Source organism: Pseudomonas sp. IT-P4 (assembly GCF_949767755.1).
Taxonomy (GTDB): Bacteria; Pseudomonadota; Gammaproteobacteria; order Pseudomonadales; family Pseudomonadaceae; genus Aquipseudomonas; species Aquipseudomonas monachiensis.
In genome coordinates this window covers 57,672-115,342 of sequence record NZ_CATKPX010000018.1, presented here as the reverse complement: position 1 = coordinate 115,342, position 57,671 = coordinate 57,672, and the positions used below count along the sequence as shown (strand labels likewise).

Annotated in this window: 31 protein-coding genes (2 of these 31 cut by a window edge); 10 read left to right on the top strand and 21 right to left on the bottom strand. The window is 62.9% G+C overall.

What is annotated here, in order from left to right; genetic code table 11:
* From ACM6IT_RS04250 to ACM6IT_RS04220, 7 genes are all read right to left on the bottom strand, one after another.
* Positions 1–2,353, bottom strand: the 5' portion of a protein-coding gene (locus ACM6IT_RS04250; RefSeq protein ID WP_414917590.1) for a transporter substrate-binding domain-containing protein. It extends 875 nt beyond the left edge of the window; 2,353 of the gene's 3,228 nt are visible here — the first part of the coding sequence; the start codon lies at positions 2,351–2,353; its stop codon lies beyond the left edge, outside the window.
* Positions 2,354–2,980 (bottom strand): response regulator transcription factor, encoded by a 627-nt coding sequence (locus ACM6IT_RS04245; RefSeq protein ID WP_056722608.1) that lies wholly within the window; start codon positions 2,978–2,980, stop codon positions 2,354–2,356. It lies immediately after the preceding gene.
* Between the two features lie 108 nt (positions 2,981–3,088).
* On the bottom strand, positions 3,089–3,490 hold the full coding sequence (locus ACM6IT_RS04240; protein WP_414912817.1) for a chemotaxis protein CheY: 402 nt from the start codon (positions 3,488–3,490) through the stop codon (positions 3,089–3,091).
* Between the two features lie 138 nt (positions 3,491–3,628).
* Positions 3,629–4,345, bottom strand: coding sequence for an MgtC/SapB family protein (locus ACM6IT_RS04235; protein WP_414912818.1), 717 nt, complete (start codon positions 4,343–4,345; stop codon positions 3,629–3,631).
* 180 nt (positions 4,346–4,525) lie between these two features.
* On the bottom strand, positions 4,526–7,240 hold the full coding sequence (gene mgtA / locus ACM6IT_RS04230; protein WP_414917589.1) for a magnesium-translocating P-type ATPase: 2,715 nt from the start codon (positions 7,238–7,240) through the stop codon (positions 4,526–4,528).
* A 550-nt stretch (positions 7,241–7,790) separates the two neighbouring features.
* Positions 7,791–9,128, bottom strand: coding sequence for a lysine N(6)-hydroxylase/L-ornithine N(5)-oxygenase family protein (locus ACM6IT_RS04225; RefSeq protein WP_414917588.1), 1,338 nt, complete (start codon positions 9,126–9,128; stop codon positions 7,791–7,793).
* 133 nt (positions 9,129–9,261) lie between these two features.
* Positions 9,262–9,744, bottom strand: a complete 483-nt coding sequence (locus ACM6IT_RS04220) for a sigma-70 family RNA polymerase sigma factor (RefSeq protein WP_056722619.1) — start codon at positions 9,742–9,744, stop codon at positions 9,262–9,264.
* Between the two features lie 417 nt (positions 9,745–10,161).
* Between ACM6IT_RS04220 and ACM6IT_RS04215 the strand changes: the two genes are divergently transcribed.
* From ACM6IT_RS04215 to ACM6IT_RS04205, 3 genes are read left to right on the top strand one after another with little or no spacing between them, the layout of a single operon-like run.
* Positions 10,162–11,334, top strand: coding sequence for an efflux RND transporter periplasmic adaptor subunit (locus ACM6IT_RS04215; protein WP_414917587.1), 1,173 nt, complete (start codon positions 10,162–10,164; stop codon positions 11,332–11,334).
* Positions 11,335–13,308, top strand: coding sequence for a MacB family efflux pump subunit (locus tag ACM6IT_RS04210; RefSeq protein WP_414912823.1), 1,974 nt, complete (start codon positions 11,335–11,337; stop codon positions 13,306–13,308).
* A gap of 7 nt (positions 13,309–13,315) precedes the next feature.
* A complete protein-coding gene (locus ACM6IT_RS04205) occupies positions 13,316–14,707 on the top strand; it encodes an efflux transporter outer membrane subunit (protein WP_414917586.1) in 1,392 nt (463 codons plus the stop codon).
* 84 nt (positions 14,708–14,791) lie between these two features.
* Here the strand turns inward: ACM6IT_RS04205 and ACM6IT_RS04200 are convergent, their stop codons facing one another.
* Entirely contained in the window at positions 14,792–16,402 is a 1,611-nt protein-coding gene (locus ACM6IT_RS04200; protein ID WP_414917585.1) for a PvdJ/PvdD/PvdP-like protein, read from the bottom strand.
* Positions 16,403–16,653: 251 nt separating this feature from the next.
* On the opposite strand from ACM6IT_RS04200, the gene pvdM reads away from it, so the two are divergent.
* From pvdM to ACM6IT_RS04175, 5 genes are all read left to right on the top strand, one after another.
* Positions 16,654–18,003, top strand: coding sequence for a pyoverdine-tailoring dipeptidase-like protein PvdM (pvdM, locus tag ACM6IT_RS04195; RefSeq protein WP_414912826.1), 1,350 nt, complete (start codon positions 16,654–16,656; stop codon positions 18,001–18,003).
* Positions 18,004–18,034: 31 nt separating this feature from the next.
* Entirely contained in the window at positions 18,035–19,315 is a 1,281-nt protein-coding gene (locus ACM6IT_RS04190; protein ID WP_414912827.1) for an aminotransferase class V-fold PLP-dependent enzyme, read from the top strand.
* A gap of 16 nt (positions 19,316–19,331) precedes the next feature.
* Positions 19,332–20,216, top strand: coding sequence for a formylglycine-generating enzyme family protein (locus tag ACM6IT_RS04185; RefSeq protein WP_414917584.1), 885 nt, complete (start codon positions 19,332–19,334; stop codon positions 20,214–20,216).
* Positions 20,217–20,422: 206 nt separating this feature from the next.
* Positions 20,423–22,072 carry a cyclic peptide export ABC transporter gene (locus tag ACM6IT_RS04180; protein WP_414917583.1) on the top strand — a complete coding sequence of 550 codons (1,650 nt, stop codon included), beginning with the start codon at positions 20,423–20,425 and terminating at the stop codon, positions 22,070–22,072.
* A gap of 125 nt (positions 22,073–22,197) precedes the next feature.
* The gene (locus ACM6IT_RS04175; protein ID WP_414917582.1) at positions 22,198–24,615 is read left to right on the top strand and encodes a TonB-dependent siderophore receptor; all 2,418 of its coding nucleotides are present in this window, start codon (positions 22,198–22,200) and stop codon (positions 24,613–24,615) included.
* Between the two features lie 101 nt (positions 24,616–24,716).
* On the opposite strand, the gene ACM6IT_RS04170 is transcribed toward ACM6IT_RS04175, so the two are convergent.
* The 6 genes from ACM6IT_RS04170 to ACM6IT_RS04145 form a co-directional block, all read right to left on the bottom strand.
* Complete coding sequence (locus ACM6IT_RS04170; protein ID WP_414917581.1) at positions 24,717–25,223, bottom strand: PaaI family thioesterase; 507 nt, start codon at positions 25,221–25,223, stop codon at positions 24,717–24,719.
* A 45-nt stretch (positions 25,224–25,268) separates the two neighbouring features.
* A complete protein-coding gene (locus ACM6IT_RS04165; RefSeq protein ID WP_414917580.1) occupies positions 25,269–25,730 on the bottom strand; it encodes a GyrI-like domain-containing protein in 462 nt (153 codons plus the stop codon).
* 114 nt (positions 25,731–25,844) lie between these two features.
* Positions 25,845–26,381, bottom strand: a complete 537-nt coding sequence (locus tag ACM6IT_RS04160) for a glyoxalase superfamily protein (RefSeq protein ID WP_414917579.1) — start codon at positions 26,379–26,381, stop codon at positions 25,845–25,847.
* Positions 26,382–26,587: 206 nt separating this feature from the next.
* On the bottom strand, positions 26,588–27,040 hold the full coding sequence (locus ACM6IT_RS04155; protein ID WP_150725726.1) for a hypothetical protein: 453 nt from the start codon (positions 27,038–27,040) through the stop codon (positions 26,588–26,590).
* A gap of 122 nt (positions 27,041–27,162) precedes the next feature.
* Positions 27,163–27,618 carry a GNAT family N-acetyltransferase gene (locus tag ACM6IT_RS04150; protein ID WP_414912834.1) on the bottom strand — a complete coding sequence of 152 codons (456 nt, stop codon included), beginning with the start codon at positions 27,616–27,618 and terminating at the stop codon, positions 27,163–27,165.
* On the bottom strand, positions 27,590–27,790 hold the full coding sequence (locus tag ACM6IT_RS04145) for an antitoxin (protein ID WP_414917578.1): 201 nt from the start codon (positions 27,788–27,790) through the stop codon (positions 27,590–27,592). Before ACM6IT_RS04145 ends, ACM6IT_RS04150 begins: the two co-directional genes overlap by 29 nt.
* 544 nt (positions 27,791–28,334) lie before the next feature.
* On the opposite strand from ACM6IT_RS04145, the gene ACM6IT_RS04140 reads away from it, so the two are divergent.
* Positions 28,335–28,694 carry a DUF6124 family protein gene (locus ACM6IT_RS04140; protein WP_414917577.1) on the top strand — a complete coding sequence of 120 codons (360 nt, stop codon included), beginning with the start codon at positions 28,335–28,337 and terminating at the stop codon, positions 28,692–28,694.
* 195 nt (positions 28,695–28,889) lie between these two features.
* On the opposite strand, the gene ACM6IT_RS04135 is transcribed toward ACM6IT_RS04140, so the two are convergent.
* The 6 genes from ACM6IT_RS04135 to ACM6IT_RS04110 form a co-directional block, all read right to left on the bottom strand.
* Entirely contained in the window at positions 28,890–29,855 is a 966-nt protein-coding gene (locus ACM6IT_RS04135) for an alpha/beta hydrolase (RefSeq protein WP_414917576.1), read from the bottom strand.
* Between the two features lie 272 nt (positions 29,856–30,127).
* Positions 30,128–41,932 carry an amino acid adenylation domain-containing protein gene (locus tag ACM6IT_RS04130; RefSeq protein WP_414917575.1) on the bottom strand — a complete coding sequence of 3,935 codons (11,805 nt, stop codon included), beginning with the start codon at positions 41,930–41,932 and terminating at the stop codon, positions 30,128–30,130.
* Positions 41,929–45,027: a non-ribosomal peptide synthetase gene (locus ACM6IT_RS04125; RefSeq protein ID WP_414917574.1), complete on the bottom strand. Its 3,099-nt coding sequence runs from the start codon at positions 45,025–45,027 to the stop codon at positions 41,929–41,931. The genes ACM6IT_RS04130 and ACM6IT_RS04125 overlap by 4 nt, the downstream gene beginning before the upstream one ends.
* An 11-nt stretch (positions 45,028–45,038) precedes the next feature.
* Entirely contained in the window at positions 45,039–46,097 is a 1,059-nt protein-coding gene (locus ACM6IT_RS04120) for a TauD/TfdA family dioxygenase (RefSeq protein ID WP_414917573.1), read from the bottom strand.
* Positions 46,098–46,149: 52 nt separating this feature from the next.
* Positions 46,150–55,386 carry an amino acid adenylation domain-containing protein gene (locus ACM6IT_RS04115; RefSeq protein WP_414917572.1) on the bottom strand — a complete coding sequence of 3,079 codons (9,237 nt, stop codon included), beginning with the start codon at positions 55,384–55,386 and terminating at the stop codon, positions 46,150–46,152.
* A gap of 174 nt (positions 55,387–55,560) precedes the next feature.
* Positions 55,561–56,295, bottom strand: a complete 735-nt coding sequence (locus tag ACM6IT_RS04110) for a thioesterase II family protein (RefSeq protein ID WP_414917571.1) — start codon at positions 56,293–56,295, stop codon at positions 55,561–55,563.
* Positions 56,296–56,398: 103 nt separating this feature from the next.
* Between ACM6IT_RS04110 and ACM6IT_RS04105 the strand changes: the two genes are divergently transcribed.
* On the top strand, positions 56,399–56,785 hold the full coding sequence (locus ACM6IT_RS04105; RefSeq protein ID WP_414917570.1) for a hypothetical protein: 387 nt from the start codon (positions 56,399–56,401) through the stop codon (positions 56,783–56,785).
* Between the two features lie 109 nt (positions 56,786–56,894).
* On the opposite strand, the gene ACM6IT_RS04100 is transcribed toward ACM6IT_RS04105, so the two are convergent.
* On the bottom strand, positions 56,895–57,671 hold the 3' portion of the coding sequence (locus tag ACM6IT_RS04100; RefSeq protein ID WP_414917569.1) for a hypothetical protein. It continues 414 nt past the right edge of the window; 777 of the gene's 1,191 nt are visible here — the last part of the coding sequence; its start codon lies off the right edge, out of view; its stop codon occupies positions 56,895–56,897.

The window sequence follows — 57,671 nt, the reverse complement described above, 5'->3', positions numbered from 1 at the left end:
GAGTACGACTGATCACCAGCCCCAGGCCGGAACCTTGCCGGGCGCTCTGCTGGTTGTTGTCTGCCTGCACAAACGGGCTGAACAGACGTTGCTGGTCGAAAGCGCTGATGCCGATGCCGCTGTCTTCGATGCGTACGCTGACGGCGAGGTGCGCCGGGGCTTGAGGTCGCACTCGCAGCGTCAGGCTTACCTGGCCTTCCCGGGTGAACTTGATCGCGTTGCTCAACAGATTGGACAACACCTGTTTGAAGCGCGTGGGGTCGAGCATCACGTCACGGTCACTGTGTTCGTCGAGCTCGACCCGCCACTGCAGATTCTTCTGCACCGCCAGCCCTTCAAAAACCCGGCAGACCGAAGTCACCAGCAACTGCAGATTGACCCGCTCCGGCGCCAGCGACAAATGCCCGGATTCGATCCTGGCAACGTCCAGAATGTCACCGATCAAATCCAGCAATTGTTGCCCGGCGTTGGACGCCACCTCAATGGCGGCGCGGTCGGTCTCCCCTTCATCGGCCCGCTTCAGCGCCAGTTCGAGCATGCCGATCAGCGCGTTCATCGGCGTGCGGATTTCATGGCTCATGGTGGCCAGGAACGTGGTCTTGGCCCGGTTGGCGTCGTCCGCCGCGTCCTTGGCTTCCTGCAATTGCCCGAGCAATTGCTGACGCTGGCGAATCTGCCGACGCTGCCAGACAATCCCCGCCAACGCGAGCAACAGCAAGACACCCGCCACCGCAAATGCCTGCACGATCGCCTGCCGGTGTCGCAGCCAGTAACTCTGCTCGACCATCGCGTCATAGCGCCAGGGCTGGGTCAGCTCGTCAATTTCTTCGGGAGGGATGCTCAACAGCGCCTTGTCCAGGATCGAATGCAGCTCGGTGGCCCCGCGACTGGTCGCCAGGGTGCTTCGTGCTGGGTCGGTGCCGACGGTGCTGGTCACTTGCAGGCGATCGCGATACTGCCGGGAAATCAGGTAACGGGCGCTGATCAAGGAGTTGATGCCGCCCTGGGCCTTGCCTTGGTCGACCATTTCCATGGCGTCCGTCGACAGGGGCGCATCCACCAGCTGGATCAACGGGTAATGCTGGCGAAGGTACTCGCCAACAATGTTGCCCTGGGTCAGTGCCAGGGGTCGCCCTGCCATATCATCCAGCGTCCTGGGGCTTTCCGTGTCAACGCGGGTCACCAGCACCGAAGGGCTGCTCAGGAACGCGCGGGTGAACAGCAACTCATCTTCACGCTGGGAACTGAGGCCGATACCGGCCAGCACATCGATTTGCCCGCTCTTGATGGCGGTCATCATCTGGGCCACCGACTTCATGCCCTGGATGTCAAATTGCAAGCCGGTGCGCAAACTGATTTTCGCCAGCACATCGATGCCAATCCCGCGAAACCTGCCTTCGCTGTCGATAAATGAAATGGGCGGGATATTTTCGTTGATCGCGACCTTCACCCGCGGGTGGCGCTCAAGCCAGCGCTGTTCGGCCACGCTCAATTGCAAGGACTGGGTGCCGGGGATAGACACCTCGTTTGCCCCCCAACGGCGCAGGATGTTCATTTGCTCATTGGTGCTGATGGCCGCAAGCGCCTTGTTGACGATGCGCAACAGCGAATCGTTGTCGCGGTCCATCGCAAAGGCAAAACGCCCGGACTCCATGGGCGAGAAGTCCGTCAGTCGCACATTATCCAGATAATTCTTGCTGATCAGGTAATGGGCATTGATCGCATCCCCCAGGTAGACATCGGCCTGACCGTACGCCACGGCGCCCATCGCCGCCAGTGTCGAGGGAAACAACTGGACCTGCGCCCTGGAATAGAACTGTTGCACGCTGTATTCGGGCAGGTAGTGATACAGCATCACCAGCCGCTTGCCGGCCAGTGTCGGGTCGAGCACCGGAGGGAAATCGGTGCGGGTGACCAGCACCGGTTGATCGACCGCATAGGCACTGGACATCTGCAGCTGTGGATCTTCGGCTTCAAACCGATTGGCCGTTCCCAACAGGTCTGCCCGCCCCTCCTTGATCGCCTGCACCGCGTCGGCGCGCGACGGATAACGCCGGACCTCGATGACAACGTTCAACAATTGTTCGAGCAACCCGGCGTAATCGGCGGTCACGCCTTCGAACACCTTGCCCGCCGTGTTGAACTCGAAGGGGGGATAGTCCGGCGCCGAGACGGCCAGCACCAATCGGCCCTTTTGCTGCAGCCAGCGCAACTCGGTTTGCGACAATCTGACGCTCAGGCCTTCGACACTCGAGCGCCCCAACAGGGTCAACGACTGTTGCGCACAGGCCGTCGATGCCCAAAGAAGAAGGCCAATCAACACCCCACCTGCCAGTCGTCGGAGTGCGTTCATTCAGATCAGATGATTGCGCAGGGCGAAATCCCTCAAGTGCACCGACGAGTTCATATTGAGCTTGAGGGTGAGTCGGGTCTTGTAGGTACTGACGGTCTTGTAGCTCAGGTGCATGATCTCGGCGATTTCCAGGTTTTTTGAACCCCGGGCCAGGTACTGCAAAATGGTCAACTCACGATTGGAGAGCTTTTCGATCAACTGCTTTTCGCTGCGTTGCAACTCCCCCATCGACACGGAGCTCGAGGGGATCTGGGCGAAATAGGTGTAGCCGGCCATCACGGAATTCACCGCTGCCTTCAAGTCATCCAGGTCCTTGCTCTTGGAAACATAGGCAACAGCCCCGGCACGCATGCAGCGGTCCTGATAGAACTGGGCCTCCAGTGAAGTGAACACCACCACGCGACATCGCGTGTTTTCGGCCTTGATTCGGTCCATCACCTCAAGCCCCGCCACACCAGGAAGGCCCAGATCAAGCAGCACGACATCCGGCTGATGCTCCCGGACCAACGCCAGGACCTCATCGCCACGGGAGGCTTCATATACTTGCTTGAACCCTTCCCCCTTGAGTACGAGTTTGATCATGGAGCGAACCACCGGATGATCTTCCACAATCAGTGCTGACTTCATGACAACTCCCGTGCAAAACAACACGATCGGGCAAAAAATGCCCTCCAGGCGCCGCAGCGGTTGGGCACAACGCTGCGCATAGACTTTTGCATGGAAGGCTGGAAAGAACTACCTGACAGAAATGACAGTTCCGACGAACGGTAGCCGACGATTGACGACGCTCATCAACTGCGTAATGCACGCCAGGTCAGGCAGGGCGGCCTGGCTGACCTGGACGTTGCCCACGCCTGACGGCAACGACGCCTGCCGTTCATTGAAGATAAACGCGTGATTTACCTGCGGGTTGTCGAGAAAGAAATTCAACAAGTCCAGCCCTTCACTGGCCATCGCTCCATTGATGAGCACCAGGTCCAGAGGTTCGCAACCGTACTCCACCAGAGGAAGGAGCTCTTCGAGACTCTGCACCGGTGCCACGCGAAAGTAGCCGAGCTGATTGAGCAGCCGCTCGATCCGCAGACGGTTGAAGTGCTGCGCATCGGCGATCAGGATGCGCAAGGATTTGTTCGGCATGGTGACCTCCAAAAGGATGTCGGTTTCAAGAGGTCGCAAAGCCTACGGAAGACCTTCCTAGGTTTATGTAGGAATTTTCCTAAATAAGTTCCGGTTAATCTGACTCTGCCAGAGAAACGCAATCGCACCTCCTGACCTTTACTCCGTGGTACTCGGACTCCAGAACGCCTGCACCACCAGGGACGAGGCCGAAATCCGTGCCACCAGCTCATCCAGTTCATCACCATCGACCGAGGTGGTCGCCAGGGTGGCTTCGATTTCAATTTCATCCGTACCGAAGGCATGCACGTCGACATCGCTGGCCGGATAGTTGCAGCGCGCAAGCTCGGCTTCGAGCAAGGCCAGCACGGTTTTCTGCTGCGTACGCCGGGCAATGACATAGACGATGTTGGTGACTTCCGCCGAAATCACATCCAGCGGCTGACGGTTGATGTTGTTGACGATCGGCCGCAGCAGCGTGTTTGCCGCCAGCACGAACAAGGTGCCAAGCAGCGCCTCGGCCAGCAGGTCGGCGCCGGCGCAGGCACCGACCGCCGCCGAGGTCCAGAGCGTGGCGGCGGTATTGAGGCCGCGCACATTGCCCTCTTCGCGCATGATCACCCCGGCACCGAGAAAGCCGATGCCGGAAACCACGTAGGCTACGACCCGCACGGCGCCTTCGGCACCGCCTAGCCGGGTGGCCATGTCGACGAAAATTGCCGCGCCAACCGCCACCAGCACATTGGTGCGCAGGCCGGCGGTGCGCTGCCGGTACTGGCGTTCGAAACCGATCAGGCCGCCGAGGATGAAGGCAGCGCCGAGGCTGACCAGGGTGTCGAGCAGGGAGGCCAGGTTGAGGTTGTTGATGGCTTGCATATGAAACTCCTTGAAAAACACACACCCCTTGTGGCGAGGGAGCTTGCTCCCGCTGGGCAGCGAAGCGGCCCCAAAACCTGACAATGCGGTCCCTCCAGCAAACCTCGCTCGCCGGTTTTGCGACTGCTACGCAGTCGAGCGGGAGCAAGCTCCCTCGCCACAAAGGTCATGCTGGCGGCTTTATTGCCAGCCAAACCGGCGGATGTAGAACCCCTTCACCGCCTGGGTCAGCGCCATGTACGCCAGCAGGATCACCGGCAGGAACACGAAGTACAGCGACGGCAACGCCTGCAATTTGAAGTAATGGGCCAGCGGTCCCATCGGCAGGAAAATCCCCACGGCCATGATCAATCCGGTCATCACCAGCAATGGCATGGCCGCGCGGCTTTGCAGGAACGGGATCTTCGGCGTGCGGATCGTGTGCACGATCAGGGTCTGGGTCAGCAGCCCGACCACGAACCAGCCGGACTGGAACAGGGTCTGGTGATCCGGGGTGCTGGCATCGAACACGTACCACATCAAGGCGAAGGTGGAGATGTCGAAGATCGAACTGATCGGCCCGAAAAACAGCATGAAGCGCCCGACATCCGCCGGTTGCCAGCGCTGCGGCTGCTTGAGCATTTCGTCATCGACGTTATCGAACGGGATGGCGATCTGCGAAATGTCATAGAGCAGGTTCTGCACCAGCAGGTGCATCGGCAGCATCGGCAGGAACGGGATGAACGCACTGGCCACCAGCACCGAGAACACGTTGCCGAAGTTCGAACTGGCGGTCATCTTGATGTACTTGAGCATGTTGGCGAAGGTCCGGCGCCCTTCCAGCACGCCCTCCTCCAGCACCATCAGGCTTTTTTCCAGCAGGATGATGTCGGCCGCTTCCTTGGCGATGTCCACCGCGCTGTCCACGGAAATACCGATGTCGGCGGTGCGCAGGGCCGGGGCGTCATTGATGCCGTCGCCCATGAAACCGACCACATGGCCGTTGCCCTTGAGTAGCCGGACGATGCGCTCCTTGTGGGACGGCGTCAGCCTGGCGAAGACGTTGGTGGTCTCCACCGCCTTCGCCAGCTCGGCATCGCTCATGCGTTCGATGTCGTTGCCCATCAGCAGGCCTTGCTGTTCCAGGCCGACTTCGCGGCAGATCTTCGCCGTCACCAGTTCGTTGTCGCCGGTCAGCACTTTCACCGCCACGCCATGGGCGGCCAGGGCCTTGAGGGCGGGCGCGGTGCTTTCTTTCGGCGGATCGAGAAACGCCACGTAACCGATCAGCGTCAGTGCCTGTTCATCGGCCAGGCTGTAGGTGTCGCGCCCTTCGACCATTGGCCGTGCCGCCACCGCCACCACTCGCAAGCCTTCGGCGTTGAAGGTGGCCGTGACCTGACGGATTCGCGCCAGCAGTTCTTCGGTCAAGGCTTCATCGACTTCGCCATGGCGCACACGCGAGCACACCGCCAGCACCTCTTCCACAGCCCCCTTGCAGATCAGCAGGTGCGGCTGATCGCGCTCGGCGACCACCACCGACATGCGCCGGCGGGTGAAGTCGAACGGGATCTCGTCGACCTTGCGAAACGCCGTGCCGACTTTCAGCTCACGGTGGATCTCGACGTGTTCGAGCACCGCCACATCCAGCAGGTTTTTCAGGCCGGTCTGGTAGTAACTGTTGAGGTAGGCCATTTCCAGCACGTCATCGCAGGCGTTGCCCCAGACGTCGACGTTGTGCGCCAGGAAGATCTTGTCCTGGGTCAGGGTGCCGGTCTTGTCGGTACACAGCACGTCCATGGCGCCAAAGTTCTGGATGGCGTCGAGGCGTTTGACGATGACTTTCTTGCGCGACAGGAACACCGCGCCCTTGGCCAGGGTCGAGGTGACGATCATCGGCAGCATTTCCGGGGTCAGGCCCACGGCAATCGACAGCGCGAACAGCAGCGCTTCGGTCCAGTCGCCCTTGGTGAAACCGTTGATGAACAACACCAGCGGCGCCATCACGAACATGAAGCGGATCAGCAGCCAGCTGACTTTGTTGACCCCGGTCTGGAACGAAGTCGGCGCCCTGTCAGTGGCGCCGACGCGCTGGGCCAAGGCACCGAAATAGGTGCTGTTGCCGGTGGTGAGTATCACCGCCATGGCCGTGCCGGACACCACGTTGGTGCCCATGAACAGGATGTTGTCCAGGTCCAGCGGATTGCGCGTGTCGCGATCCTGCTGGCGGGAAAATTTTTCCACCGGCATCGATTCACCGGTCATGGCCGCCTGGCTGACGAACAGGTCCTTGGCGCTGAGCACCCGGCAATCGGCGGGAATCATGTCACCGGCCGACAGCACGATCAGGTCGCCCGGCACCAGTTGCCTGATCGGCAATTCGATGCGCTGCGCGCCACGGTCCTCAAGGTCCCGGCGCATCACCGTAGCGGTGTTGCTGACCATGGCCTTGAGGGCATCGGCAGCCTGGTTGGATTTGGTTTCCTGCCAGAAACGCAGCAAGGTCGAGAGCACCACCATGGAGAAAATCACGACGGCGGCTTTCAGGTCTTCGGTCAGCCAGGAGATGAGCGCCAGCAGCGTCAGCAGCAGGTTGAACGGATTCTTGTAGCAATGCCACAGGTGCGTCCACCACGGCAGCGGCTGTTCGTGCTCGACTTCATTGAGGCCGAATTGCTCGCGCAGGACATCGGCTTCGAGTTCACTCAAGCCGTCGGTGTGACTGCCCAGGGTGTTGAGCAATTGACCGGTGTCGCTGCCGGCAGCGGCCACCAGGGTTTGCGCCAGGGTGGGCGGGACTTCACGGCTGACCGTGGTGTCGGTGAAGGTTTCCAGCAACGCCAGGCGACGGAAGTGCCGGGCGATGTGGCGGGTACGCAGGAAACCTGCGAAGAATTCCTTGAGGGTAAGTTTCATGGCTGGAGCCCCTTTGGTCAGCCGGGAAACCGTCGAGCAGGCAAGTCCACGCCGCTGCCGCCGGAACAACCGGCAAAGCAAGGCCTGGCACGCCGGTCACGAATGACAGGCGTGTCGATAGAGCGGCGGCCACGACAAAAAAGTCGAAACCACGCACTGTTCAGCGTCGATGAGAGGGACGTCGGGACACGGCCGGGACTGGCCATGATCGGGATGCCGCTGCTCGCTTGTCGGCGAGACAACGGCACAGGAGACTGCGCGTTATCTTGCCGAGAAAATGCCGGTTACCGAGACCGGCCGACAACTGTCACTCGAACAAGTACCCACTGTGGGTCTCCGTAATGGATGAAAACGCGCGAAGCTTACGCCCCGATGTTTGGCGAGTAAACCCGTTACAAAACCTTGCCGGGGCAATCGCGGGGTTCTTCAGGTAGGGTTCAGGATTGGAGTCCTCATCAAAAGATCGCAGCCTTCGGCAGCTCCTACGGGTGTACGCCATCCCAATGTAGGAGCTGCCGGAGGCTGCGATCTTTTGACGGTCAACTCGATATCAGCTCGCCGTCGCCAACAACAAATCCACCACCGCCCGCCCATGCCCGCGATGCTTGCCATGCTCATACAACGAGCCGGCAATTTCATCGGCACGAATCGGCAGGATCGACAGCAAGGTGTCGCTCAACCCATGGCTGGCCTGGCAAAAACCCTGCATGTAGAGGCCGGCCTTGCAGCGTTCATCGGTGATCAGCTTGTAGTTGCGATCGACCTCGAAATCCCCCAGGTACTCTTGCAGCGGTGCCAGCAGCTTGCGGTGCATCTGCCGCTCGTAACCGGTGGCCAGCACCACGGCGTCGTAGTGACGCACCGAGACTTCGCCGGTGGCGTTGTTGCGCAACACCAGTTCAATGCCCCGCTCGTTGGCGGTGGCCTTTTCGATAGTGGTCAGGGTGTGGAACGCATGACGGGCGATACCCGAGACTTTCTGCCGGTAGAAAATACCGTAGATGCGCTCGATCAGATCGATGTCCACCACCGAGTAATTGGTGTTGTGGTACTCGTTGACCAGTCGCTCGCGCTCGCTGTCGGGCTGCTGGAACACCAGGTCGGTGAACTCCGGTGAGAACACTTCGTTGACGAAGGGGCTGTCGTCGGCCGGCTTGAGTGCCGAGCCGCGCAGGATCATGTCCACTTGCACCGACGGGAAGCTGTCGTTCAAATCGATGAAGGCCTCTGCCGCGCTTTGCCCGCCACCGATGATCGCGATGCTCATCGGCCGGTTGTCCACGCACGGCTGCCTGGCCATCTGTGCCAGATACTGGGAGTGATGGAACACCCGGCCGTCATCCTTGAGTGCCTTGAACACCTCGGGAATGCGTGGCGTGCCACCGGTGCTGACCACCACCGAACGGGTGGTGCGCACCTGTTGATGCCCGCTCGCATCGCGGGAAATCACCCGCAACGCCTCGACCTGATGGTTGTGCAGCACCGGCTCGATGGTCAGCACTTCTTCGCCGTAGCGGCTTTGCGCGGTGAACTGCCCGGCAACCCAGCGCAGGTAGTCGTTGTACTCCATGCGGCACGGATAGAAGGTGCCCAGGTTGATGAAGTCCACCAGGCGCCCGTGGGCCTTGAGGTAATTGACGAACGAGTAAGGGCTGGTCGGATTGCGCAGGGTCACCAGGTCCTTGAGGAAAGAAATCTGCAACTCGCTCTGGGTCACCAGGGTGTTGCCGTGCCAACGGTAGTCGGCCTGCTTGTCGAGGAACAGCACATCCAGGTTGCCCTGGCTCGCCCCGCGCTCTTGCAGCGCGATGGCCAGTGCCAGGTTCGACGGGCCGAAACCGACGCCGATCAGGTCGTGAACGAGGGGCGAAGCAATTGCCTGTGTCATGTCCAGTGTCCTCTGGATGTTCCCCTCAAAGACGGGGCATTGAACCTAAGTGACCTGACCCGCCAAGGGCCGCACAACAGGTCGTCTGTTGAGTAGGAACGAGGACCGTGAAAAAAAATTTAACCGCGCGGGATCACTGGGCGTCCCACTGTCGCATCCGTATACGGCAATGCTTCATGGCGTTGACGATGTGCTTCTCGACCATTGCCCGGGAAATGCCCAGTTGCTCGGCAATCTGCGGATGGGACAGGCCTTCGATCTTGCGCAGCAGGAAACTCTCGCGGCACAACCTCGGCAACTCCGCCAGGGCACTCTGGAGCATTTCCAGGCGCTGGCCATGATCGAGCACGTTTAGCGGCGAAGGGGTGAAATAGCGCTCTTCGTTGTCGAGTACGTCCAGGGGTTCGGCCTGACGCAGGGTGTTGCGTCGATGGTCGTCGATGACCAGGTTCAGGGCGGTGCGATAAAGGAATGCCCGGGGCTGCTCGATCGGCGTATCACTGGAACGCTCCAGGACCCGCAGATAAGCGTCATGCACCACATCTTCGGCCACCTGACGGTTGCCCAGCCTGGCGTTCAGGAAACACACCAGTTCGCGATAGTAGTTTTCCAACATGACTCCCGTCCGCACGGGGGTGCGGTTTCTGTCCTTGAGCCCTTTGCGTGACCGTTGAAATAGACAGTGGCACGATAGTGGCAGTTCGAGTCGCGTAATTTATAGTAATTCTCATATAGATTTAAAGTACTGCGTCGCCTTGCCCGATAAATAGTCATGGTCTAGCGGCTGTGCACCGCTCTGAGGGTAGGAGCTGCCGCAGGCTGCGATCTTTAGCGTTTTCAGCTACGTCGAAAATCAAAAGATCGCAGCCTTCGGCAGCTCCTACAGGTGTTACACCTTGTGTCGCCGGTTAAATTTCCCGTCGGGTTCATCGTTTACAGGACAGCTCCCCGTCCCTGTCCGGCCCTGCCGGCAGCGTTCAGCTATCGTCCCGCGGCTGAACGACGGGCCGATTTTCCCAGGCCGGAACCCCGCATGAAACGTCCCCGACAGACCCGACGCGCCCTGCTTGCAGCACTTTGTCTGATCCCCGTGGCTGCCGTCGCCGCCTGGCAGTTCATCCCCCCGGGCCGCGACGGGCTGGTCACCGTCCAGGTCAGCCGCGCCGACATTGAAAGCAGCGTAACGGCACTGGGCACCCTGCAACCGCGGCGCTATGTCGACGTCGGCGCCCAGGCGTCCGGGCAGATCCACAAGATCCACGTAGAGGTCGGCGACCAGGTCAAGGAAGGCCAATTGCTGGTGGAAATCGACCCCTCCACGCAACAGGCCAAACTCGATGCCGGGCGCTTCTCCGTCGAAAATCTCAAGGCGCAGCTGCAGGAACAGCGCGCGCAACACGATCTGGCCCGGCAGAAATACCAGCGTCAACAGAACCTCGCCGCCGGCGGCGCCACCCGTGAAGAAGACGTGCAGACCGCCCAGGCCGAACTGCGCGCCACCCAGGCACGGGTCGACATGTTCCAGGCGCAGATCCGCCAGGCCGAAGCCAGCCTGCGCAGCGACCAGGCGGAGCTCGGCTACACGCGGATTTATGCGCCAATGGCCGGTACCGTAGTGGCGCTGGATGCCCGGGAAGGCCAGACCCTCAACGCCCAGCAACAAACGCCGCTGATCCTGCGCATCGCCAAGCTGTCGCCGATGACCGTGTGGGCCGAGGTCTCGGAGGCCGACATCGGCCACGTAAAACCCGGCATGCACGCCTGGTTCACCACCCTGAGCGGCGGCGCCCGGCGCTGGACCAGCACCGTGCGGCAAATCCTGCCCGTCCCGCCCAAGCCCCTGGACCAGACCAGCCAGGGCGGCGGCAGCCCCGCCAGCACCAGCAAAAGCGGGAGTGCCCGCGTGGTGCTGTACACCGTGTTGCTGGACGTCGACAACGCCGACAACGCCTTGATGGCGGAAATGACCACCCAGGTATTTTTCGTCGCCAATCAGGCGCAGAACGTACTCACCGCGCCCATCGCAGCCCTGCAGGCCGGCACGCAATCAGACCGGCAGACCGCGCAAGTAGTCGCCAGCAATGGCAGCATCGAACAGCGCAACGTGCGCACCGGCATCAGCGACCGCCTGCGGGTACAGATCCTCGACGGCCTGCAGGAGGGCGATCACCTGTTGATCGGTCCCGTCGACGGGAGTGGCGGCTGAATGCACACGCCCCTGATCGACCTTTCGGACATCCGCAAAGCCTACGGCGGCGGCGACGCGCCTGAAGTCCACGTGCTGCGCGGCATCGACCTGTCGATCCATGCCGGGGAGTTTGTGGCGATTGTCGGCGCTTCCGGTTCCGGCAAGTCGACGCTGATGAACATCCTCGGCTGCCTCGACCGCCCGACCTCGGGCGAATACCGCTTCGCCGGGGAAAACGTCGCCGCCCTGGACAGCGACGAACTGGCCTGGCTGCGGCGTGAAGCCTTCGGGTTTGTGTTCCAGGGCTACCATCTGATTCCCTCCGGTTCGGCCCAGGAAAACGTCGAGATGCCGGCGATCTACGCAGGCTTGCCCGCCGCAGAACGCCACGCCCGCGCCGCCGCCCTGCTCGACCGTCTCGGCCTGGCGTCGCGCACCGGCAACCGCCCGCACCAGCTCTCCGGCGGGCAGCAGCAACGGGTGTCGATTGCCCGCGCGCTGATGAATGGCGGCCACATCATCCTGGCCGACGAACCCACCGGCGCCCTCGACAGCCACAGCGGCGCCGAAGTCATGGCCCTGCTCGACGAACTGGCGAGCCAGGGCCATGTGGTGATCCTCATCACCCACGACCGGGAAGTGGCGGCCCGGGCCAAACGCATCATCGAAATTCGCGACGGCGAGATCATCAGCGACAGCGCCCGGGACAATCGCGCCGCGCAAAACCCGGCCAACCCCGGCGCCCTGCAAGCCGTCGATTTGCGCAGACGCCTGAGCGAAGGCGCCGAAGCCACCGGCGCCTGGAAAGGCGAATTGGTCGATGCCGTGCACGCGGCGTGGCGAGTGATGTGGATCAACAAGTTCCGCACCGCCCTGACCCTGCTCGGCATCATCATCGGTGTGGCCTCGGTGGTGGTGATGCTGGCCGTGGGCGAAGGCAGCAAGCGCCAGGTGATGGCGCAGATGGGCGCGTTCGGTTCCAACATCATCTACCTCAGCGGTTCGGCGCCCAACCCGCGCACGCCCATGGGCATCGTCACCCTCGATGAGGTCGCCGCGATTGCCAGCCTGCCCCAGGTGATGCGGATCATGCCGGTCAACGGCCAGGAGGCCGGGGTGCGTTTTGGTAACCTCGACCACTTGAGCTACGTCGGCGGCAACGACACCAACTTCCCGGCGATTTTCAACTGGCCGGTGGTCGAAGGCAGCTACTTCACCCACGCCGATGAACAGAACGCCGCGGCGGTCGCGGTGATCGGGCACAAGGTGCGGAGCAAATTGCTCAAGGACGTGACCAACCCGATCGGCCAGTACATCCTCATCGAAAACGTCCCCTTTCAGGTGGTCGGCGTGCTCGCGGAAAAAGGTGCCAGCTCCGGTGACACCGACAGCGACGACCGCATCGCCATCCCCTACTCCGCCGCCAGCGTGCGCCTGTTCGGCACCCACAATCCCGAGTACATCGCCATCGCCGCCGCCGATGCGCGCAAGGTCAAGGAGACCGAAAAAGCCATCGAGCAACTGATGCTGCGCCTGCACGACGGCAAGCACGATTTCGAACTGACCAACAACGCGGCGATGATCCAGGCCGAGGCGCGCACGCAAAACACCCTGTCGCTGATGCTCGGTTCGATTGCGGCGATCTCGCTGCTGGTGGGCGGGATCGGCGTGATGAACATCATGCTCATGACCGTGCGCGAGCGGACTCGCGAGATCGGTATCCGCATGGCCACTGGTGCCCGCCAGCGCGACATCCTGCGCCAGTTCCTCACCGAAGCGGTGATGCTCTCGGTGGTGGGCGGCCTCACCGGGATTGCCCTGGCGCTGATCGTCGGTGGCGTGCTGATTTTCAGCGAAGTCGCTGTCGCGTTTTCCCTGATAGCGGTGCTGGGCGCCTTCGGCTGCGCCCTGGTTACCGGTGTCGTTTTCGGCTATATGCCGGCCCGCAAGGCTGCCCGACTCGACCCGGTCACGGCCCTTACCAGTGAATGATCGATTGATGAAGCCGCCACTCAGTGTGATAACCCTGTGCCTGTTGCTCAGTGCCTGCGGCACCCCGCCCCAGCGCCCTGACAGCGGTATCCAGCCGCCGGCCGCCTGGCAATCGCCACACACCGCAGGCGCTGTCCATGACAACAAGCAATGGTGGAACCGCTTCGGCAGCCCGCAACTGGGACGCCTGATCGAACAGGCGCGGCTCGGCAGCTACGACCTGGCCGCGGCCGTCGCCAGAGTGCGCCAGGCCCAGGCCGACACGGTGATTGCCGGCGGCTCGCAACTGCCCGAGGTCAAGGCCGGGATCAACGCCAATCGCCAGAAGCTGCTGCGGGGCAACGGCTACAGTCAGCTTGATGCCGACAGCGATAACGACGCCGTCGACTATTTCACGGCGAACCTGACTGCCAGCTACGAAATCGATTTCTGGGGGGGCCAGCGTGCCACTCGCGACAGTGCGCAATTCAGTCTGCAAGCCAGCGAGTTCGATCAGGCCACGGTGGAACTGACGCTGCTCAGCGGTGTGGCCAACGGCTACGCGCAAGCCTTGTCGCTGCAGGAGCAGCGCCGCATCGCCGAATTGAACCTGGCCAATGCCCAAAGCGTGTTGAAACTGGTGCAGACTCGTTTCGATTCGGGTTCGGCCACGGCCCTGGAACTGGCGCAGCAAAAAAGCCTGGTGGCGGCGCAACAACGCCAGCTGCCGCTGGTGCGGCAACAGGCCGAAGAGGCGCGGATCAGCCTCGCCGCCCTGCTCGGCCGCCCGGTTCAGGCGCTGTCGCTGGGTCAGGAACGCTTCGATCAACTGACCTGGCCGGCGATTGACGCCGGGGTACCCAGCCAGTTGCTCAGTCGCCGCCCGGACATTGCCCGGGCCGAGGCGCAACTGGCCGCCGCCCAGGCCGACGTCACCGTCGCCCGGGCCGCGATGCTGCCGACCGTGACCCTCACCGCCGAAATCGGCTCCGGCGCCGACCGGGCCGACGACATCCTGCGCAGCCCCTTCTACAACCTCACCGCCGGGCTGCTCGCGCCGGTGTTCAACAACGGCCGCCTCGGCGCCCAGCGCGACAAGGCCACGGCACGCCAGGAAGAACTGCTGGAGACCTATCGCGGGGCGATCATCAACGGCTTCGCCGACGTCGAAAAAGCCCTCAACAGCATCCGCGGGCTGGATCAACAGCGCGGGTGGCAGAGTGAAGAACTGAGCCAGGCGCAAACCGCCTTCAACATCGCGCAAAGCCGTTATCAGGCCGGGGCCGAGGACTTGCTGACGGTGCTGGAGACCCAGCGCACGCTGTATGCGGCGCAGGATTTGAATGTGCAACTGCGGTTGTCGCGGATGCAGGCGAGTATTGCGCTATACAAGGCGTTGGGTGGGGGGTGGACAATATGAGAATCAAAAGATCGCAGCCTGCGGCAGCTCCTACAGGTACACCGCATAAGCTGTAGGAGCTGCCGCAGGCTGCGATCTTTGGCTTTATGCCTTGGCCTTCAAATTGCGCGCATACCACGGTCGCTGCGGCACTTTGCGGGACAGCCCCTTCAGTTTCTTCTCGTCCTCGCCAAAGGTGATGCGCAGCGCCAGCTTCATGGTTTCCGGGTCCATTTCCAATGACTTGCCCGCCTGCAACCCCGGCGTGGTGCTGCAGCCATGGGTGGTTGGCCCGAGCCAGGGGTCATCGATCTCGACCCAGCGCCCCGGCGCGAACCATTGCACACCGTTAACCAGCAGCCGACTGACCTGCCCCGGATGGAAGCGCTCGTGGGCGCGGAACCAGTCTTCCAGGCGGTCGTCGATCCAGCCGTGGAAATGCCAGAACACCGGGCTCACATGGGAAGAAAACGGGTCACCGAGAAAATCGTTTTCCGCTGCAAACCAGCGCGAGGAAAAGTCCGCCGGATCCCGGGCGAACGGCACCGGCTGACCGTTGGACGGATCACGGGGCACCGAAGCCCAGCGCATGTGCAACCAGTCGTGCAGGCCCAGTTCGACCTCCGAGCCGAACTGGCCGAGGGTCAGCGTCGACAGGTAACGCGGATCACGATAGCGGGATTCCCAGACCTGGAAATTGCTGTGATACGTCTCGCCAGTCTTGATGTCGCTGACCCATTGCGTGTACTCGTCATCGTCCTCGGCCAGCCAGGTCGGCGGCAACGCGGTGCCGTCGTGGTTGTCGAAGTAACGCGCGAAGCCGGGCCGGTCCCGCGCCAGTTCCGGCTGCGGTAACGGGAAGTGCGTCCAGGACGGCAGGTCCTGCATCGACCGCGCCGTGCCGAGCATGTGCCGGTGCATGAAGAAAAAGTCCACGCCCGAACCGTTGCGATCCTTGCGTTCGCCACGGGCATCGCGCTCCTGGTCCCGCGGGCCGGGTTGCCAGCCGAGTCCGCGCAAGGCGCCGCGCTGGTCTTCGGACAGCTTGTGCCACTTGTCCCGGGAGGCATGCCAGAGCTGGTGGAACAGCCGATGCTCCGGTGATACCAGCCAGGCCAGCAGTGCCTTGTTGAGGCCGGCACGCTCGCGGGCTTCAGGGAATACCCGTTTGACGGCAATGAATCGATTGTCCTGGGCCGTCAGCATCAGCGGCCGCTTCAGGTCCAGCACCCGCCCACTGAGGCTGCCGCTGCCGGCGTTGCCGAAACCGGCCCAGACCTCGTCCAGGGTCATCTCGAATTCGTATTCGCAACAGCCACTGGCGCCCAGCAGACGCCAGGCCAGCTGCTTCGGGTTGGCCCCGGACAGATCGCCCAACACTCGGTAACGGGGCTCTTCGCTGGAGCGCAAACGCTCGGCGGTGTCGAGATAACCACTGAAACCGCGACCCTTGTGCCCGATGTCGAGGAACACCTCCAGGCCTTCGAGGGGCAAGCCTTCGATACCGGCGTCACGACCTTCGAAACGAATCTGCCAGACCCCGCGCAAGGTATCCGCCAAGCGTTGGCCGGCGACATCCGCCACATCGAACGAGGCTTCGCCGGGAGTGATGCTCGGGTCCGGCCTGGTCAGTTCGCGATGCCCGTAATACGCCGCCGGCACGGCGGCACCGGTCAGCGCCAGGCCCGCGAGGAACCATCGTCGAGAAATCGTCATTGCCCTACCTGTGTCAGCCATGGAGCAGGCTTTATCCAAGCTAGAACGTTTGTTGCACCGACAAATTTACGGTGCTTTGAAAGATCGCAGCCTTCGGCAGCTCCTACGGGTTTATGCCGATCCAATGTAGGAGCTGCCGCAGGCTGCGATCTTTTGGGATCAACCTAAATTCCATGGCCAGCCACTCGTTCCCCCCAGATAGCAAAGGCCCCTGCGCCTGCACCGGGGCGGCGAATCTGACTGAGACGGCAATGACCAAACCACGTTCGAAAAAGGCTCTTTTCATCGGCCTGCCGCTGGCCCTGGCGATCAGCGCGGGGGCGGGTTTCGCGGCTTGGAATTACTGGTTCAGGGACAACCCCGGCTACCCGGTCAAGGTGATGAAACAGGCCGATCAGTTGCAGGAACGCATCCTCTCGTTCGACAGCCACATCACCGTGCCCATGGACTTCGGCACCGCCGGCAACGAAGTCGACAAGGACGGCGAAGGCCAGTTCGACCTGGTCAAGACCGGGCGCGGGCGTCTGTCCGGGGCGGCGCTGACGATCTTCGGCTGGCCGGAAATCTGGAACGGCCCCAACGCCCCCCATCGCCCTACCGCCGGTTTCGTCGACGAGGCCCGACACGAGCAGGAAACCCGCTACAAGATTATCAGCGCCATGGTGCGCGACTTCCCCAACCAGGTGGCCATCGCCTACACCCCCGACGACTTCCGTCGCCTGCACGGCGAAGGCAAGTTCGCGGTGTTCATCAGCATGCTCAATGCCTACCCGCTGGGCAACGACCTCAACGCCCTGGACAAGTGGGCAGCGCGCGGCATGCGCATGTTCGGCTTCAGCTACGTAGGCAACAACGCCTGGGCCGACTCGTCGCGGCCGCTGCCGTTCTTCAACGATTCGCGGGATGCCCTGGGCGGGCTGTCGGACATCGGCAAGCAAGCGGTGCATCGCCTCAACGACCTGGGCGTGATCATCGATGTGTCGCAGATGTCGACCAAGGCCCTGGAGCAAGTGGCGCAACTGAGCCGCACGCCGATGGTCGCCTCCCACTCGGCGCCGCGTGCCCTGGTGGACATCCCGCGCAACCTCAGCGACCCGGAAATGCAGCTGATCAAGAACAGCGGCGGCGTGGTGCAGATTGTCGGCTTCCCGACCTACATCCGCCCGCTGAGCCAGGCCACCCAGGACAAGCTCAACGCCCTGCGCGCCCGCTTCGACCTGCAACCGCTGCAAGGCCTGGAGATGGCCCTGATGCCCGGCGACCCGGTGATCACCGTCTGGCCCGAGCAGCGCTTCGGCGAGTACGCCAGCCAGCTCTATTCAATCCTCGACGAAGAACCCAAGGCCACCCTCAAGGATTACGGCGATGCAATCGATTACGCCGTGAAGAAAATCGGCATCGACCACGTCGGCATCAGTTCCGACTTCAACGACGGCGGCGGCCTCGATGGCTGGAAAGACGTCAGCGAGGCCCGCAACGTGACCGCCGAACTGATCAGCCGCGGCTACAGCGAAGCCGACATCGCCAAGCTTTGGGGCGGCAACTTCCTGCGGGTCTGGGACCAGGTGCAGAAGTCCTCCCGGCCCGTGGTCCAGAACTGATTTTCATCTATTGCCAAAGCGAACCGAATCCATGACCAACCGTCGTTCATTCTTAAAGCAGGCCGGCATCCTCGCGGCCGGTCTTCCCTTGGCCTGCGCTGTGAGCCTGCCGGTACGGGCCGCCAGCTCCGCGCCACTGCCCAAGGACAAATGGGACCAGTTGCGCCAACTCTTCACCCAAGACCCGAACTACCTGCACTTCGCCAACTTCCTGGTGACCTCGCATCCGCTGCCTGTGCGTGAAGCCATCGAGATGCACCGCGCCAACCTCGATCGCAACCCGGGCCTGGCCATGGATTGGCATCGCGGCGAAACCGAACGCCGCGAAGAAGAGGTGCGCGTGTGGGCCGGCCGTTACCTGAAGGCCAAGCCGTCACAGATCGCCCTGACCGGCAGCACCACCGAAGGCCTGGCGATGATCTATGCCGGCATCCACGTGCGCCCGGACCAGGAGATCCTCACCAGCGAACACGAGCACTACGCCGCCAACAGCGTGTTCGAATACCGCACCCGGAAGGACGGCACCCAGGTTCGCAAGATCAAGTTGTTCGAAGACCCGTACAAGGTCTCGACCGCCGAAGTGCTGGCCGCGATTGAACGCAACATCCGCCCCGAAACCCGCGTCCTGGGCATGACCTGGGTGCATTCCGGCAGCGGCGTGAAATTGCCCATCGGCGAGATCGGCAAACTGGTTGAAGAGAAAAACCGTGGCCGCGCCGACAAGGACCGCATCCTCTACGTGATCGATGGCGTCCACGGCTTCGGCGTAGAGAACGTCGATTTCCCGGACATGCACTGCGATTTCTTCATTGCCGGCACCCACAAATGGATGTTCGGCCCACGGGGCACCGGGATCATCTGCGCCCGCTCCGACGAGCTCAAGGACGTGACCCCGACCATCCCGACATTCTCCGAAGCCACCCAGTTCTCCACGGTGATGACCTACGGCGGCTACCACTCGTTCGAACACCGCTGGGCGCTGACCGAGGCCTTCAAATTGCACCTGGAACTGGGCAAGGCCGAGGTCGCGACACGCATTCACGCCATCAACAGCTACCTGAAAAAACGCTTGCAGGCACACCCGTCGGTGGAGCTGGTCACGCCACTGTCGCCGGAGTATTCCGCCGGTTTCACCTTCTTCCGCATCAAGAACCGGGACTGCGAGGCAGTTGCCAATTACCTGATGGATCAGCGTGTGGTGTGCGATGCCGTGGACCGTGATGTCGGGCCGATCATTCGTGTGTCGCCAGGGCTACTCAATACCCAAGCGCACATCGACCGCCTGATGGAACTGCTGGCCAACCAGGTCTGACTGAGCGAGAACCATTATGAAAAGCACCCTGAAAAAACTCGGCACCCTGACGCTGTTGGCCGTGCTCGGCAGCGCCTTGCCCGGCCTCGCCCAGGCCTACACCGCGCCCTTGCCCGGCAAGGTCTTCAAGGATTGCCGTAACTGCCCGGAAATGGTGGTGTTGCCCGCCGGCACCTTCACCATGGGCACCCCGGACGACGAAGTCGGCCGCGAACCTGATGAAGGCCCGATGCATGAGGTGACGTTCGACAAACCCTTTGCCATGAGCCGCTACCAGATCACCGCCGGCGAATGGGCCCAATACATGAAGGAAACCGGGATCACCCTGCCCGATGGCGACACCCGCCCCGGCCGCGAGTGCATCAACGGCAAGCCGCGTTATCCACAGGGCCCGCGTCAGCCGGCGGTGTGCATGAACTTCGCCGAGGTCAGTGCCTACGTCGCCTGGCTGTCAATGAAGACCGGCCAGCACTACCACATCGTCAGCGAGGCCCAGCGCGAGTACGCCGCCCGTGCCGGGTCAAAGGGAGCGTTCCCCTTCCCGTTCGACCCTGGCACCGAGTACAGCATCGCCACACACGCCAACACCTACGGCCCCACCGATGGCTACAGCTATTCCTCACCCGTGGGCAGCTATCCGGCGAATGCCTTCGGCCTGTACGACATGCACGGCAATGTCTACGAGTGGATCGCCGATTGCTATCACCCGGACTATGTCGGTGCGCCCACTGATGGCAGCGCCTGGACCGAACCGAACTGCGACACCCTGCGCATCCGTGGCAACGACTGGGGCGAGGCGCCTGTGTTTTCCCGCTCGGGCAACCGCAATGACATCGACCCGCAAACCCGTGGCGACTGGGTCGGATTTCGCGTCGTGCGCGACCTGACACCCAACCTATGACTCCTTCCCAAATCCTTGTGGGAGCGGGCTTGCTCGCGAAGGCGGCAGCACATCCAACATCAATGTGACTGACAAACCGCTTTCGCGAGCAAGTCGGATCGCCGCACCGCCGCTCCCACAGGTTTTGTGTCGCCCACCGTTTAAATAAAGCCCTCCATCAGACGTTCTACTGGGTATCTGCCTTACGACCCAAGGAACTGCTTGCCATGACCCAGCCTACCCGAGGCGCCATCGGCGAATTACTGGCCCTGTTGAAACCGTTTCGACTGATCGTTGCCACGTCCATTGTCCTGGGCATGGTGGGTGGCCTGAGCGTCACGGTGTTGCTGGCCACCATCAACAACGCGCTGCACTCGGCCGATGGCCTGACCCAAGGCGTGGTCGCGCTGTTCGGCGGCCTGTGCCTGCTGGCCCTGGGCAGCTCGATCTGCTCGGACATCGGCACCAACTACGTCGGCCAGCACATCATTGCCCGGCTGCGCAAAGAACTTGGGGAAAAGGTGCTTTCAGCGCCCATCGAGCAGATCGAGCGCTACCGCAGCCACCGCTTGATCCCGGTGCTGACCCACGACGTCGACACCATCAGCGATTTCGCCTTCGCCTTCGCGCCGCTGGCGATTTCCCTGACCGTGACCCTTGGCTGCATGGGTTACCTGGCGATGCTGTCGTGGCCGATGTTCCTGATGATGGTGCTGGCGATTGCCATCGGCACCGGCATCCAGTTCTTCGCCCAGGGCAAGGGCATCCAGGGTTTCATGGCCGCCCGCGACGCCGAGGACGATCTGCAAAAGCACTACAACGCCATTGCCGGCGGCGCCAAGGAGTTGCGCATCCACCGCCCGCGCCGTCAGCGCATGTTCGTCAAGGGCATCCAGGGCACCGCCGATTTCATCTGTAACACCCAGGTGCGTTCGATCAACACCTTCGTGATCGCCAAGACCCTGGGCTCGATGCTGTTCTTCGTGGTGATCGGCCTGGCACTGGCCCTGCAATCGTTCTGGCCCAGCGCCGACCAGGCGGTGATGAGCGGCTTCGTGCTGGTGCTGCTGTACATGAAAGGCCCGATCGAGCATCTGGTCAGCACCTTGCCGATCGTCAGCCGGGCACGCATTGCCTTTCGCCGCATTGCCGAACTGTCGAGCCAGTTTTCCTCCCCCGAGCCGCACCTGTTGCTCAACGACAAAGGCACCCCGCCGACCGTGGTCAACCGCCTGCAACTGGACAACGTCAGCTACGCCTTCCCCGCCGCACCGGGCAGTGACGCGTTTCGCCTGGGCCCGGTGAACCTGACCATCGAGCAAGGCGAGATCATTTTCATCGTCGGTGAAAACGGCTGCGGCAAGACCACCCTGATCAAGTTGCTGCTGGGCCTCTACGCGCCGCAACAGGGTTCGATCCTGCTCAACGGCCAAGGCATCGACGCGCACAATCGCGACGACTACCGCCAATTGTTCACCACGATCTTTGCCGATTACTACCTGTTCGATGACGTGGTCCAGGGCGACCAGCACATCCCCGAAGATGCCAACCAATACCTGCAACGGCTGGAGATCGCGCACAAGGTCAGCGTCAGGGACGGCAGCTTCACCACCACCGACCTGTCCACCGGCCAGCGCAAGCGCCTGGCGCTGGTCAATGCCTGGCTGGAAGAACGCCCGGTGCTGGTGTTCGACGAATGGGCCGCCGACCAGGACCCGACCTTCCGCCGCATCTTCTACACCGAGCTGCTGCCGGACCTCAAACGCCTGGGCAAGACCATCATCGTGATCTCCCACGACGACCGCTATTTCGACATGGCCGATCAACTGGTGCGCATGGAATCGGGGCGGGTCGTCACCGAGCGCGCAACCGCCTGAGTGCCGTTTCCGCACGCAAATCATTGTTTTTAGAGTTTGTTTTCCGGTTTAGGCAACGTGGTCCGTCTAATAATAATTATCATTAACTAAAAAACTGCACACACCCTTCTGGAGCGATTCGAGCAATGCAAAGCCTTACTCTGTCCCGCGCACCCTTGGCGTTAGCTATCGAACGGCAAAAGAAATTCCGAACGGTCGTGCCGGGCGCGCTGCTGACCCTGTTGCTGCTGGGTACGTCCCAGGTCGAGGCAGCCCCGGTGAACGTCAATGTACCGGCCCAGTCGCTGGCCAGCGCATTGCGCCAACTGGGCCAGCAGACCAACCTGCAGATTCTCTACAGCCAGGACATGGTCAACGGCATCAAGTCCACGGCAGTGTCCGGCACCATGGAACCGGAACAGGCACTGAAAACCTTGCTGCTGGGGAGCGGCATCAATTTTCAGTTGAATGGCAACACCGTGTCGCTGGTGCCATCGGCCGGTGACTCCAGTGCACTGCAACTGGGTGCGACGTCCATCACCGGCGTGGCGCTGGGGCCGACCACCGAAGGTTCGCACTCCTACACCAGCGACGAAGTGACCATCGGCAAAGGCAACATCAAGGTCAAGGACATCCCGCAGTCGGTGTCCGTCGTCACGCGCCAGCGCATGGACGACCAGAACCTGAACAGCCTGCAGGACGCCATGCGCCAGGTCACCGGCGTGACCATCAAGACCTACAACTCCGGCTCCAGCCTCAACGACGTCTACATGCGTGGCTTCCTCGTCGACCAGGTGCAGGTCGACGGCGTCTCGCAGCCCACCGGCCAGGGCGACATGGCCACCAGCTTCGACCTGGCGATGTACGACCGCATCGAAGTGCTGCGCGGCCCGTCGGGCCTGTACCAGGGCGCGGGCGAACCCGGCGGTACGATCAACGTGGTGCGCAAGCGCGCCCTGAGCAAATTCGCCCTCGGTGGCGAACTGGCCGCCGGCTCCTACGATCGCTACCGTTCTTCGGTGGACGTCACCGGCCCGTTGAACGAACAGGGCACCGTGCGCGGTCGTTTCATCACCGCCTACGAGAACAACCAGTCCTTCGTCGACTACGCGCAGAACGAACGCCCGATGGTCTACGGTCGCCTGGAATTCGACCTCGACCCGGCCACCACCCTGTCGGTCGGCGGCGCTTACCAGAAGAACAACTCCACCCCGGCCTTCGGCCTGCCGGCCTACGCCGACGGCTCATTGCTCGACGTGCCGCGCTCGACCTTCGTCGATGCCAAGTGGAACACCCTCAACGAAAAAGTCTGGGAATCCTTCGCCGAACTCGACCACGAACTGGACAACGGCGGTCAGTTCAAGACCACCCTGACCTACCGCGACGCCGAAACCCCGGAGCGTAACTTCACCTGGGCCGACGGCGCGGTCGACCCGGCCACCGGTGACAGCTGGGCCGTCGCCTACGACTACTACACCCACATCAAGACCGTCGGCGTCGACAGCTTCGTCACCACGCCGTTCGAGTTCGCCGATCGCCGCCACGAGTTCACCGTGGGCGCCGAATACCAGCACCTGGACAAGGACTTCACCTACGGCGGCGGCGAGTACTTCCCGATCAACGTGTACAATCCGGACAGCATCGACATTCCCCGCAACGACTATGCCCACGTCAACGGCAACTGGTCCAAGTCCGATCAGTACGGCGTCTACACCCGCGCCAAGATCAACGTCACCGACTGGCTCGATGTCATCGGCGGCAGCCGCGTCACCTGGTACGAAAGCGATGCGAAGAACGCCAACGCCTTCTTCAACAACTTCGGCGAAGCCCACACCAGCATCAACCGCAAGGTCGTGCCGTACGGCGCCATCATCGGCAAGATCACCCCTGAACTGTCGACCTACTTCAGCTACACCGGCGTGTTCAAACCGCAGAGCGAAATCGGCACAAACGGCGAGCCGGTCGGCCCGCGCGAAGGCAAGCAGTACGAGATCGGCCTCAAGCGCGAGTTCTACGACGGTCGCCTGAACGCCAGCCTCGCCGCCTTTCGCATCTACGATGAAAACCGCGCCGAATACGACAACAACTCCGGTGCCTACATGACCGAAGGCAAGGCCCGCAGCCAGGGCTGGGAAACCGAGTTGAGCGGCAACCTGACCGACAACTGGAGCATCGTCACCGGTTACGCCTTCACCTCCACCAAGTTCCTGGACGGCGATCAGGCCAACAAAGGCAAGACCTTCAGCACCATCACGCCCAAGCACAACTACAACCTGTGGACCAAGTACGAGTTCACCGACGGTGCGCTCAAGGACTTCAGCGTCGCCGGTGGCGTGCGTGTGGTCAGCGACACCTACTACCAGCGTGACGTGAAGTTCAAACAAGGCGGCTATGCCGTGACCTCGGCCCAGGTCGGCTACAAGTTCAACGAACACCTGTCGTCGACACTGACCGCCAACAACCTGTTCGACCGCAAGTACTACGACCGCGTCGACGCCTCCTGGGGCACCAACTTCTACGGCGACCCGCGCACCCTGACCCTGAGCTTGCGCGCGCAGTATTGATTGCCGGCAGCGTCAACAGCCACACCCCACCCGGGCCGCTTGCGGCCCGGTGCTGATTCGCTGACGAACCGCAAAGGTAATGCGTGTTTGTTGCGCCGGCTTCAGGAGTCGACCTTGCGCTCGTGCGCGGCGGTCCTGAGTTGCTCGGTATCGACGCGGACAAACGTGGAGTCCCCGACAGCGGTCAGGACATCCCCGGCGAAGACCTCGCAAATGACCCGGCTTTTGCGCCCGACATCGCCCTCGACTCTTGCACGCAGTGTCAGGGGGACACCCATCGGGGTGGGCTTGATGTACTTGATGCCCAGGTTACCGGTGACGCATGTAACGTGGGGCAGGCTGCCCACCTCGCGCTGTTCTGCCCGGTAGTGATAAGCCATCGCCGTCCAGTTGGAGTGGCAATCGACCAGCATCGCGATCAAACCGCCGTAAACCAGCCCCGGCCAGCCGCAGTATTTGTCTTCCGGCAAATGCTCGGCCATGACATGCACCCCGTCTTCATGCCAGAAGCTCTTGATGTGCAGCCCGTGCGGATTCTGGCTGCCGCAGCCGTAACAGACGCCTTCAGGCGCGGCGATGTCTTGAAGCGAAGTGTCCTGCGTGGTCATGCCGTGTTGATCCTCAAGATTTAACCCACATGTTTCGTTCAGCGTTTATGCCACAACGCCAATATGAATCCGGACTTCGTCAGGGCCGCCATAGGATTCAAAGTCCGTGGCGTAACGACGTTGCACCTGTTGATGCTGTTCAAAGTAGTTCCAGATATCCCCCCAGGCCTGAATGACCGCAGCGGGCATTGGGCCACGGGCTTCGAAGACCAGATACTTGCCTTCCTGAATCTCGATGCTGTCGAAATCCGCGCTCGTCTCGGTCACGGGCACACCTGCCGTCACGTTGTACAAACCGTTGGCGTCAGATTCATAGGTTGAGTACACACCAACAACAGGTGCGTTGGGTAAACGGTCCGGGATCTGCTCGGCAACGCTGCTGGCAAAGAACTGCCCCCACAGCCCGGGGATCTTCGCACTCTCCTGCCGGGATTCATCTTGATTCCTCGTACGTACGGTCAGACCTGATACGAGGAAGCGAGAAATGTGTGCGATGTTGGGTTCCATTCCGAGATCTCCTGATTGAAGGTTTCAGATTAAAGCACAGCCCGAATCGGAGCGCGCGAGGTCGAATCGTTGTGCCTTGAAGCGGACCGGGTCACCCCGGCCCGCACCTGCGAATCAGCTTTGGCAGAACCGGATCCGGTTACCGAACGGGTCGTAGACTTCCAGGACTTTGCCCCAACCCTGCTGAACAATATCCGGGCGTCCGTAGCCATAGCGCTTACCGAGCAACTCGTCCCGCAGCAGTTCGATATTTTTCATCGGCACAAATACCGTCGAGCCTGGGCTGGCATCGCCGTGATGTTCGGAAAGGTGCAGTTGCAGACCGTCGCGACTGATGCCCAGGTACAGCGGCAGATCAGCCTCGAAACGGTGCTCGAACTCGACGCTGAACCCCAGGAAATCCAGATAGAACTCGCGCGCCTTGGCTTCGTCGAACATCCGCAGGATTGGAATGGGTTTGTCGAAAGTCGCAGCAGGCGTGGACGGGGTGTTTGCCTGGGCAAGCATCGCTGACGCGGTGTTCCAGTCCTTGTAGCCCAGTTGCTGCGCGACCAGTTCCAGCGCGGTGGAATGGGTCACCACTTGATTGCGTTCCTCCAGCGAGGCGCGCAACTGTTTGGCCATTTGCTTGGCTTGCTCGATTGAAAACATGGCTGCTCCTGTAGCCGAGATGCCTTGGTGCTCGCATTGCCAAACCTCGACCGTCAAGAGAGGCGAAAAGGTTTGTAGAAGGAGGAGATGCTTTCACCTTTCCCAACGGGAGCGAGCGGCGGGCAGCATCGGGCCGAGGTCGATGATACATAGCCGATACGGTCTGCGGAAGATGGCCCGGCAGTACTCAGTCCGAGGCCTGAAGACTATTCCTTCAGACGTGAAAGTTGCTGAAGCACAAATGCCCCGACGGTGACCGCGCAGGCTGCCCATGCGCAGGCCACCTGCCAATGCCTGAATGGACCGAACGTGTCGCCCATCAGGAAACCGCTCGAAAGCATAAACAGAAACAACGCAATGGCTACCAGCACGACGCGTGGAATCGCCATCAACCACCGCCACCAGGCACCGCGTTCAAAGCGCCGCGAACCCCATCGAGTCAGCCCTGTCAGCCCCGCCAGCAACGGTGCGGCAATTACCAGCAGGATCGGAATGATAACGAGCGCCAGCGTTGGTTCCACTTCGCCGCCGTCCTCGCCGGGCGTGTAGAAACTTTCCATCCAGATGTCCTTGCACAGGGCGAAGGTGAGAAAAATGACGGCGACAGGGGCGATGGGGAATATCAGGCAACTGAGGAGGTTTTTTTTATGATCCATCATTGAATCGTCCTTGGTTTTTTCAGAACGCCGTTGGGATTGATACCGCCAATTAACGGGCAGCTTTTTCGTATTTCGCAGTGTTTTTCCTCTGGCAAGGCACTTGATCGGTGATTTCGTATGGGCTATTTGCCCCTCACCAATGACTTCATATGCGTCGCATGTTCATCGTGTATCGGTTCAAACCCGCTGCGCAGGTAAAAGGCAGCGCCCTTGGGGGTGTCCGTGGACAGTCGCACAACGCGGAAATGCTCAGACGCCAGTTCCAGTAGCTGCCGCACCAGCGCTTTACCCACATTCCGGCCCCTTGATGCAGGGGCGACGTACACCCGCCGTAATCTTCCTACGCCCGGTTCGGAAAATGGATCGGATGAGAGACCTCCAACGGCTATCAGCCTCCCGTTGCGAAACACCCCCAATAGGCACTCACCCTGCTGATCGAATCGATTGGCGCCGCTTTCCCATTCCGAAATCAACCGGGTGAGGAACCTGAAGCCTTCTGCAACGGCCTGCGCTTCCAGCTCGCGGATTTGCGGTGCGAGCCCGGAGACTTTACATATCACCCATTCGTCCATTGACATTGCGTTTTGACTCGATGAGGGCTCGAATATCTTCCATCATCCGATCATGTGGGACATTCGGGCACGGGTCGTCTATCGAAGCTTGCACCTTGGCGCGGAACCAACGGTCATGGTTGGCGACCTGCTCTTCGGTCTCAAGCCCTGAAACGATGGGGGAAAAGTCGGCGCTCATAATGGCCTCCAGAGCCGCTGTCGTCATTGGCAATGATGAATGTCATTGGGTTAGCCGACCATTGCGTCGCGTCAGATCGTAAGGGCTGTACTTCCGAGGGCCAACCGCAAACTTTCGTAGGACTCTTCCTGCCGACTCCGAGGAATTCAACGCTCTCTGACAAGGCATGGCAGCAGGTTGAAAACCACTCGATAGCGCCTGTTTAAGCGGCCTACAGGTTACTTCGTGAAAGCCACAACGCCTTGCGCCGTTGCCTACAGGTACGCCAGAATCCGCCGGCTTGTGCGCCTTGGGGGGTGTCGGTAACTTGGTTCGGGTCACTGATTTCCAGTGATCGGGTTTAGTAGCCCGTCTTACCATCCAAAATCGGTTGCATAAGCGTCCTTCAATCAGGTGTCCGCCTGCATTTGATGGTGGCTGTGCGCATGGCACCTTCGGGTGCGCCGGATTTGGGTGGTAATCCGGTCTACTAACTTGCGCACAGCCGCCACCCTTCCGTTTAGTAGCGAGACAGGTTGCGGCTCAACTGAGAGGTTTACCATCCATGTTCAAGCCCACACCCAATCCGCCGGACTCCGACCCGGCCTCGCCGTACGAAAGCCCCGACTCAAAACAATTCCACGAAGCCGCCGAGCGCGCCCTCGATCATTACCTAAACCCCGGCCCTGCAATCATGGCCACCCCGCGCACACCCAGCACGATGTTCATCGTCAATCCCGAACTCAGTACCGAAACCCTGCTGGTGCATGCCTGCGAATCGCTGGCGTCGGCCAATGTCATGGCCAACGATCTGGTGGATCATCTGGAGGGGACAAGCCGCAATGCGCTGCTGGGGATTGCGCAGGTGATCATGTTGGGGGAACTGGCGGTGAATCGGGCGCTGGATCGGCTTGATCCGCCTTAGTAGCCACCGCTCTTGTGTTGAAGGCACTCACCTGTGGCGAGGGAGCTTGCTCCCGCTGGGCTGCGAAGCGGCCCCAAAATCGACTATCGCGGTGACTCAGACATACCGCGTTGTTCGGGTTTACGGCTGCTGCGCAGCCGAGCGGGAGCAAGCTCCCTCGCCACAGATTAAGCAGTGCCCACATGAGTGTGTCGGTCAGGCCAAACTCTCGCTAATCTGCGTCGCCAGTTGCACCAGCATCCCCGGCACTTCCTGGACCATCTCGCCCATGCGCGCAAAGTCGTGGGTCATGCCGGACTTTACCTCCAGCACAACGGGTTGCCCCCCGGTACGCAGTTTCTCGGCCCAGGCCAGGCCTTCATCGAGCAACGGGTCGTACTTGGCCAGCCACAGCACCGTCGGCGTCAGCCTTTGCAAACGCTCGGCGTACAGCGGTGAAAAACGCCAGTCGGCGCGGTCCGCTTCAGTGCGTTGGTACTGCTGGTAGAACCACTCCAGCGTGGTGGCTTCCAGCAGGTAGCCTTCGGCGAATCGCTCAAGGGACGGGCGCTTTTTTACCGCGTCGATCACCGGGTACAGCAGCACTTGCAGGCGCGGCACCAGCGGCCAGCCCAATGGGTCCCGGGCAATGGCGATACACAGCGATGCCACCAGGCTGCCGCCGACGCTGTCCCCGGCCAGCGCAATGCGCCTGGCGTCCAGCCCCAACGCATTGGCTCCGGTGAGGGCCAGCCAACGGGTGACGTCTTCGGCATCGTTGTAAGCAGTCGGAAAACGGTGTTCCGGCGCCAGGCGATAGTCCGCCGACAACACGGCAAACTCCCCCGCCAACGCAAGGCGCCGGCACAGGGTGTCGTGGGAATCGAGGCTGCCCACCACGTAGCCGCCGCCATGGAAATACAACAACACCGGACGCGGTTCGCTGCCCGGTTGCGGTTTGGCGTACAACCGCGCGTTCAGCACATGCCCGTCCCGCGCAGGAATGCTGACCGCCGTCACCGTCAACGTGCCCGTCGGCGCCGCATCGAGCAACTGCGAGGTTTGCTCGAACTGCTGCCGCGCTTCGCTCGGGCTCAGCTCATGCATGGGTTGGCTTTTGCCGCTGAGGCGGCCGAACTCGGCCAGCTCTAGAAATCCCTCGATGTCCGGGTGCAGTGCCATGGGCGGTGGTCTCCAAAAATAAAAAAGCTCGCCCAATAAACGAACCGTGAGGACCGTTCATTAGGGCGTAATCCTGTTCAATCAAAAACCTCCTGCACCGAACGAAAATCTGTGGCGAGGGAGCTTGCTCCCGTTCGGCTGCGAAGCAGTCGTAAACCCGAGCAATGCGGTATACCTGAATCACCGCGATGCCCGGTTTTGGGGCCGCTTCGCGACCCAGCGGGAGCAAGCTCCCTCGCCACAGGGAAGCTGCCTTACCACAAATGATTGGTTTAGAACTGCGCCACCACCTCCCGGCCAAGCGCCGCCACCACCGCGTCCAGGCACTCATCCTGCTGCAGGATATCGAAGTGACCGGCCGTTACCCTTTGCACCTTGCGCAGCCGTGGTTGCTGACGCTCCAGGGTCGCGCGTTCGGCCGTCGGGTTGCCATCGGCCCACCAGCAATGCAGTTCGGCCTGAGGAATCGGCAAGGTTTCGACCTGCCGCGACAGCGCCTTCAAGCGCGTGCTGACCATGAACGTCTGGGCCAACTCGTCGGCGCCAAGCAGCGCATAGCCGCTGGCCTGATCGCTTTCGCTGTCGATCACCGCGCGAATGATCCGCGCCACGGCGTCGTGGTCCCCTGCCGACTCGGCATTCAATGCCTGGGCGATCACTGCGTCGTCCATGCCCAAGGTTGCACCGAGGAACTCGGCCAGATCCGCGCGCCACTCATCCGGGCTGGCGACGGTATTGGCCTGGGTCGGTACAAAGCTGTCCACCAGACCGATGAATGCCACACGCTGGCCCTGCTGTTCGAACAGGTCACTCACCATCAACGCCAGCGCCCCGCCCAGCGACCAGCCCAGCACGTGGTACGGGCCCTGGGGTTGCCGGGCGCGGATCGCCTCGACGTAGTCGGCGGCCATCTGCGCAAGCGAGGTGTCGTGCCACTGCCGGTCCAGCAGCATCCGGCATTGCACGCCGTACACCGTGCGCTCGCCCTCCAGGCGCCGGGCCAGTGGCTCGTAGTCGAACACGGTGCCGAAACCGGCGTGCAGACAGAACAGCGGCGGCTGATCGCCTACCACCCGGTTGAGCAGCAACAGCGGTTGCGGACGCTGTCGCAGCGGCTGTTCATCGACACCGGACAACCCGGCAATCGTCGGCTTGGCCATCATGTCCCGTAGCTTGAGCTGGAAGCCAGGCTGATTCAGGGCGCGGACTTTCGAGATCACCTTGAGGGTGCGCAGCGAATCGCCGCCCAGTTCGAAGAAGTTGTCGGTGATGCCGACCTTCTCGATGCCCAGCACCTGCTGCCAGATCTCCGCCAGCGCCCATTCCAGCGGCGTGCGTGGCGCCACGTAGTCGCGACCGCTGAAGGCCGGGTCCGGCAAGGCCTTGCGGTCGAGCTTGCCGTTGGGGGTCAGCGGGAAGCGCGGCAGCACCACGACCTGCGTCGGCACCATGTAGTCGGGCAGGCTCTCGCGCAATGCCGCCTGGCAACGCGGGCCGAGGCCATCGTCTTGCGCCGCCACCACATAACCCACCAATTGCGGCCCCTGGCCGTTGTCCCGCACCACCACCAGCGCATCGTTGACCCCGGCCTGCTCGCGCAATCGGGCTTCGATTTCGCCCAGTTCGATGCGGAAGCCGCGCACCTTGACCTGATGGTCGATGCGCCCGACGTAATCGAACACGCCATCCTCGCGACGGCGCACCAGGTCGCCGGTGCGGTACAGGCGCCCGCCCTCGGTGCTGAACGGGTCGGCGACGAAGCGCTCGGCAGACTGCCACGGGTGACGATGGTAGCCGCGCGCGACGCCCCGTCCGCCGATGTACAACTCGCCGACCATGCCCACCGGCAGCGGGTTGAGGTCCATGTCCAGCACGTGCAGGCTGCGGGCGCCGACGCGTTGGCCAATCGGCGCATACATCGCCTGGCAGTGGCCGTCGGCGGCGATTTTCCACAGCAGCGGCGTGACCACGGTCTCCGTCGGGCCGTAGCCGTTGACCAGGAATTGCGGCCTGAGTGTGTGCTTGACCCGTTCAAATGTGGCGTCCGGCACCGCATCGCCACCGAAGCAATAGATGCGCACCGGCGGTGGATCGCCACCCTGCAATTCGGCATGTTCGGCCAGTTGCAGCAGGTACGCCGGCGGGAAGCAGGCGACGCTGATGCGTTGGCGGTGCAGCACCGCCAGGGTCTGTTCGGCGGTCCACAAGGTGTTGTCGCGGATCACCAGGGTCGAGCCGCTGATCAGCGCGGTGATCCAGCGTTCATGGGCACCGTCGAAGGCGAACGACATGAAATGCAGTTCGCGATTGTCCGGGTCCATCTCGTACAGCTCGGCGATGGCTTGCACGTGCATGCTCAGCGGCCCGTGGGCCACGGCGACACTTTTCGGCTTGCCGGTGGAGCCCGAGGTGTAGATCAGGTAGGCCAGTTGCTCGGCATGCACCGCGCGTTGCGGTGCCGGCACCTCGACGTCGAGGTTCAGGCGATCCACGGCGACCATCGGCGTGCCCGGATTGAGTTGCGCGCTATCACGCAGCCGCTCCTGGGTCAGCAGCAGGCGCATGTCGCTGTCGGCCATCATGTAGCGCAGGCGTTCCTGCGGGTATTGCGGGTCAAGCGGCACGTAAGCGGCGCCGCACTTCATCACCGCCAGCAACGACACCACCAACTCCAGCGAGCGCTCCATGAACACGCCGATCACGTCTTCGGCCTGCACGCCCTGTTCCAGCAGATGCACCGCCAGGGCATCGGAGCGACGGTCCAGTTCGGCGTAGCTCAAGTGCTCGGCGTCGCGCTCGGCATAACTGAGCACCAGCGCCGTGTGCTCCGGTTGCAGTCGCGCACGCTGGCGGATCAGTTCGTGCACCGGCGTCTCGTCCCCCTCGGCCACCACCGGCAGTTCGCCGTCCAGCGCCCGGCCTTCGTCCAGGGTCAGCAGGCCCAGTTCACCGACCGCGCGCCCGGCGTCGTCGCACAGGCGCTGCATCAGGCTTTCCATGTGGCTGCGCAGGACTTCGACGGTGGCCAGGTCGAACTGATCGCGCTGGTGCATGTACTCGATGCGCAGCCCTTCGTCGAGGCTGACCATCAGGTCCATGGCGAAGCTGGTCAGGCCGAAATCGGAGACGTCGTCGAAGCGCAGGGCATCGCCGTTCCACTCGCGCAGGGTGCGGTCCACCGGCTGGTTTTCGAACACGATGATGCTGTCGAACAACGACTGCCCACCCTGCCCGGCCCAGCGCTGGATATCGCTGAGCGGGGTTTGCTGGAAGTCGCGGATGTCGAGGTTGTAGGCCTGGAGTTCGCGCAGCCAGTCGCCGACGCTGGCTTCGGTCGGCACCGTGTTGACCACCGGCAAGGTGTTGATGAACAGCCCGAGCATGTTCTCCGAGCCGTTGAGGGTTTCCGGGCGGCCGGACACGGTGGCGCCGAAGGTCACCGTGCGCTGGCCGGTGTAGCGCTGCAACAGCAGCAGCCACGCGGCTTGCACCAGGGTGTTGAGGGTCACTTGCTGTTGCTGGGCAAAGGCCTGCAAACGTGCGGTCTGCCCGGCGCTCAGGTGCGTATAGATCGCGTGGTAACCGGCTTGCGGCGCTTTGACCGGCAATGCGCGGGCCAGGTGGGTGGCGCCTTCGAGATTACTGAGTTTGTCTTTCCAGAACGCTTCGCTGGCCTCGGCGACTTGCTGGCCGAGCCAGTCGATGTAGTCGCGATAGGCCGCCACCGGCTCGTGCTCCTCACCGCTGTAATGACGCAGCACTTCACCGATCAGGCGCGACACGCTCCAGCCATCCATGAGGATGTGGTGGTAGGTCCAGATCAGGCGATAGCGGTCGTCTTCCAGACGCACCAGCAACAGGCGCAACAAGGGCGCACGGTTCAGCGAGAAGCCGCGTTCGCGTTCCTCAAGCGCCAGTTGGCGCACACGTTCTGGCTGATCATCCAGCCCACGCCAGTCCAGTTCGGTGAGCAGTGACGGCGCGTCACGCCGCACCACTTGCAGCGGTTCCTTGTCGCCTTCCCAGAGGAATGCGGTACGTAGAATCCCGTGACGCCGGGCGGCATCGGCCCAGGCTGCATGGAAGCGCGCGCCAGCAACCCCGCGCACGCCCACTTCGATCTGGTTGACGTACAGCCCCGAGTCGCCGTCCTGCACCGAGTGGAACAGCATGCCCTGCTGCATCGGCGACAGCGGATAGACGTCCTCGACTTCGTCCGCCGTCAGTTCCAGCGCCTGATATTGCGCTTCACTCAGTTCGACTTTTGCTGCCGGTGCAACCTGCGTCGGCACGGCCTGATTCGCCGTGAGCGGTTGAGCGACCGTGGCCAGTTCGGCGATGGTCGGATGGCTGAACACGTCCTTGGGGGAAATGCTCAACCCGGCCTTGCGTGCGCGGCTGACGGCCTGGATCGAGACGATGGAATCGCCGCCCAGTTCGAAGAAATTGTCCTGCATACCGATCTGCGGTACTTCGAACAACGCCTGCCACACTGTTTGCAGCGTTGTTTCCACGGCATTGCGCGGCGCGATGTATTCACGCACTTGCTGGTCCGGCTGCGGCAATGCGCGGCGATCCAGCTTGCCGTTGGGTGTTACCGGCAACTGATCGAGCAGCAGCACGTGGCTCGGCTGCATGTGTTCGGGCAGCGCGTTGCGCAGGTGTTGCTTGAGCGGATCGACAGCGGCATCACCCACGACGTAAGCCACCAGTTGTTTGGATATGCCAATATCGACGGCGATCACCACCGCTTCGTGCACCGACGGATGCTCCAGCAGGCAGGCTTCGATTTCCCCCAGCTCAATGCGCAAGCCACGGATCTTCACTTGATGGTCGATGCGCCCGACGTATTCGATCACGCCGCCTTCGCGATAACGCGCCAGGTCGCCGGTGCGGTACAGGCGCTCGCCCTGCTCACCGAACGGGCTGGCGACAAAGCGCTCGGCGGTCAGGTCGGGACGGTTGTGGTAACCACGGGCCAGGCCGATACCGCCCAGGTACAGCTCACCCACGCAACCTTGGACTTGCGGTTGCAGGCTGTCGTCGAGGATGTAGGTCACCAGGTTGGCGATCGGATAACCGATCGGCACGCTGAAGCCGCCGTCATCGACACAGGTCCAGTGGGTCACGTCGATGGCCGCTTCGGTCGGGCCGTAGAGGTTGTACAGGCCGACGTTGGGCAGCACGCGGAACAGGTTGTGCTGCAAGTCCGCCGACAAGGCTTCGCCGCTGCACAGGATCTGCCGCAGGCTGGCGCAACGCTCGAAGCCTTCGCCCTGGACAAACGCCTGCAACATCGACGGCACGAAATGCAGGGTGCTGACCTGGTACTGCTCGATCAGGTCGACCAGTTGCGCCGGATCGCGATGGGCACCCGGTTCGGCCATGGCCAGGCGTGCACCGGTCATCAATGGCCAGAAGAACTCCCAGACCGATACGTCAAAACTGAACGGGGTTTTCTGCAAGACGGTGTCGCGCCCGTCCAGTGGGTACGCGCCCTGCATCCACGCCAGGCGGTTGTACAAGGCATCGTGACGGTTGGCCGCGCCCTTGGGTTTGCCCGTGGAGCCGGAGGTGTAGATCATGTAGGCCAGCGATTGCAGCTCGACCACGCAGGGCAGGTTTTCGTCGCTCAGGCCGTCCAGCAAACCGGCCATGTCATCGAGACAAATCGCCGTGGTGGCGGGCGGAATCGGCAACTGCTGCAGCAGATGCCGCTGGGTCAACAGCAGGTGTACGCCGCTGTCGTTGAACATGTGTTCCAGGCGTTCGCGCGGGTAGTCCGGGTCCAGCGGCACGTAGGCGCCACCGGCCTTCATGATCGCCAGCAGACCGATCACCAGTTCCAGCGAACGCTCGGCGGCAATGCCCACCAACACTTCGGCGCCAACGCCCTGGCTGCGCAGGTAGTGCGCCAGCCGGTTGGACTGTTGGTTGAGTTCGCGATAGCTGAGGGTCTGGCCGGCAAACACCAGGGCCGGGGCCTCGGGGGTTTGCAGTACCTGGGTTTCGAAGCACTGGTAGACCGGGCGCACATCCGGCCAGGCCTGCGCGGTGCGGTTGAAACCTTCGACCTGCTGCGCCGTTTGTGCGGCATCGAGCAGGCTCAGGCGCCCCAAGGGCTGCTGCGGCGTACTCACCATGGCATCGAGCAACGCCAGCAGACGTGCGCTCACCCCTTCGATGGCTTCGGCGCTGAACAGCGCCGTGTCGTAGTTGAAGCGCAAATCCAGGCATTCACCCAGCTCGGCGGCGATGGCCAGGGGGAAGCTGGTCTGGTCGTGGTTACTGATACCGGAGAACTTCAACGTGCTGGCGTTACCCTCTTCCAGCGCTTGCGCCACCGGGTAGTTTTCGAACACCAGCAACGTGTCGAACAACGCTTCGCCAGAGTGCCCGGCCCAACGCTGCACATCCGCCAGCGGCGTGTATTCGACTTCGCGCAGCTTGAGGTTGAGCGCCTGGACTTCATCGATCCATTGGCTGACCGTGCGTTCGGGGTGCGGCGTGGCGATCACCGGCAAGGTGTTGATGAACAGACCGATCTGCTGCTCGATCCCCTGCAACTCACTCGGACGCCCCGACACCGTGGCGCCGAACGCCACGGTCTGCTGCCCGGTGTAGCGCTGCAACAGCAACAGCCACGCCGCTTGCAGCAGGGTGTTGGGCGTGACGCGAGCCTGACGGGCAAAGCTGCTCAGGCGCTCGGTGGCCGCGCGGTCCAGGCTCAGGTGCAGGGTGCGATGAGCACCGCCCTGCGCCGCAACCGGCCCCGGCAAGGCACCGGCCAGTCGCGTCGGCTCGGTGAACGACTGCAACTGCTCCAGCCAGAACGCTTCGCACGCAGCCCGATCACGGCTGCCCAGCCAGGTCATGTAATCGCGATAACGACCGACGCTTGGCGCGGGCATGATCCCGCAATACCGCTGGAGCACTTCGCCGAACAACTGCGAAGTGCTCCAGCCGTCCAGCAGGATGTGGTGGTGGGTGAAGATCAGGTGATGAATATCGCTGGCAGTCTGCACCAGGGTCAGGCGCAGCAACGGCGCCAACGTCAGGTCGAAACCGCGCAAACGGTCGACCTCGGCCAGGCGATCCAGCGCTTCGGTCACCGTGGTTTGATCGCGCCAATCGAGCACAGTCAGCGGCAGCGTGGCGTCGGCCAGGATCACTTGCAGCGGCCGCGAGCCGTTGCTTTCGCTGAAGAACGCGGCGCGCAGCACTTCATGGCGCTGCAGTGTCTGTTGCCAGGCATCGCCGAACGCCTCGACGTCGAGGCCCTGCACATCCACGCGCATCTGCGGCACGTAGGCCCCGGCATCCGGGGCGAACAGGCTGTGGAACAACATGCCTTGCTGCATCGGCGACAGCGGCAGGATGTCTTCGATCCGGCTGGCCGCCAGCGGCAAGGCATCCAGTTGCGCCTGATCGACGCGCACCAGCGGCACGTCGCTCGGGGTCAACCCGCCGGTACCGCTCAGGCAATGTTCGATCAGCTGTTGCAGTTCCAAGGCGTAGGCATCGGCCAGACGCTGCACGGTCTGCGGTTTGAACACTTCACCGCTGAAGGTCCAGCTCAGGCGCAATTGCCCGGCGTAGACCTGACCGTTGATGCTCAGGCCCCGGTCCAGCTCGGCCGATGCGCCCTGCTCGGCGCCACCGCTTTCCCGGGCCGGGCGCCATGGTGCCTGTTGGTCGAAGCTGGCGTCGAACTGGCCCATGTAGTTGAAGGTAACCTGTGGCGAAGGCAGATCCTCAAGGCCGGCGTCGGCCAGATAGCGCAGGATGCCGAAGCCGATGCCTTTGTCGGGCACGGCGCGCAGTTGTTCCTTGACCGTTTTGATGCTGCCGGCCAGATCAGTGGCCGGGGTGAGTTTCACCGGGAAAATAGAGGTAAACCAGCCCAGGGTGCGGGTCAGGTCGATGTCGTCGAACAGGTCTTCACGACCGTGACCTTCCAGCTTCACCAGGGTCGAAGTTTGACCGGTCCATTGGCCCAGCACCCGCGCCAGCGCCGTCAGCAACAGGTCGTTGACCTGGGTGCGGTAAGCCGCCGGGGCGTCCTGCAGCAGTTGGCGGGTCAACGTGCTGTCGAGCACGGTTTCCACGCTGACGGCATGCTGGCTGGCCAGGCTACCTTGGGGGTTGTCGGCGGGCAGTTCAACTTGCACGTCGTGGAACTGGTCTTGCCAGTAACTGGCCTGGCTGGCCAACCCGGCACTTTGCGCATGGGATTGCAGGCGCGCGGCCCAGGCCTGATAGGCGCTGGTTTTCGAGGGCAGACGCACGGGTTGAGCTTGCTGCGCTTGTTGATACGCGGTTTGCAAATCTTCCAGCAGCAATCGCCAGGACACGCCGTCCACCGCCAGGTGATGCACCACCAGCAACAGGCGCTGCCCCGCCGCGCCCATGTCCACCAGCAAGGCGCGCAACAGCGGGCCGTCCTGCAGGTTCAGGCTGGCTTGCGCGGCGTTGCACAGTTCCAATAACTCATCGGCATCGGCTGCCTGGCGCTGCCATAGCACCTCGGCGCTGTTCCACTGCTCGGCCTGGGCCTGTTGCCAGGTGCCGTCGACATTACGCAAACGCAGGCGCAATGCATCGTGATGCTCTACCAGTGCGGCCAAAGCCTGTTGCAGGCTGACGCTGTCCAGCGGCTCGCGCAGTTCCAGCAGCAGCGACTGGTTCCAGTAATGACGGGCCTCGATGTCCTGCTCGAAGAACCAGTGCTGGATCGGCGTCAGCAGCACCTCGCCACGCACCAGTCCCTGATCGATCACCAGCCCTGCACTGCGCTCGGCAACCTTCGCCAGACTCCGCACGGTCTGGTGCTGGAACAGGTCCCGGGGGGTGATGCGAATCCCGGCCTGACGCGCGCGGCTGACCACCTGGATCGAGATGATCGAGTCGCCGCCCAGTTCGAAGAAGTTATCGTCGATGCCTACCCGCTCGAGTTTGAGCACGTCTTGCCAAATTGCTGCCAATGCAGCCTGCATCTCGTCCAGCGGTGCCGTGTAGGCCTGTTGCGCCAGCGCGGCGTCGGGCTTGGGTAGCGCGTTGCGATCAAGCTTGCCGTTGCTGGTCAGCGGCCACTGATCGAGTTTGATCAGGTGCGCCGGCACCATGTAATCCGGCAAACCGGCCTGCAGATGTTCACGTAGGGACTGGCGCAGATCGCTGTCGTCGCCGGTCGCGGTGAACCACGCCACCAGTTGCGGGCTGCCATTGACCTCGGGCGCCAGCACCAGCGCCTGTTCGATGGCCGGATGGTTTTGCAGGCGATCCTGGATTTCCCCCAGTTCGATGCGGAAGCCACGGATCTTCACTTGATGGTCGATACGCCCGGCGTATTCGATGCTGCCATCGGCGCAGTACCGCGCCAGATCGCCGGTGCGATACAGACGCGCGCCCGATTCGGCGGCGAACAGGTCCGGGACAAACCGCGTGGCGGTCAGGTCGGCACGCTGGTAATAGCCGCGAGCAAGGCCGGCACCGCCGACGTACAACTCACCCACGCAACCCTTGGCCACCGGGTTCAGGCGCGGGTCGAGCACGTACCAACGCAGATCGGCGATCGGCTCCCCCAGCGGCGAGCTGTTGGCGCCATCGAGGTCGGCGCGGGACAGCGGCCGGTAGCTCACGTGCACCGTGGTTTCGGTGATGCCGTACATATTGATCAGCAACGGCTGCCGGTCGTCGAAGGCGTCGTACCACGGACGCAGGCTGGCCACGTCCAGCGCCTCGCCGCCGAACACCACATACCGCAGGGCCATGGCTTGTGAATTGGCGCAGGCGAACGGCAGCAACTGGCGGAATGCCGAAGGCGTCTGGTTGAGCACGGTGACGCGCTCGTCACGCAGTAAGCGGGCGAAGTCCTCCGGGGAGCGGCTGACCGCATGGGGCACCACCACCAGCTTGCCGCCGTAGAACAGCGCGCCAAAGATTTCCCACACGGAAAAGTCGAACGCATAGGAGTGGAACAGGCTCCAGACATCCTGCGCATGGAAACCGAACCAATGTTCGGTGGCACTGAACAGACGCGTCAGGTTGCTGTGGGGCAGCAGCGTGCCTTTCGGTTTGCCGGTGGAGCCGGAGGTGTAGATGACGTAGGCCAGGTTCGCTGGCGCAGTCAGGTTCGGCAGGTTGTCGGCACTGGCCTCGGACAGCCAGTCGCTGGCGTGATCGAGGCAGATCACTTCGATCTGTTCGTTCAATGGCAGGCGCGGCAACAGTGCGGAATCGGTCAGCAACAGGCGCGTGCCGCTGTCGGCGAGCATATAGGCCAGGCGATCCTGCGGGTATTGCGGGTCCAGCGGCACATAGGCGCCACCGGCCTTGAGGATCGCCAGCAGGCTGACGATCATCTCCAGCGAACGCTCCAGGGCGATGCCCACCAACACGTCCGGGCCGACGCCGCGCTCGCGCAGGCGATGGGCGATGCGGTTGGCGCGGCGGTTCAGTTCTGCGTATGTGAGGGTGACGCCGTCGCAGGTCACGGCGATGTTGTTCGGGTGCGCGGCGGCCTGGGCTTCGATCAGTTGATGGGCGCACAGCAGGTTCGGCTGATCGCCGTTCAACACCGCACTGCGATTCCAGTCGAGCAAGGTGGCCTGCTGCTCGGCGGCGTCGAGCATGCGCAGGTCCGCCAGGGCAACCGTGCTGTCAGTGCAAATCGCCTGCAACAGGTTCAGCCAGTGCCGGCCGAGACGCTCGATGGTCGAGGCGTCGAACAGTTCGGTGGCGTAGACGAACGACGCGTGGATGCCCTCGTCGCCCTCGACGGTGTCGAGCATCAGGTCGAACTTGGTGGTTTTCTCATCCCAGATCAGAGGTTCGACGCTCAGCCCCGGCAGGTCCCAGCGTTGCGGGCCGCCGCTGTCGCGCTGGTGGTTGAACATCACCTGGAACAGCGGCGTGTGGCTCAGGCTGCGTTCCACGCCCAGGCCATCAACCAGTTGCTCGAACGGCAGGTCCTGATGGGCCTGGGCGCCGAGTGCCGCGGCTTTGATCTCGGCGAGCAATTGCCCAAACGACTGGTCGGCCCGTGGCTGGCTGCGCAGTACCTGGGTGTTGACGAAGAAGCCCAGCAGGTTTTCCACGTCCTGGCGGGTGCGGTTGGCGATCGGCACGCCGACACGGATGTCCTGTTCGCCGCTGTAGCGATGCAGCAACGTCTGCAATGCCGCCATCAGCAGCATGAACAGGGTGCAGCCTTCGCGGCGGGCAAGGTCCCGCAGTCGAGCGGTCAACGCAGTGGAGATGTCCAGCTCGACGCTGGCGCCCTGCTGGCTCGGGATCGCCGGGCGACGACGGTCGGTCGGCAGGTTCAGTGGCGGATGTTCACGGCCCAACTGTTCGCGCCAGTAATCGAGCTGGCGCTCGGCCTCGCCGGCCTCCAGCCACAGGCGCTGCCAGCGGGCGAAGTCGGCGTACTGGATGCCCAACTCCGGCAGCTGCGCAGGCTGCCCGGCACTCAGTTGCGCATAAAGTTGGGTGAACTCCTGCAACAGGATCGGCAGCGAGCCGCCGTCGGTGACAATGTGGTGGAAGGTCAGCACCAGCACATGTTGCTGCGCATCGAGACGGATCAAGCGGCAGCGCATCAACGGGCCGTGCTGCAGGTCGAACGGCTGCTCGGCATTGAGGGCGATCTGCCGTTGCAGTTCGACCTCGTCGCCAGCGCTGACTTCAACCAGCGGCGCATCCATCCGTGGGTGAATCTTTTGCAGCACTTGCTGCTCATCGAAGACGAAGGTGGTGCGCAGCACTTCGTGACGCTGTACCAGCGCGCTCAGGGTCTGTGCCAGCGCCTCAGGGTTGAGCTCGCCGCTCAGGCGGAAGGCACCGGTCAGGTTGTAGGCCGTGGCCTGGGGCTGCATCTGCCAGAGGAACCACAAGCGCTGCTGCGCGTAGGACGCCGGCAACGTTTCGACGCCGCGGTCCCGTGGCGGGATCGGCAGCCGTTCCAGGGTCAACCCCTGGGCGTGCATCTTCTGTTGCAACGCACGCCGGGCGTCCGCGCTCAAGCCGCAGAAACGCTGGGCCAGGGTCATCATTCTGTCCGGTGCAGCACTCATCGCGCGTGTTCCTCGTCCACTTCGTCGAACAACGCTTCAAGGGCGTCTACATCGTTTTCTTTATGTTCACTGTGCTCACGGAACTGCTCGATCTGCGTCGCCAGTCGTTCCAGGGTGTCACCGTCGAAAAACAGCTTGAGCGGGATCGCCAGGTTCAGCTCTTCTTGAATCCGCGCACGAATGCGCGTGGCCAGCAGCGAGTGCCCGCCGAGCTCGAAGAAGTTGTCGTGCACGCCGACGCGCTCGACGTGCAACGCTTCGGCCCAGATCGCCGCCAGGGTTATTTCGAGGTCGTTGCGCGGCGCGACGAAGACGCTGCGGCGCACATCGAGATCGAGCAAGGCCTGGCGATTGAGTTTGCCGTTGGGCATCAGTGGGAAACGCTCCAGCACCTGCAAGCGCGCCGGTTGCAGGTGCCCGGGCAGCACTTCGGCCAGATGGCTGCGCAATTCGTTGAGGCGAATGTCGGCGGTGTCGGCCGGGGACACCACAAAGCCCAGCAGTTGCGGGCCGGTCGGGGTTTCCCGGGCAATCACGGCGGCGTCTTCGATGCCCGGCGCGTTGCGCATGGCCGACTCGATTTCCCCCAGTTCTATGCGGAAGCCGCGGATTTTCACTTGGTGATCGACTCGGCCCAGATACTCCAGCACGCCATCGGCGCGATAGCGCACCAGGTCGCCGGTGCGATACAGGCGCTGGCCCGCCGCCTTCGTGAACAGGTCGGGGACAAAACGCTCGGCCGTCAGCGTGGCCCGTTGCAGATAACCCCGGGCAATGCCGGCCCCGCCGACATACAACTCGCCTTCGACGCCCACGGCCACCGGTTGCAGGTCCGGGCCGAGCACGTGGATGCGCATGCCGGCAATCGGCTGGCCGATGGGGATGCTGTCATCGTCCTGGTCAAGCGGCAGCTCCCAGGCCGAACACCACACGGTGCCTTCGGTCGGGCCGTATTCGTTGACCAGCGCCACCCCCGGCAATGCCTCGCGATGTCGCTGCACCAGTGCGTTGCCGCAGGCTTCGCCGGCGACGATCACACAGGCCAGCGCCTGGTGGTCGAGGTGTTCGAGAATTTGCGCGTGGTAGGACGGCAGGGTCAGGTAGTGGGAAATCTCTTCGCGCTGGATCAACTCGGCCAATTGCGCCGGATCCTTGTAGCTGTCTTCGTCCGGCAGGCACAGGGTCGCACCCTGCCCCAGCGCCCAGAAAACCCCGGCCACCGAGCTGTCGAAGGAGAACGACGAGAGCATCAGGAATGCCCGCAGCGGCTGGCGGTAGAAAGCGTTGCGCGCCAGGGTCGAGGCCACGGCGTTGGCATGGCTGATCATCACGCCCTTGGGTTTGCCGGTGGAACCGGAGGTGTAGATGACGTAGGCCAGGTTGGCGCTGTCGCCCTGTGGCTCAGGCCGGGTTGACGCAACGGACCAGACTTCGGCCCCCGGCATCAGGGAGATTGTCCGCTCGCTGCGCAACGCTTCGGGCAATGGCTGGCAGGCCAGCACCTGGCGCGCGCCGGTATCGGCGAGCATGAACGCCAGCCGCTCGATCGGGTAGTTCGGGTCCAGCGGCAAGTACGCAGCGCCGGCCTTGAGCGTGCCCAACAGGGCGATGACCATTTCCAGCGAACGTTGGCCGTAGACTGCCACTATCTGGTCCGGCGCCACGCCTTGGGTGCGCAGGGTATTGGCCACCTGGTTGGAGCGCGTATCCAGCTCGGCATAGCTCAGGCGCTCACCGTTGACGCTCACCGCAATGCGCTGCGGATGCAGGCGCGCCTGTTCGCTGAACAGTTCTTGCAGGAAGCGGCACGGCAATGCCTGTTCGGAGGCGTTCGGGTTGAAGCCTTCGATCAGGCGGCTCAGTTGTGCGTCGTTGACCAGGCTTGCCTGAGCCAGGGTCAGCTCGGGCGATGCCAGCAATTGGTGGCTGAACTCGACAAACTGCTCCAGCCATTCGACCAGCATCGATTCGGGTAGCGCACCGTCAAGACACGACAACTGCAATTGATCGCCCTGCACACGCAGGCGCAGGACTTCAGGGTTACCGTCATCCACCTCGATAGCGCTCTCAATGGCAGCCTGATAGACGAAGCCGTAACGCAGCGGCGCGGAACCTTCGGCGCTCAGTTCGAATTCATTGAGGCAATCGAGCCACGACAGCGACTGTTCGACGCTGGCGGCAAACGCCACCAGCGCTTGCGCCAGGGTCTGCTGGCTGCGGTGCTCGAAAGCCACGGGCAAACGCCGGGCGAAGCGTCCGAGGGTGGCGATGGTTTGTTCGTTGCGACCCTCCACCTGCCAGCCCATCAGCAGTTTTTCCTGTTGGCCGATGCGCGCAACGAAGGCGGTCCACAGCAACAGTGCCAATTGCTCTGCCTCAACGCCCGTTTCGGCAGCGGCTCGTTGCACGCCAGCCAACCATGGGCCGTCAATCAACGTTGCCTGATGACGAACCAGCGTGACATCGACGGCTTTTTCGAACGGCAAGCGATGGGCCACGGCGACCTTCTGCTGCAGGTTGCGCCAGAACGCCGCGCCCTGGTGACCGATGTCTTCCTCGCGCAGTTCCTCCTGCCATGCGCTGTAGTCCAGGTATTGCAGCGCGTCCTCGTCGTCGCCCAGGGTTTCACCGCGCAACAGGCTGCCAAGTTCACTCGCCAGCACCCGCAGCGATGCCTCATCGAAGCTGCATGCCGGGGCCAGCAGGGTGATGAACGGCTGCCCTGCTCCGTCTTCAACCTGCGCCACCACCAGCGCCTGCTTCGAATCTTCAACCATGACTTCACGGCTGCGGCTCAAGGCCTCGGCCACCGAAGGCTGGTTGCCCAGAACTGTGAGCGGCAAGCCAGCGCACAGGCTTTGCACCGGCCACTTCATGCCCGGCAGGCGGCGGTACAGCGTGCGCAGGATTTCATGGCGCTGGCCGAGGGTTTCCAGCGCCCTGCGCAACGCTTGGGCGTCCACTGGCCTGGTGACCGGCAGCGTCAAGGTGGCGAACAGCGGCCGTGCGCCCAGCTCCTGAGCCCGCAAATAAAAGGCCTGCTGGGCCGAAGCCTGGAATACGTCTACCGAAGGTTCGAGGGCGGTGGTGTTCATGTCGGGTGTCCTTATTCCTGATCCAGGTCGGCGCTTTTCTGCGCGATGGCCATGGCCGTGAGGATTTTTCTGTAGCCGGTGAATTCGTTGCGCGCATGTACGCTGAGGATGTTGTCGAGCAGCACCACGTCGCCCTTCTCCCAGGCGAACTCGACCATCACCTCGCGGTAGATGCCTTGCAGGTGGCGAATCACATCGTCGGGAATCGGCGAGCCGTCGCCGAAGAAGGTGTTTTGCGGCAGGTCCTGCGGGCCGAATTCACGCAGCAGGTTGTCGCGGATGCTGTCCGGCAGTGTCAGTGCGTTGAAGAAGGTGCCGTGGTTGAACCAGATGCGCTCGCCGCTCAGTGGATGGCGCACGATGGCCGGGCCGTTCTGCCGGGTGCGCAGGCGGTTGCCCGGTTTCCACTCGGCCTGGATGCCGATTTTCGCGCAGTAGGCCTCGACTTCGCCGCGATCCTCGCTCTGGAACACGGTTTGCCATGGCAGGCCCATGCCATCGCCGTAGTTGCGCACGTACATGATGCGTTTACGGGCAAATTCTTCGCGCACCGCCGGGTCGATCCGCGCGAGGATCCGGCGGGTATCGCCAAAGGGGGTTTCACCGCCGGTGGTCGACGGCATGTCGCAGTAGAAATACAGGTGACGCGGGAACACCGGCGAGTACGAGTGTTCGTTGTGCGGGAAGATTTTTTCCGGCGCCGGGTAGTCGGTGGAGCTGTAGATCTTGAACTGGCCGCTGATCTGGGTCCGTGGCGAAGCGCGGAACAGGTATTCCAGGGCACCGCCGGAAATCCCGTCGACGCAGCGGTTGAACTCGCCGATATCGGCCACCTGGAAGCCACGGAACAGGATCACCGCGTGTTCCAGCAGCTTGCTTTCGATCAGCCCGCGATTCTGGGTCGCCCATTCCACCAGGCTCACGCCGGACACGGCCGGACGGCACACCAGCGGCATGCTCAGGCCTTCGAACAGCGGCGCAAAACTCACCAGCCGCGTCGGATCGGTGGACAGGCTTTTACGGGCACCACGGCCCATCCTGGGCATGGACTTGGTCGTTGAAACGGTCATAAACCCCTCCAGAAAATGTTGACGGCGGCGCTCAAGGGCGCCGCCGACTGAATCAGTCCGCCGCTGTTTTCGCTGCCGCTGCGCCACGGTTCGCCGAGCGACGCTTGATCGCCATGGCGCCGCCGAGCAAGGCCTTGCGTTGCTCGTTCAAGCGCGCATCGGCACGGCGTTGCACGTCGGTCGCCAGGTCCAGCAACTCACCGACCTGCACTCCGTCAGCGCGTATCAGCGCTTCGAGTACCGCCCGGATCTGCTCGAACAAGGACTCCAGCGTGCTCGGCAGGTACTGGCCCACCGGCGTTTCGAAACTCAGGTGAATGTGTTCGGCATCGTTGTAGAACGCGGCGACCATGCCGATCTCGGCGGCCTGGCGCCCGGACGGGAAGTCCTCGATCTGCAGGCCTTCCATCGACGGCAGGCGAGCAACGCCTTCCTGGTAGATCAGCTTGATGTCGAACAGCGGCGAACGGCCGGCCCGGCGCGGCAGGCGCATGGCTTCCACCAGGCGCTCGAACGGCAAGTCCTGATGGTCCGAAGCCTCCAGCACCGCCCGACGACAGGCCTCCAGCAACTGCGCCGCCGACTGCTCGGCATCGACCTCCACTTGCAGTACTAATTGGTTAACGAAGAAGCCAACCATTTCTTCAAGCTCGGCTTGATTTCGGTTGGCGATATCGGTGCCGATGCGCACCCGACCGACCTCGGTACGCTGGCGCAGGACCAGGGTGAAACCGGCCAGCAGCAGCATGAACAGCGACAGATCGCGCTGTTGGGCAAAGTCGCGCAACTGCTGGCTGAGTTCGCCGCTGAAGGTGAAATGGGCGCTGGCACCTTCTTGTGTCGTGCGCCGGTCGCCATCGGCAGGCAACTCCAGCACCGCCTGGGGCTCGGCAAGGCGCTGCTGCCAGTAGTCGAGTTGGCGCTGCAACTCGCCGCCCTGCTCCAGCCACTGGCGCTGCCATTTGGCGAAGTCGGCGTACTGCACGCTGTGCGCTGGCAGTTGCGGGGTCTTGCCACGGTTGAGGGTTGGATAGAGCGTGACGAATTCATTGATCAGCACGCGGAACGACCAGTCATCGGCGACGATGTGATGCACCGTCAGCAACAGCACATGCTCGTCATCCGCGACCCGCAGCACCCGCACCCGCAGCAACGGACCGTGGCGCAGGTCGAATGGCCGGGAGACTTCCTCGCGGGCCAGTTGCTGCGCTTCGACGTCCGGCGCCGGCCGATGCCGCAGGTCGCTGTCGACAAAACTCAACGGCAGTTGCGCATGCACCCGTTGCCAGGTCTGGCCGTCTTCTTCATAGAACGTGGTGCGCAATACGGCGTGACGCTGCACCAGGGTTTCGAAGGTCTGGCGCAGGGCGTCAAGGTTCAACTCGCCCCGCAGGCGCAAGGCACCGGGCATGTTGTACATCGAACTGTCCGGCTCCAGGTTCCACAGGAACCACAGGCGCTGCTGGGCAAAGGACAACGGCTGGCGTTCGCCGCTGGTGTCCGCCACCAGCGCCGGGCGTTCACAGCTGTGTTGCAGCGCCTGCACCTGAGCAGCGAAATCCTCGAGGCGCGGATGTTCGAACAGGCTGCGCAGGCTCACCGACAGGCCCAGGCGCTGGCGGATCTGCGAGACGATTTGCGTCGCCAGCAACGAGTGCCCACCCAATTCGAAGAAGCTGTTTTCGCGGTCGACGCGACTGACCTGCAACACCTGTTGCCAGATCTGCGCCAGTTCGATTTCCAGTTCGCCTTGGGGTGCAGTACCCGTTGCCACTTCCCAGACTTCAGGCGCCGGCAAGGCTGCGCGGTCTAGCTTGCCGTTGCGGTTGAGCGGCAATGCAGCCAGCAACACCAGTTGCGCCGGCAGCATGTAGTCCGGCAGGCGCTCGCCCAAGGCGCGGCGTACGGTGTCGGTGAGCTGACGTGCATCCGCCGCCAGCAGCCCGGCATCGGCCGGCACCACGTAGCCGATCAATTGCTTGCCGCCGACGCCTTCATGCACCAGCACCGCGGCTTCGCTGATCATCGGCAGGCCTTGCAGATGCGCTTCCAGCTCACCCAGTTCGACCCGGAAACCACGGATTTTCACCTGATGGTCGATGCGCCCCAGGTACTCCAGCGCACCATCCTCGCGATAGCGCGCCAGATCGCCGCTTCGATACAGCCGCGCGCCCGGCGTGGTGGAAAACGGATCGGCAATGAAACGTTCGGCGCTCAAGCCCGGTCGCTGGTGATAGTGCTGGGCGAGGCCGGCGTCGCCGCCGATGCACAATTCGCCGACGCAACCGGTCGGCAGCAGATGCCCTTCGCTGTCCAGCACATACAGTGCGCGACCCGGCAGTGCTTTGCCGATGGGCACGCCAATCAGATTGCGGGTATCGACCAGCGTGCACTCATGGGTGCTGGACACCACCGTGGCTTCGGTCGGCCCGTAGGTGTTGAGCAGGCGCACATCGCCCAAACCGGCGGCGTGCCACAGCTTCAGGCCTTCCAGCGACATGGCTTCGCCGCCGACGTGGACCTGGCGCAAGCGCCCCTTGTCCCGCAGCGGTTGCGGGGCCCACTCCTGAGCCAGCAGGAACCAGTACGCCGCCGGCAAATCCGCCAGAGTCACGCCCTGTTCGATGATCTGGCGGTAGAGGGTGTCGGTGTCCCACAACTCATCGCCGCGCATCACCAGCGCCGCGCCCACGCACAATGGCGGGTAGCACTGCTCGACAAAGCCGTCGAAGCTGAACGTGGCGAATTGCAGCACGCGGTCTTGCGCGGTGAGTTGTGAATAGTCCGCCGCGATCACGCAAAACTCGCGCAGGGCGGCATGGGCCAGGCACACGCCTTTCGGCCGTCCGGTGGAGCCGGAGGTGTAGATCAGATAGGCGAGGTCTTCGGCGCTGGCGAGGTTGACCGGGTTGTCGGTGCAATACCCGGCGGCTGCGCCCGGCTCCAGCGCCAGGCGCGGCAACCCTTGCGGCAGTGCTACATCGGCCAGCAGACCCGGTTGCGCCAGCAGCAGGTCCATGCCGCTGTCTTCGATCATGTAGGCCAGGCGCTCGGCCGGGTAATCCGGGTCCAGCGGCACATAACCGGCGCCGGACTTGAGGATCGCCATCAGGCTGACGATCATCTGCGCATTGCGCCGCACCGACAGCCCCACCCGCTGCCCCGGCGCCACACCCTGGGCGCGCAGGCGATGGGCGAGCTGGTTGGCCTGGGCATTGAGTTGGGCGTAGGTCAGGCGTTCGTCACCGAGCATCACCGCCAGCGCATCGGGGGTGCGGGCCGCTTGTTGCTCGAAGCGCTGATGGGCCAGCAACGGACTGTCCAGTTGTGGCACCGGTGGACGCGAGCCGCGTATTACCCGGGCTTGGACCTGAGCATCCAGCAGGCTGACGGCACCGAGCGCCTGTTGTGGCTGGGCAACAAATTGCGCCAGCACATGCAGCAGGCTGGCGCCCAACTGGCGGATCTGCGCAGCACTGAACCGGGAGCGGTCGAAACTGAAATCCAGTCGCAACGTGGCGCCGACTTCGATGCCGAGGGTCAGTGGGTAGCTGGTGATTTCGTGATTGTGCAGCGCGCCGAAGGCCAGGCCCGCCGGCGCTCCTTGCTTGAGGGCTGCGGCCACCGGGAAGTTCTCGAACACCAGCAGGCTGTCGAACAGCGCCCCCTGTTGCCCGGCCCAGCCCTGAATATCGTACAGCGGCACGTGTTCGAACTCGCGCAGGCTCAGGTTCAGGGCTTGCAGGTCGTTGAGCCACTGGGCCACCGACTGCCCGGCCTGGGGCGCGGCGATGATCGGCAGGGTGTTGATGAACAGCCCCAACTGCTGCTCGATGCCCGGCAACGGCGCGGAGCGTCCGGCAATCGTCGCGCCGAAGGCCACACAGGACTGGCCGGTGTAGCGCTGCAACAGCAGGCCCCAGGCACCTTGCAGCAAGGTGTTGAGGGTGATTTTCTGCTGGCGGGCGAAATCGCTCAGGTGCTGTAGCGTGGCGCTTTCAAGGGTCAATTGATGTTCGTCCATGCCGCGCCCTTCGGCGGGCGCCGGCAAGGCTTGCGCCAGCAGCGTCGGTGTTTCCAGCGGCGCCAGCGCCTGTTTCCAGAACTGTTCGGCGGCCAGCAGCGGCTGCTGTTGAATCCAGCGCAGGTAGTCGCGGTATTGCCCCAACGGCCTGGCCAACGTCTGGCCGGCATAGTGCTGGATCACTTCGCCAAGCAACTGGGCGTTGCTCCAGCCGTCCATGAGGATGTGATGGCTGGTGTATATCAGGTGCCAGTCTTCACTGCCCCGACGTACCAGCAGCAGGCGGAACAACGGCGCGGCGCCGAGTTCGAAGCCACGACTGCGCTCCTCGGCGGCCAGTGCATCGAGGTCGATGTCGGCCGCTTCGACCACTTGCAGTTGCAGGTCGATCTGGCGATGAATCACCTGATGGGCGTACTCGAGCCCCAACCAGTGGAAGCTGCTGCGCAGGATGTCGTGGCGATTGATCGCCGCCTGCCAGGCCCGGCCAAACGCGGCCAGTTCCAACCCCTGGATGTCCAGGCGCAATTGATTGATGTAGGCCTCGGCCTGGGGTTCGTACAGGGTGTGGAACAGCATGCCCTGCTGCATTGGCGTCAGCGGGTAAACGTCCTCGATGACCGGCGCCGCAACAGGCAAGGCATCGAGTTGTGCCTGGGTGATGCGCGCCAGCGGGAAGTCCGATGGCGTGACCTGGCCTGCCGTTGTCGCGCAGCAATGCTCGATCAGCGTCTTGAGTTCTTCGGTGTAGGCATCGGCCAGTCGTTGCACGGTGGAATCGGCAAACAGGTCACGGCTGAAGCCCCATTGCAGCGAGAGCTGCCCGCCATACACCTGGCCTTCCACGGTCAGCCAGTTGGCCAGCGGCGCATCGTCGCCCTGGGCCTGGCCGCCGCTTTCCGGGGCCGGGACGAACAGCGCGGCGTTGTCGAACTGACGGTCGAACTGCCCCAGGTAGTTGAAGGTGATCCGTGGCGCCGGCAAGTCTTGCAGGGCCTGACGCTGCACCGGTTCGCCGAGGTAGCGCAGCAAGCCGTAGCCCAGGCCTTTGCCGGGAATGGCGCGCAGTTGCTCCTTGATCGACTTGATCGAACTTTCTACTTCGGCCTCGGGTTGCAGGCGCACTGGAAACAGGCTGGTGAACCAGCCGACGGTGCGGCTCAGGTCGAGGTCGGCGGACAGGTCTTCGCGGCCGTGGCCTTCCAGCTGGATCAGCGTCGAGCCCTGCCCGCTCCAGCGACGGATGACCCGCGCCAGCGCCGTGAGCAACAGATCATTGACCTGGGTGCGATAGGCCGCCGGGGCTTGTTGCAGCAGACGTTGGGTTAACTCGGCGTCAAGTTTCGATTCGATCTTGTGTCCGTGGCGCTGCTGCATGCTGCCCCGGGGGTTGTCACACGGCAGGTCCCGGGCATCGGCCATTTGCGCCTGCCAGTACGGCAACTGCTCACTGAGTGTTTGGGCGTGCTGTTGCAGGTGCGCGGCCCAGGTTTGGTAGGCGCTGGTTTTCTCGGGCAGCGCCACTTGCCGGTAAGCCTGTTGCAGGTCTTCGAGCAACACCCGCCACGACACCCCGTCCACGACCAGGTGATGAACCACCAGCAGCAGGCGCTGGCTGCCGTCGTCGAGACTGACCAGCAAGGCACGCAGCAGCGGCCCGTCGGCCAGATCAAGGCTGCGTTGCGCTTCATCGCACAGGGCGGTCATGGCTTCGGCCGAAGACGCCCGACGCTGCCACAATCCAGCTGACTCGACTGGCGCTGCATGGCGCTGCTGCCAGCCTTCGGCACCTTCCACGAAGCGCAGGCGCAAGGCGTCGTGGTGGTTGATGACGGTAACCAACGCCTGTTCCAACACTTGCGGATTCAGCGCTTCCCGGGGCGTCAGCAGCAGCGACTGATTCCAGTGCCGGCGCTGGGCGATGGCCTGTTCGAAGAAGTAATGCTGCGCCGGGGTCAGGATCACTTCGCCACTGACCGGGCCTTGATCGATGTTGCTGCGGCTGTCGAACGTCGCGACCAATGCCAGGCTGCGCACGGTCTGGTACTGGAACAGGTCCCGCGGGCTGAGGCGAATGCCAGCCTGGCGGGCGCGGCTGACCACCTGGATGGAAATGATCGAGTCGCCGCCAAGTTCGAAGAAGTTGTCTTCGAGGCCCACGGGTTCTGCGCCCAATACGTCCTGCCAGATCTGCGCCAGCGCGATCTGCATCGCATCCAGCGGCGCAACGAATGCCTGTTGCGGCACGGCGTCGGGTGGCGGCAAGGCCTTGCGGTCGAGCTTGCCGTTGGCGGTCACCGGCAAGGCATGCAGCGGCATCAGGTAGGTGGGCACCATGTATTCCGGCAGGCTGCCGAGCAGCCAGGCCTTGAGGGTTTGCGGCCACTGCGGGTCGGTGTCGGTATTTTCCAGCACCAGATACGCCACCAGCTGCTTGCCGCCCTGCACCAGCACCACGGCCTCGCGCACCAGCGCATGCTGCATCAGGCGAGTCTCGATTTCCCCCAGCTCGATGCGCAGGCCGCGCAATTTGACTTGATGGTCGAGGCGTCCGAGGTATTCGATCACACCGTCGGCGCGCTGGCGCACGCGGTCGCCGGTGCGGTACAAGCGCGCGCCGTCATCGAAGGGGCACGGCACGAAACGCTCGGCGCTGAGCGCCGGACGCCGGTGATAACTGCGCGCCAGCCCGGCGCCGCCGAGGTACAACTCCCCCGCCACGCCGGCCGGAACCGGGAGCAATTGCGCATCCAGCACATGGGTGCGCAGGTTGGCGATGGGCCGGCCGATGGGCACGCTGTCGGCGCCTTCGTCGATGCAGGTCCAGTGGGTGACGTCGATGGCCGCCTCGGTCGGGCCGTACAGGTTGTACAACCCGGCGCCCGGCAGCTTTTTGAACACCTGCAATTGCGCATCCAGCGGCAAGGCCTCACCGCTGCAGACGATGCGCTTGAGGCCGGTGCAAGCCTCGACGCCCGGTTCGTGGATGAACGCCTGAAGCATTGACGGCACAAAGTGCAGTGTACTGATGCCCTGGTCTTCGATCAGGCGGATCAACTGCGCCGGTTCGCGATGTGCCCCCGGCGGCGCCACCACCAGCCGCGCACCGGTCATCAGCGGCCAGAAGAACTCCCACACCGACACGTCGAAACTGAACGGGGTTTTCTGCAACACCGAGTCGCTGCCATCCAGCCCGTAAGCCTGTTGCATCCAGCACAAGCGGTTGACCAGAGCCCCGTGACTGTTGCCGGCGCCTTTGGGCTTGCCGGTGGAACCGGAGGTGTAGATCACGTAGGCCAGGCTCAACGGATGCACGTCGACCTGCGGACAGGTTTCGCTGTAACCGTCGAGCCAGTTGTGCTCCTGATCCAGGGCGATGACCTTGACGCCCTCGGTGGGCAGTGCGCCGATCAAGGTGCTTTGGCTGAGCAGCAAGCCAATCGCACTGTCTTCGATCATGTAGGCCAGGCGTTCGGCCGGGTACTCCGGGTCCAGCGGTACGTAGGCACCACCGGCCTTGTGAATCGCCAGCAGGCCGATGACCATTTCCAGCGAGCGCTCGACGCAGATCCCCACCAGCACATCCGGGCCGACGCCCTGCTCGCGCAAGCAGTGCGCCAGTTGATTGCTGCGAGCGTCGAGTTGCCCGTAGCTGAGCTGACGCTCGCCAAACACCAGCGCCGGCGCGTCGGGGGTGCGTCGGGCCTGGGCCTGAATGAACTGGTGCAGGCACTGCTCGACCGGATAGGTCTCGGCGGTGCGGTTCCAGTCCTGCACCAGCACTTGCTGCTCATCCGCGGTCAGCATCGGCAACTCGCCGACTCTTTGCGTCGAGTCGTCGACAATCGCCTGCAACAGGCGCGTCCAGTGCCCGGCCATGCGCGCAACGGTATCGGCCTCGAACAGGTCGCTGGCGTAGGTCAGCGCGGCGTGCAGCTTGCCGCCCTTCTCCCAGGTGTCCAGGGTCAGGTCGAACTGGGTGGTGCGGCTTTGCCAGTCAATGCTGCCCAGCTCCAGACCGGACGCGGTGCTGACCGAGGCCATGTCGGCCACGTGCGGCTGGTGGTTGTACATCACCTGGAACAGCGGCGTGTGGCTGAGGCTGCGTTCCAGTTTCAGCGCCTCGACCAGGCGCTCGAATGGCAGGTCTTGATGGGCCTGGGCGCCGAGGGCGGTTTCCTTGATGGCGCGCAGCAGGTCATCGACCCGGGTCTGGCCGTCCAGTTGCGTGCGCAGCACCTGGGTGTTGACGAAGAAGCCGATCAGGCCTTCGATTTCCGCGCGGTTGCGGTTGGCGATGGGCACGCCGACGCGGATGTCGGTTTGCCCGGTGTAGCGATGGAGCAAAGCGTTGAAGGCGCCGAGCAACAGCATGAACAGGGTGATGTTGTGCTTCTGTGCGGTGCTACGCAGGCGCTCCGCCAGTTGTGCCTCGACCGCGAATTCGTAGCGGGTGCCGCGATAGCTCGGCATCGCCGGGCGCGAATGGTCCAGGGGCAACTCCAGCACCGGGTGTTCGTCACCCAACTGCGCCTGCCAATACGCCAGTTGCCGCGCCTGCTCGCCCGCCTCCAGCCAGCGGCGCTGCCATAGGGCGTAGTCGCTGTACTGGATCGGCAACGCTGCCAGCTGCAGTTGCGCGCCCGCATCGAAGGCGTCGTAGCAGCGGATGAATTCGTCGATCAGCACGTTCATCGACCAGCCGTCAGAGACGATGTGGTGCAGGGTCAGCAACAGCACGTGCTGTTGTTCGGCGAGCTTGAGCAAGGTCACCCGCAGCAGCGGACCGGTCGACAGATCGAACGGCAGCACCGATTGCTGCTCGGCGGTTTCAGCCACGGCAGGTTCGCGCTCCTCGGCAGGCAATGCGCTGAAATCCACGTGCTCGATTCGCAGCGGCGTAGCGGCCGGCACTTGCAGCAAGCTGTCATCGGCCTGACGGGCGAACACCGTGCGCAGGGTTTCATGCCGCGCCACCAGGCTGGCGAACGCCTGCTCCAGCGCCGGCAGGTTCAGGCGACCGGTCAACCGCACCGCGCCTGGCAGGTTGTAGGCGCCGCTGTGAGGGTCCAGTTGCCAGAGAAACCACATGCGTTGCTGGGCGTACGACAGCGCCTGGCGATCCTCGGCCTCGATGCCGGCCGGAATCGGAAAACGGGCGAAATCCACGCCCTCCCTGTGCAAGGCCGCAAGGAACAACTGGCGCTTTTCCAGGGGCAACCCGATAAACCGGCGAGCAAGTTTCAAGGAGTCTTGAGCATTCATCTATCGGCATCCGCATCAGTAGGCAGCAGGCGCAAGGGCGCGTCGTGCCTATAGAACGAATGCAGGCGGGAAAAATTAGCGGATGGGGGCAAGTATCAGGAGGGAGGGTAAAACACGAAAAACCGTGGTTGTTGCAGTTCAAAATGTGGGATCGGGTGAAACTTGGGAGTGGTGTTAACCCACGGCAGCCATGGAAAGCCGCCGATGATGCACCTCAAGCTGATCCTTGATCACCCGCAGGACCTTGGCTTCCTGCTCATGGATGAAGAAGTGCCCGCCAGCCAGCATGTCCACCGAAAAACTGCCACGGGTTTCCTGGCTCCAGCCGATCAACTGTTCGGCGCTGGCGCGATCGCTCTTGCCACCGAGAACATGCACCGGGCACTTGAGCAAGGGGCGTTGAATTGGCGCGAAATGCCCACAGAGCAAGAAGTCCGCACGCAGCACCGGCAGGGTCAGGCTCATCAACTCTTCGTTGGCCAGGATCTCTTCGCTGGTGCCGTTGAGGGTGCGCAGTTGCTCGATCAGTTCGGCGTCGGTCTTGGGCTGGGCGAAGCCCCGGTCGTAGTCGGCGCGCAGGGTCGGTGCGGCGGTGCCCGAGGCGAACAGCGCTACCGGCTCCGGGCAGCCCAGCGAGCGAAACGCATGGGCCATCTCGCAGGCCAGCAACGCGCCCATGCTGTGGCCGAACAATGCGTATGGCGCCTTGAGCGTGGTTTTTTGTTCCTGGGCCAATTGCAGCGCCAGGCGGCGCATGTCGGTGTGCAAGGGCTCGCCGTACCGCGCGCCACGCCCCGGCAGTTCCACCGGTTGCAGCGTGAGCCACTGCGGCAGTTTGCGCCGCCAACGGCTATAGACCATGGCACTCGCGCCCGAATAGGGCAGGCACAGCAATGTCAGCGGGGTCACCGGGCTTTCCTCAACAGTTGTCTGCCAAGAGAACGGATGGGGCGTAGCCGGAATTAGCTGGATAGCGATCCCTTGTGGGAGCGAGCCGCTTCCATCACCTTTGATGTGTGGCGCGATCGCCTACGTTGGCGGAGCCCAGTACTGCTTCCGCGCGATCTACCTCAACAAGTGCGTTTACAAGCGCTGGGATCCGGACTCGCACATCTGGTATTTCATCCGCCCCATCACCAGCACAATCGCCGGTGCGGTGAGCTACCTCTTCTTGAAAGCAGGCTTGTTGGTACTGGAGTCGACCGCGAACGCCGGAGCAAGCGAAATTGGATTTTTCGCACTGGCCTTCATAGCCGGCTTCAATGTCGACAAGTTCGTGGCGAAAGTTGAGGAGGTCGCGAAGGCGGTTTGGGGCATTGATAAAACGCGCAGCGGGCAGGCCAAAGCAGATCAGGCCGGGCCAGCCAAACCGTCGCCCCCAACGATGCCTCAAGCCTGAATTAGGTTCTTGCGTGAGAGTGTGGTGCAGCAAGCTCACTGCCTGCCGATTGATCTGGGGGTGGGCGTTCGTCTCTGCAGCCCGCCCTGCGGATTCGCCGATCAGCTACTCAGGTAAGTATGGGTACCAGTATTTTCAGCTGCTGGAAGACAAACCAGGCGAAGCAGCCGCCACTCGCTAGGAACAGGCTGATGAGAGTGAGCCGGCACAAGGGGCGCATCGTGTTTTGCCACTGCGCCACAATACGAGTGAACGTTAACGCAGAAGCATCGGTGCGAAACAGGTAGATGAGACCTTCTGCATACGCCGACACCATCAGGTTTCGAGGGGTTGGTAGCCGCGAGTGAAAATCCAGCGAGTTGTCGAACCAGCGCACCACCAAGTCGCCCTCCTTGCCCACCTTAGTCATTTCCACCTCGCTCTCATTCATGACGCTCAAGTGGAGGTTACGCAGAGGCGTATTAAGTGGGCAAATTCGATGTCCCGGCATGAATTTTTGATACTCGTTCGGCTTGAATTCCTCTCGCCAGATCGCTGTTGATGTCAGCCTGGCGTACTCATCCAGTGCATGCTCAATCCGTGCGGATGCGAATTCACCAAAGCCACCGTAGGCTGGAATGTCACCATGCTGAGTGATTGCAACCGCAAGCTGGTGTTTATTGGACTCTGGCTTAATTCTGCCCACATCCAGGTCATAGGGTTTAACGCTCCACCAGCGTCGCAGCTCATCCTCAACGAGCGCGAGCAGCCAGCGCCGACCTTCAATGCCAAGGTACTCATCCTTCCCAGCAAGCGTGCGCTTTAGCAGAACCGGACATTTCCACTCGAACCAAATCACCGCTAGCAAGTAAAAGCCCCCGCCGACCAGCAACCAGCTCAAAGGCCC

Bases quoted from the DNA above. Each gene is read 5' to 3' on its own strand.
- ACM6IT_RS04160 (WP_414917579.1), bottom strand. From the start codon at position 26,381: ATGTTTTCAATCGAGCAAGCCAAGCAAATGGCCAAACAGTTGCGCGCC.
- ACM6IT_RS04120 (WP_414917573.1), bottom strand. From the start codon at position 46,097: ATGACCGTTTCAACGACCAAGTCCATGCCCAGGATGGGCCGTGGTGCC.
- ACM6IT_RS04155 (WP_150725726.1), bottom strand. From the start codon at position 27,040: ATGATGGATCATAAAAAAAACCTCCTCAGTTGCCTGATATTCCCCATC.
- ACM6IT_RS04200 (WP_414917585.1), bottom strand. From the start codon at position 16,402: ATGACGATTTCTCGACGATGGTTCCTCGCGGGCCTGGCGCTGACCGGT.
- ACM6IT_RS04175 (WP_414917582.1), top strand. From the start codon at position 22,198: ATGCAAAGCCTTACTCTGTCCCGCGCACCCTTGGCGTTAGCTATCGAA.
- ACM6IT_RS04245 (WP_056722608.1), bottom strand. From the start codon at position 2,980: ATGAAGTCAGCACTGATTGTGGAAGATCATCCGGTGGTTCGCTCCATG.
- pvdM (WP_414912826.1), top strand. From the start codon at position 16,654: ATGACCAAACCACGTTCGAAAAAGGCTCTTTTCATCGGCCTGCCGCTG.
- ACM6IT_RS04205 (WP_414917586.1), top strand. From the start codon at position 13,316: ATGAAGCCGCCACTCAGTGTGATAACCCTGTGCCTGTTGCTCAGTGCC.
- ACM6IT_RS04150 (WP_414912834.1), bottom strand. From the start codon at position 27,618: ATGTCAATGGACGAATGGGTGATATGTAAAGTCTCCGGGCTCGCACCG.
- ACM6IT_RS04170 (WP_414917581.1), bottom strand. From the start codon at position 25,223: ATGACCACGCAGGACACTTCGCTTCAAGACATCGCCGCGCCTGAAGGC.
- ACM6IT_RS04225 (WP_414917588.1), bottom strand. From the start codon at position 9,128: ATGACACAGGCAATTGCTTCGCCCCTCGTTCACGACCTGATCGGCGTC.
- ACM6IT_RS04145 (WP_414917578.1), bottom strand. From the start codon at position 27,790: ATGAGCGCCGACTTTTCCCCCATCGTTTCAGGGCTTGAGACCGAAGAG.
- mgtA (WP_414917589.1), bottom strand. From the start codon at position 7,240: ATGAAACTTACCCTCAAGGAATTCTTCGCAGGTTTCCTGCGTACCCGC.
- ACM6IT_RS04130 (WP_414917575.1), bottom strand. From the start codon at position 41,932: ATGAGTGCTGCACCGGACAGAATGATGACCCTGGCCCAGCGTTTCTGC.
- ACM6IT_RS04165 (WP_414917580.1), bottom strand. From the start codon at position 25,730: ATGGAACCCAACATCGCACACATTTCTCGCTTCCTCGTATCAGGTCTG.
- ACM6IT_RS04140 (WP_414917577.1), top strand. From the start codon at position 28,335: ATGTTCAAGCCCACACCCAATCCGCCGGACTCCGACCCGGCCTCGCCG.
- ACM6IT_RS04235 (WP_414912818.1), bottom strand. From the start codon at position 4,345: ATGCAAGCCATCAACAACCTCAACCTGGCCTCCCTGCTCGACACCCTG.
- ACM6IT_RS04135 (WP_414917576.1), bottom strand. From the start codon at position 29,855: ATGGCACTGCACCCGGACATCGAGGGATTTCTAGAGCTGGCCGAGTTC.
- ACM6IT_RS04240 (WP_414912817.1), bottom strand. From the start codon at position 3,490: ATGCCGAACAAATCCTTGCGCATCCTGATCGCCGATGCGCAGCACTTC.
- ACM6IT_RS04220 (WP_056722619.1), bottom strand. From the start codon at position 9,744: ATGTTGGAAAACTACTATCGCGAACTGGTGTGTTTCCTGAACGCCAGG.
- ACM6IT_RS04190 (WP_414912827.1), top strand. From the start codon at position 18,035: ATGACCAACCGTCGTTCATTCTTAAAGCAGGCCGGCATCCTCGCGGCC.
- ACM6IT_RS04115 (WP_414917572.1), bottom strand. From the start codon at position 55,386: ATGAATGCTCAAGACTCCTTGAAACTTGCTCGCCGGTTTATCGGGTTG.
- ACM6IT_RS04105 (WP_414917570.1), top strand. From the start codon at position 56,399: ATGTGTGGCGCGATCGCCTACGTTGGCGGAGCCCAGTACTGCTTCCGC.
- ACM6IT_RS04185 (WP_414917584.1), top strand. From the start codon at position 19,332: ATGAAAAGCACCCTGAAAAAACTCGGCACCCTGACGCTGTTGGCCGTG.
- ACM6IT_RS04210 (WP_414912823.1), top strand. From the start codon at position 11,335: ATGCACACGCCCCTGATCGACCTTTCGGACATCCGCAAAGCCTACGGC.
- ACM6IT_RS04215 (WP_414917587.1), top strand. From the start codon at position 10,162: ATGAAACGTCCCCGACAGACCCGACGCGCCCTGCTTGCAGCACTTTGT.
- ACM6IT_RS04125 (WP_414917574.1), bottom strand. From the start codon at position 45,027: ATGAACACCACCGCCCTCGAACCTTCGGTAGACGTATTCCAGGCTTCG.
- ACM6IT_RS04180 (WP_414917583.1), top strand. From the start codon at position 20,423: ATGACCCAGCCTACCCGAGGCGCCATCGGCGAATTACTGGCCCTGTTG.